A 52,391-nucleotide genomic window follows, 5' to 3' on the forward strand; every position below is an offset into this window, starting at 1 on the left:
TACAGCTTATAGAACTTTTTACAGTCACTTGTAAATAACCCCTTCTTTACTATTGATATACTGAAGTTTTATGAATATTCAAGGAGTGCGAAATAGCCAATTAAATTTCTTAATTCAACATTAACATAAGGGGCTATTATGAGAATACATTCTTTCTTATAGTTTCTGTAAAATGAATGTTTAAACCTATTATTTTAAATAAGTTAATGTTTTAATTAAAAAATCAATTCTTTTTAGACACGACTTTTGGCATTGTTATAAACTATCATCCTCTAATAAAAAATTAGATACTATTATATTAATAAATAGTAATGGAGTAGTATTTAATGGCATTATCATTAAAAGCTGATGAACAAACAATAAGTAAAGTATTTGGTGAAAGAAAACAATATATAATTCCTCCCTATCAAAGACCATATTCTTGGAAAGAAGATCAATGTACTGAATTATTTTTTGATTTAAAAGAATCATTTGAAGACTTTACTAATCAAAATAAAGATGATGGGTATTTTCTAGGGAATATAGTTATTGCTTCAAGTAAAGAAGATAAAAATAAATTAGAGGTAATTGATGGTCAACAAAGATTAACTACATTAACATTATTAATGAGAGCATTAACTTTTTTTGACAAAACTAATAAAAAGTTGAGAAATGCAATATGGGAATTAGATGATAGAACTGATCAACCTAAAGAGCAAAGATTAGCAACAACTGTATTTGAAGATAAAGACTCTGTATTTTTACAAGAAGCTTTAACTCTTAATTTAGAAGATGAATCTATACAAATTAAGAAGAAAGATAATCAATATAAAAAAAATATTGTTTTCTTTTTTCAAGAATTGAAATGCTTTGATGAAGAATCTATTCAAGAATTTGTAGATTTTTTACTTTATGAAGTATCTTTATTACCTATTCAAACTGAGGGTGTAAGTAAAGATATTGCGAGAGAAAATGCACTAAGAATTTTTGAAACAATTAATGATAGAGGGTTACCTTTATCTGATTCAGATATATTTAAAGCAAAACTTTTTTCAATGGCTTTAGATGATAAAAAAGATGAACAATTTATTAAAGAATGGAAAGAATTAGATGAAGAATGTGAAAGTATAAAGTATTCAATTGATGAAGTTTTTAAAATTTATACACATATTATTAGAGGACAAGAAGAACGTACCAGTCCTGAGGTTAAATTAAGATATTTTTTTACTAGAGAAAGAATTTCTCCTTTTAATAAAAAAAAATATAGTGAAATATTAGAAGATATTTTTTTTATTATTGAATCAGTTAAGCTATTTAAAGATGTAATTCAAAAACCTAATGAATATGGAGAATTAACTAAATGGTTTCAGTTAATAGATGAATACAGTAACCAGTACCCTACATTAGCATTATTTGTTTATTTATATAATAATAGAGATTTAGAATATAAGAAAATAATAGATTTTTGTAAGAGTTTAGTTCGATATTCTTACTATCTTGGTTCAAGTAGCAAAATCCAGTTTTATATATATTCTTTAATTGTTAAAATCTCAAATGATGAATTAGTTCCTTATTACCCACCTGATGTTAAAGAAAGTGACTTTGATTATTTCGGTAGATTGAAAAATGGATATGCATTACTTTCTTTATATTTAGACGAAAAACAAAATGCAATTTTTCCTTATGTCTTTGATAAGATTATAAATTCAAGAGATGAAGTGAATTTAGATGAAAGTTGGAAAGACAAAGATTTTAGTAATTACACAAATACATTAGGAAATATTTTGGTTCTAGATATTCCAAAGAAACATAATATATTGTCAAAGAAGATAAAGTTTCTTGAAAAATCTAAGATTAATCAAATGAAAGAATTAACATTTAAATTAAATGAGTGGTCATATCTAGAGTTTGATATAAGAAATAAAGAACTATTGAATAGAATTATTTCATTTTTTAAGAGACCTAATGAGAATTAATCATTTAACTATTAAAAATATTAAATTTCATAAAAATCTTGATATTAACTTTTCTAAGAATAACTGCTTGATTTATGGAGAAAATGGTACAGGAAAAAGTTCTATTTATTCTGCATTATATTCAATTTTTAAAATTTACTTTAGAAATGAAAACTTTAATTTTAGTAAATATAAAAATAATTCTACAGATGAAGATATTTATATAAAAGTTAATTTAGATAATGAAGAACTATTTTTACCAAATAGTAATTATAATCTACCTGATTCTATTGATAGAGATAATTATAAAACTATATATTTTGCTAATCAAGAGTTATTAGAATCAATTATTTCACATTCTGAAAATTTTTATATTAATTTATATGATAATTTAAAAAAGTATTCTAGTGATTTAAGAAGCTATTGTGAAAAATTTGATGAAATTAACGATACTATAACTTCTGAAAACTATTCAACACATAATGAATTGAGGAAGGAAAATATTGAATCCTTTAAAGAATATTTAACTCACATAAAAAGTTTATCTAATAGTATTATAAAGGATAATTTGAAAGAAAATTTTGAGATAGACTTTGAATATGAATGGGGTATTTCTGATACATTAAATGATTATAAATATCCAACACCAGAAGTAAAACTAAGAATTGATAATATGGATAACTTAAAAACTAATTTTAATGAAGCAAAATTAAAACTTGTGTCTATATCAATTTATTTTGCAATAATTATGTTTCAAGAAGAGGATAGTAACTCTATTAAATTACTAGTGTTAGATGATTTTTTGACAAGTTTAGATATGGCAAATAGAAAATATATTATGGAATATATATTTGAAAATTTTTCGAATTACCAAAAAATTATATTAACTCATAACTTACAATTTTATAATTTAATTATTAGATCTTTAAAAAATAGAAAAGAATATGATACTGATTGGGAAATCAAAAATATATTTATAAGTAATTATTTGTCGCCTCTTGAAAGTAAAATAGTAAGTAAAGATGAAAACTATATTATTAAAGCAGAGGTGAAGCTTTTAGAGGGTGAATATCATATTTGTGGAAATTATCTAAGAAAAGAATTTGAGCGTATAACAAGTGAGTTTGAACAAAAGTTAGAACTTGGTAAAGCTTCAGAATTACAAGTTATAATTGATTCAATTAAATCAAGTGAGGATGGTTACTATTATATAAAACCATATGAATATTTTAAATGTTTAAAAAAACTTTTTAAAGACTTTAAAGAAGTTATAAATAATGGAGATAGTGATCCTATAAAAGTTAGTAAATGTCGAACTTTAATGGGAGGTTTTTCACAAACCCTAATTGACTATGAAAGAGAATTGGAAAAATTGAAAGAAGTTATAAATAAAATAGAATTTTACAAAAATATAGCTTTTAATCCATCTTCTCACAGTGATGAAGAAATAGAATTTTATAGAAAAGAGCTTGAAGATAGTAAAGCATTACTAATTTCATTAAATGAAATATTTGATTCAATTTAATATATAAAGTTTTAAAATCATTTTTTAATTTCAATAATTTTCTTTTGATTGATACTAGTCATCTTTTCTATAGCTTTAATATTTTATATATTATTAAAAATATCTTCTAAGTATAGATACTGTTTTTTTTTATTGATATTTTCATCTATTTTTTCTTTCATTTTATTTGTGAAACATATTATTAGTTTTTTCAAACCTTACAGGAGATAAATTTCCAAGATAACTATGCAATGTTTCTTATAAACTAGAGAATTACTAATCAATCAACAATCTCTTATATTTAGAACATATTCAGCTATTACTAGTTTTCGGTGTTCCACAAAGTGTTCAAAAAGTAAAAACTACAAAGTTCCACAAACTTTAAGAGATTATGGAACAAAAAATTAGTTTTTAAATTCATATAATTAAAGCTTCCTCCCATTTCCCTTCAAAAAAGATGGCCAATTAGAAAGTGATTAACATCGATTAAAAATAGGCATTGATAACTTTTTACTTGCATCTTAATTTTTCCATTTTTTGTAAAGTAAGATAAGGATAGGTAGTGTAGTAGTAATTTGTTAAAGAGTAGGTGTTAATTTGTGTTATAGGGATATCATTCTAATTGGGTGTAGTATGGAAAAAAGATGTTGAAAGCACTTATATTCATATTAGAAATAATACTAATAATAGTTAAAATTGCCTTACTCTTTGTAGATTAATCTATTAAGAGAAGGCTACTGTGATTCAAGATTATGTTTACGGTTGAGTATTGGTGACACAATACGCTAGTTGGGAAAGATTCCCTAGAAATATTCTTGCTTTTTTAATTTTAATCTTTTAATAATTCAATCTTGATTAAGTAGATATTAGGAATTTACATCTTTAATATAAAACCTACCTTACAGTATATTGAGTTCTAAGAGCTTTACATTTATATCTTCTAATACTTTTTCCTGATTTTGAAGTAGTATTAATACTACAACTGTATAGCTATTAGTACTGATACTACTACCCTAAATAGGACATAGAATAAAAAAGTCTTTGAAGATTTACTATTTTTACGATTACTAATCTCTGTAGATAAATGAGATTCAAGTTCAGCTTCGAGAACTGCTTCCCTAAGTTGTTTAATCAGTGGAGCAAGTACTCCTTTTTGCCATCAATTCCTTGCACCTTATTTTATGAGTTCAAGTGCCTCGTACATATTGAATTGTTGTTTGATAAGTCATTCCTTTAGAATTTAATATTCTATCAGTTTGACACAAAATTTTGAACACTCCCGAAACTACTTATTTTATAATGATTTCTGTAAAGAACTCATTTAAATCAACCTCTAATACATTAGCAATTTTTACTAAATGCTCAATATTAAAATGTTTATTTTGAAGGCAAAGTTCAGAATTTGATATAACTCCTACTGCTTTATGACCAATTAACAATGCTAAACTTAACTGGCTTATTTTATTTTCTTCCCTAATTCTTTTTACATTTTTTCCTATTCTTTTATAAATTTCTTTCATTTGTTCATCTGATATTGTGCAATTTTCCATTTTATACATACCTATCGTTAGTTTAATCTAAGTATATTTTTAATAGAATAACTTATCAACTATCTATGGTTAGGTGTAAAATGCAAATTGAACGTTTAGAAGAAAGAAAAGAAACCTTAAAAGAGGTAAAAAGAAAATTAACTCAAGTAATTTTACCTCAAATAAAAAGTAATACTAAGGCTCATTTTGGAATTAGAAACTTTCGAAATGAATTAACTAATGAAATATATACGCTTGAGTCAAATATAAAGATATTACTTAATCAACCAGATAAATATATGAATCTAAAAATTAGTAATAGTATAATGAAAAAGATAATTGATTTAAACAATACGATACCAAGTATGACTCTTCTAGTTTTTCTAGAATTTATTCTAGACTTATCTAAGGATTTATTATTTTCAGAATTGTTAACTGAAATTGCTAATATCGAAATAAATGAAAAAACTGAACTGCTTTTAAATCAAACAGATTTTTATGTTTGTAAAAAGAAAGATGAAAAAGAAGATAAAGTGATTGTTTATAAGATAGATGATTTAATTGTTTTTGAAGATGGAAAACATCTTAATTTAGAACATTTCGAACACTACAGCTTCAATAATTATAATTTTCTTTTTTCCTCTAAGTATACTTTACTAGATATAAAAAAATTTAAAAATATTTGGTAACACTATTTTTAATTAAAGAATCATTAATATAGTTTCAAAATAATATCTTTACTATCTAATTTTCTCTAGTATATAAAATTGATGATTTAATTATTAAGAATGGAATAAAATATTTAGATTTAAGTAGATTTATTGATTATTCTTTTAATAATATAAATTGTATATTATCAGATAAATATACATTAAAAAAAATTTGGTACTTTAATTCATAAATATTTTGATTCCTTTATTACTTCAGTAGTTTAATTACTTTTGATGATAATGTTGATTCATTTACATAAGTGATAAAAGTATTTATTATTTTTTCCTTATCCATTAGGTTATTGTAGAAAACATCTTTAGGAATCTCATCTAATAAAATTAGTTCTAATATTTTTTTATAAACTTCCTCAATTGCAAATTTAGTGTCAAGATTTTTTTCATCATTTTTCTTTGAACTCTTATATATCTCCAATTGTGCATTATAAAATGGAATATGGTCATATTTGATTAGTGAGAAATTATTAATCGCAGGTAGGTTGTTATTCTTATGCTCATCCTCTTGTATATAACTATAAATTATATTATTAAATAATTCTATTATTCTAGTATATCCATAGTTTTGAGCTAATAGTAAGTTAAGCTCTTCCTCATATAGAACTGCTTCATTGTGATTTAAGTTCTCGTTGATTAAATTGTCTTCTATTATTCTATAATATTCGGTGATTCTTGTTGATAACTGCATTATCTTTGAATTAATTGAATCAATAAAAATAGGACCTGTTATAAAATAAGGGCAAATAGAACAACAATTGATTAATGATTCTGGGCAGTTTAGTGCACTTGTGCATATTCCAGTAGTAAGGTCTTGCCAGAAAATCGGAGATAATGTCGTTGATAGTATATCTTTATTCTTTTCTACATATTTTTTATTTTTAGATAAAATATAAGGAGAAAAAAAGAGGTCCTTTTTTTCTAAGATTTTTATTATTTTATTTTTATCCTCTAGATGGTATTTCCTTAAATTCTTCATTATGTCTCTTGCTGTAGACCTTGTATTATCATCTTTTTGTCCAAATTTCTCTAATATATTTGTTTCCATATCTTCTCTAATTGATAATTTTGAAAGAAAATTAAAATCAATATATACCTGAAGAACTGTAGAATGTCCGGTGTGTCCACTCAGTTTTAATATAAATTCAAATACTTTTCCTTGTTTCACTAAATATGTAATATTAGTCTTTCTGAGAGAATGAGGACCATAATGTTCTGAGGAGAAATATTTTTTAATATTACCCAATGTTAAATTATCAATACTTTTAAACTCAAATAAATTATTCTTAAAATATTCTTTTCCACTATCTGTTAATTGAAGATAATAATTTATTTCTTCATTTGAGTAACCTAATTCAAATAATGCTTTAAGTAATACTTTATAATAATATCCTGTATATATTTCTATTGTAATAAAACCGATTGCACTATTTCTACAAAGGATTGGTTCAATCTTCCCCCAATTTGTATTTTCTTTTCTTAATAAAGGTTTTAATGATGGAAAACTATTTTTCGAATGGTCTATTGTTTCATTAAGTAATTCCATAACATCAATAGAATCATACTTATCATCTTCAAAATAGAAAACATTATCAATAAATTCTCTTTCTATTTGAAAATCATTATCTTGATTTTTATCAGTAGTAATTTGCCAAGCTATAATATTATTTTTTTCATCTTTAACTAAAAAATTATTTCTATCCATTGATATAATGTGCTCAGTTCTCCATGGTAGACATAAATGAGTAAATAACATTATTGGTAACTGAGGTTCCACAGTATCAAAATGTTTCCAGATTTTATTTTTTTGTTCAAAATTTGTTTTAATATAGTAGTTATCACGGGGAGGATTATATAAACATATTTTTTTCATTTGATGAATAATCCTTTTATCGAATGCTAATCTTGCTATAGCTCTTTTTTTGGGTTTAAAATCAAGTTTTACTAGATGACTTTTTGGATATGAGCCAGCATATTTATCAGAACTCTCAATTACTTGAAAAACTATTAATTGTAATTTTTGTTGAACTGATTTCCCTGAATTTGAATTTTTAAGATATTTTAAAAAACCTGAGTTTATTTCATTTTCAAAATTACTTCTATCTATGATTGATGTAGCAAAAAAAAACCTTAACTTTTCAAATGTTATTTCCTTCATAGTATTAGTAAGATATTGTAGAAAAAGAACTATTAGTTTAGTAAGCTTTATTTCTTGAGGGGAACTCTTTTTATTTGAAAAATATTTTGCAAATAAATCAAGTAAATATTCATCAACCTCAGTTGTTTTTGATAAAATTTCTAATGGAGTCAATTTTATTTCATTTGCAAGTCGTTTCGTCTCATATATATTTAATGCTCCCTGCCATGACAATATTTTTCTTATTGGGTTTTCATTATCTTCAGTCATCTTATTTGATTTAGTTGAGTTCTTTAGATTCAAAAAAACTTTTGAAATATCTGCATTTGTAATATTAATTAATTCATCATTATTTCCATTAACTAGGTAAGAAAATCTTAAATAGAATATATATTTTGCTTTATTATTACTTTTAAGTTCATTATCTATCAAATGGCTTTGTTTAGGTTTAGTTAAAAAGAAATGTGTCTTTTGAAAGAATTCTAAAATTTTTAAATTAGTAGCATTAAAAAAAAATGCATCAGTAGAATAAATATAAATAGAAGGAATTAAGGCATATCCCTTTCCTGCAAGAAAAAGAAAGAAACACAAATACAATTTTTTTTGTGAATTTTCCTTTTTTATACTTTCATCTTTTGTAGAGATTAGTTCCAATATTAAAGTATAATCAATTGTTGTATCATTTAATTTAAAATCACTTTCTTTCAAGTCATAAAATGCAACTGATGAGCCATAATATTCTTTTTTGAAACTTTTCCAATTAATTAAAGCATTGTTTTTTTCTTTATTTAAAATTAAAATTGTATTGCTATAAGTATTTAAGGGAGGTAATTTATCTACATAATCAATTCTAAAGTTTTGTTTTCGTCCAGTTAAAAATTTATGTTTAGGTTTAATGCTCTTTTCTGATAATTCTTCATTAAAACAATCTTCCCATAGTTCTTTCATTGATGTGTCTGTTAGAATATTTTTATCAATGTCTTTTTCTTTCAAATATTCAATGAACAGTTTGTTTTTTTTACTGATAATTAAATCTGAATAACCTAAGTTAGTAAGTTCATCTAAAATATCTTTTTTTTTATAACCCAAAACATCTTCTCCATTGTAAATTTAAATCATCGATATCATAATCATTTAAAATATAAATTTTATTTTTCCTGCAATATTCTGCAAATATTATAAGAAACTCTTTTCTTGAATTTATAGACAAATTATCAATATCTTTAAGTTTTGGAACTTTCAATGATTTATCATTAGTAATAAATATATCAGAATAATATTTCTTCATATACTTAACAATTAATAAAGCGTTCCCTTCTTTAATCTTTTGCATATACAATATTTGATAAATTTCAATAACTTGATTCTTTGATATATTACTATCATGGTTTAATGAAATAAAATTACTATTACAATATTCTCTTATTTCAAGATACGTATTTTCATTATCTCCTATTTTATTTGCATTAAAAAATTTCGAAAAATTATTACGTAAATCAAGTAATATATTTTGAGTTTGGTTAATATTAAAATATTTCTGATTGAAAATTTTATTTAATATAAAAAGTAGTTGGGAAATAATAGAATTATCATTAAATAAGATATTATTATCTATAATAAAATTAATTAACTTTATTCTATCCTCATAATTTAAATTATCAATCTCTTTCATTGCTTCAAGATGTATTGATGCATCTGTACTTGTTATCTTCTCATTAAACAGTATATTCCAATGTTCTACAATATAGGAGATATTGATTTTTTTATTATTAAAAATATCTTTCATCTTTCTATAATAAACTAATGTTTCTATTCTTTGTTTTTCAATTTTCTTTTTTAAAAAAATGTATCTCTTCATAAATTTAGATAAATCAACTTCTTTATTATGAGGGTAGGAATAATTATGTAAATGATAGGAAGGGCTAGGGTAATATGCACCCACATATTTTTTAAATAATAAGAACCAATGATGAATAATTATCCGTTTTGAGGATATTAAGTTTTTCTCTAAATAAATATTATTTAAAGCACAAAAGTAAGCTATTCTCTCATATTCGAATTCACATATAGCCTCTTCCTTATACCAAATAGAATTTGATTTAATGATTTTCATATAGTAATTTGCTTTAGTCATAGTTATTTTTTCTTCAAAATAATAATACCAAGAATCAATAAAATCTTTTTCTCCTTGAATTGATTCACAATGAAACTTTATATCATAAAAGTTACAATACATAATAAAAATTTTTTGTTTTCTTCTAACCAAAGTAGAATTACTTATAAAAAAACTAACCTTTTTTTTTTGTAAAGACTTTAATATTAGTTCTAATAGTTCATTATTAGGCTTATTGTTATAATAAATTTCCCAAAATATGGAAATCTGTTTTCGAGCTAAAGGTAAAGGACTAAATAAAATTCCTTCATCTTTACAAAATTTGATGAATTTATATATCAAAGAGTTTTCCATTCTTTTTCTGTAAATTCAAATCTATCATCTTCTTTCTGTGAATAAGACTTGATAATGACATTTTTTTCATTTTTATTTATGATTAGGGGACCTTTTTCTAATAATACATTAATAATTCCAATGATTTCAATAGATTTTTCTAAATCCATTTTATTCTCATTATGGTTAATGTTTTTAGTTTTAAAAAGTTTTTCTAACCTCTGTATTTCAAGTTTATTATCTAAATATAATTTCTCAAAAAGTTTTTTCTCATCTAATAGTTCTAAATAATCTTGTGTTATCATGTCAAATTTATCACGAAGATTAAATTGATTCATTTCTTCAATGTTTTTAGGAGCTATTGTTTTTTTTGTTTGTTCTTTTTTAAATGTATCAACTATTAGTTTATATTTAGAATTACGCATAATTGATTGTTCATCTACTAAATATTTATTTTCGATTTTTCTTTTTTTTGCTATCTTTACTATTTTTTCTTTAATTTTTAATGCAGTAATATTTTCTTTTTTATTTATTAATAATCTACATGCTTCAGTTATTAAGTCAATTACAATTAATGTTCTTTTTTCTTGAAACTTTTTTACACCATCATTAGCCATTTCTTTTCCTTTCAAAATAATTATTTACAAGTGAAAGTGAATTTATAAAATATTCTTCTAAATTAATTGACTTACCATTTGTTATTTTCTCCATATATAGTAATCTAGATTTTTTCCGTAGAGTGAAATAAGATAATATAGCACTTTCACTACTATGTCCTAATCCAAATTGACATAAACTTCTTAATTCCATTAATGATATTTCTAAACTAGTTGTTGATAAATCAGCCCACATAATTGCATACATATGTCTTAAGCTATGAAGTCCTCTAACTTTTTCTAGTTGACTTATAAGGTAATTATATTCATTGTCAATTTTTTCTTTTTCTTCACTTAATTTATTTTCTCTTTTATTTTTCCAATCATTTTCAGTTTTTATTATTAATTTTTTTATTTTTGTTTTGAATATTCTATATGATTCATTTGTTGTCAGAACTTTTCCACTTTTTGTATTGAATACAAAAGGATGTTTATTATGATATGGATTGCCTTTTTTGACATCTTTTAAAACATGAAAAAAAACTTTTTTATATGAAGGATTAATCCATAAAAGTTCACTATATTGTAGAGGAATGGGATATTTTGATGCAAGTGATTGGTATGGTTCTTCTTCCATATTAATATCATATTTTTCTTTTAACAGTTTAAATCTACTTACAGTACCTAATGGCCCAGTTTCATCAGATAATGGGTCAACAATATAAACTTCTTTAGTTTCATAATTATAATCGTCTCTTGTTAATGATAATGCTTGACCTATTCTAGCTCCTGCACATCCACATAGCAAATAAATTGCTTGTTCCCTAGGAGAACTTATTTCTAATAACTCTGAGAATAATTCAGGAGGAAAATACGTATCAAGCATACTAGAATCTCTATTACTTTTTATATTTTTTAAAATATTAACTTTTGCTCCTAAAAGTTGAGAAAGGATAGGATTCATCATTAATCCATACCCTCCACCTTTACCTTTTAATGAACGCATTTTTAATAATTTCCAATCAATTTCTTCCTTAAATAAAGATGGTATATCCTTAATATTTTGTTCTTTCAAATAGTTTAAATACCATTGTATAGCTCTCATGTAAATATTTATTGTATTGATTTTTAATGGTTTTAACTTCATAACTACATAATCATCTTTAACTATATCAATCTTATCTAATTTAATAGTTCTCTTTGTTCTAATGATTAATCCTAATCTTAAATCTTCTCTAAATCTATCTAGATACTCATATAATGATTCTAAAATATTTTGTTTTACATATACATAATAATGTAAAAATATATCTAAAGCTCTTCCATATATTTCTCTAGAATTTTTTGTTGTATTACATCTTCTTTTTAAATAAATCATCCATTTTTGAACATATTTATCTACCCACCATTCCCCCTCAATATTTATAGCGACTTGATAGATCCCTGTTTCAATTTCATATTTCATTTATTACTCATATGCTTTTATTCTATCTTATAAAAAAGTAAATTAGTATTGTATTAAATACATATTTACTTAATACAATATATATTATTACTTAAGGCAATTTCTCCAATTTTAGCATTCGCACTTCCTCCACCAAAAATAGATGACTTAGTAGAACTATGATGTGGATTTCTAAAAACTCTTAAAGCTGAAAATTCTATGTTTTTATAATCTAAAGATTGTAATTTTGCTTTTTCTAATATCTCATCTAAACTCATTGGAGGAAGTATATATCTTATTCTTTTAGAAATCATGCTCTTGCCACATCCAGGACTTCCTTCAAACATAAGGTTGTGATTTCCAGCTGCACAAATTAGTGCTGCAAACTTCGCATTATCTTGACCTATTACATCAGAAAAGTCATCGAAATAAGTATTTTCATAATAATATATCTTACTCTTAATTTCAATTTTTTTTGCATTTAATTCTTTAGAATGATATCTATACTTATCCTTACTCTCGTTATCCTCTTTACTAAAAAATTCAATTGCTTCACTTATATTCTTTACAATATAAATTTCTACATTTGGTATATTTGAAATCTTTTGTGCACTATCTTCACATACTAAGATTTTCATTTTTTCACTATTTTTTGCTAAAGATAAAACTAAAGGGAAGATTGTACTTGTATCCTTTATACTTCCATCAAGTCCAAGCTCTCCAAAGACAAAAAAACCAGAGAATACATCTTTTTTTATATCATATAAGGCAATTTGCAAAGCAATAGCTAAATCAAAATGAGTACCTTTTTTTTTAATATCAGAAGGAGATAGATTTACAGTAATTTTTAGTGGTGGAAACTTATAGTCATTCATTAGCAATGCAGACTTTACTCTATCTTTTGATTCTTGAATGCTTGTTGATATTAAACCAACAATTGTAAAAGATGGCAAGCCTTTTGTAAAAGTTGATTCTACATTTATGCTTAATGCATCAATTCCATCTAATGAAGCAGAATTTATAATTTTCAAAGATATCCTTTTAAATAATATTTTAAATTATATCTAAATATTAGTTTTTTATAAATAGAATGATTATTTTTATAAAAATACTAAAATATATAGAAAATATGACATATTTTACAATTTAATAATAATCCAACTCTTATAAAATACAATATTAATAAATTAAATAATACAATAAAGCTAATTTTAATAAAAGGGAAGTTTAATGAACACTAATAAAAAATTATTCTTAAACATGTTATTAGCACAAATTGGATTTATATTATTAATTGTTGTATCTTATTTTACAGCTACTACAAACATTAAAAATATAATGCAAAAAGATATAAATTCTATTGCCAACTCAATTGAGCAAATGGTTAATCTTTTTGCAGAACAAAATCCTAAAGGTTACGAAGATAATGCATTTAAAAATGCAATTAAAGCTATTAGTATTGGTAAAACAGGCTATGTTTATATATTAGATGAAAATGCTACTTTAATAGTACACCCTAAAAAAGAGGGAAAAAGTTTAGCTGGTCAATCTTATGCAGATAAAATCCGAACTGACAAAAAAGGCGGATTACTTTCATATACTTCAGTAACAACAGGACAAGAAAAAATTGTTGCATATAGATATATTCCTAAGTGGAATATGTGGATAGCTCCGGGAGTTAATAAAGCTGATTATTTAGATGATGTAAATAACGAGTTTTTCATATATATTATTGGATTAGGTCTGATTTTTATGATAATACAAGCAGTAATCTCATTTATTATAATAAAAAATATTTCTTCAGGAATAGCCTTATATAATAGTTATTTTAAAGAGTTCTTAAACTTTATTTCACTGAAACAAAATAAACTAGCAAAAGTTATACCAAAAGAAAATAATGAATTTGCAAAAATGATTAATCAAATCAATAATGTATCTGATGATTTTGACTGTAGGTATAAAAATGATATGAAAGTTATTGGAGAGATAGTTTTAACACTTGATAAAGTTGAACAAGGGATTTTTAAATGTAGAGTAAAAGCAACAACTGAAAATCCAATGATTAGTACTCTTAGAAAAACTATCAATGAAATGCTTGAAACTTTAGAAAATAATATGATTGAATTAGAAAAAGTAACAAATGCATATGCAAATGATGACTTTAAAGAGAAGATTACAATTTCACCTAGATTAAAAGCTAGATTATTATCAGTTATGCAAGGTGTAAATATATTAGGAGATTCATTAAGTAAAAGTGCAAAAATAAACTTATCAAATGGACAAACATTAGAAGCTAATGCATCAACAATGAAAAACTCTATGCATAACTTAGCTTCTAAAGCAAATGAACAAGCTGCATCTCTTGAAGAAACATCAGCTGCAGTTGAAGAGATTACATCAATCACTAGAAACAATGCACAAAATGCAAGTAAAATGGCTACTTTAGGACAAACAGTAACAACAGCTGTTACTGATGGTCAAAATCTTGCAACTAAAACAGCTGCTTCTATGGAAGAAATCAATACAAAAGTCACATCAATAAATGAAGCAATTACAGTAATTGATCAAATTGCATTTCAAACAAATATTCTTTCATTAAATGCAGCAGTTGAAGCTGCTACTGCTGGTGAAGCAGGAAAAGGTTTTGCTGTTGTTGCTGCAGAAGTTAGAAACCTTGCAAGTAGATCTGCTGAAGCTGCTAAAGAAATTAAAGACTTAGTAGAAGATGCAAACTCAAAAGCAAATGAAGGTAAAAAAATCTCTGATGATATGATTAAAGGTTATGAAAACTTAAATTTACAAATTCAAGAAACAATTCAAATTATCGAAGATGTAAGTAGTTCATCAAAAGAACAGATGACAGGAATTGAACAAATTAATGATGCAATTACTATGTTAGATAGAGTAACTCAAGAAAATGCGAGTGAATCAACACAAATCACTAATATTTCAAGTGAAGTATCAAAAATGGCACATAATTTAGTTGCAGATGCACAAAGTAAACAATTTAATTAAAAGAAAGGATTTAACATGGCAGCAGGACAAGAAACAGTTTTAGATGACTATTCATTTTTAGTAAGTGAAACTGATGCAAAAGGAACAATCCTTTTTGCTAATAGTGATTTTTGTAAAATTGCAGGTTATACATTAGAAGAACTTATGGGTAGACCTCATAATATGGTAAGACATAAGGATATGCCTAAAAAAGCATTTAAATCACTTTGGGAAACAGTTCAAAGTGGTAATATTTGGACAGGTTATGTAAAAAATGCAACAAAAGATGGTGGTTTTTATTGGGTTTTTGCAACAGTTTATCCTTTTGAATCTTGTGATGGAGGTAATGGCTTTTTATCATGTAGAAGAAAAGCTACTCCAGATGAAATTGCAGCTGCTGAAAAACTTTACAAGCAGTGGAATAATGAATAATAAGAGTAGTTAAAAGCTACTCTTATTTTATCTTCTTTAACTTTTTTACTTTCTTCTATGTTTTTAATATCAATACAATCTACAAAAAGGTATAAATATACTTTATAAATTCAATTTTAATTTACGGAGTATAATATATGAAATTAATTTCATGTCCAGAATGTGAAAATCAAATACTAGAAAGAATGGGAACAATTTGTCCAAAATGTGGACATACCGTTGGATATTTTAATGAAAGTGAAAAAAGACCTAAGTATGGTAAATTCTTTGCCTTAAGTGTATTTTTACCTTTTTTATCATTTTTAATTATAATTATCTCATCTATAAATAAGATATCTTTTATTTTTGGAGTAATCTTCTTTTTATATGTTGCATATAAATCTTGCCCATATTTACATAAAGAGTTATTTATTACAAAATTTGAAGGTATATTTTTTTGGGGAGTTTGGATATTAGTAAATTCTTTACTTTTATCAATGATATATAATGTGCTTAATAAGTTAGCACTAGTTTAAAAAGTAGAAAAAATATTAATTTATTTTTTCTGCTCTTTTAGTCTTTTTTTCCACTCTTTTTCAAACTTTTTTCTTTTTAAAAAAGATAAATGTTCAATAAATAAATGACCAGCTAAATGTTCCATTTCATGTTGCCAAGCAACTGCTAGAAAATCTTCTGCTTCCATAGTTTGCTTTTCACCATTTCTGTTAAAGTATTCAACAACAATATGCTGAGCTCTTGTAACATCTTCAGTAAAACCTGGAACACTTAAACATCCTTCAGTAAAGACTTGTTCTCCATCTTTATGTGTTACGACTGGATTAATAGCTTCTATTAAGTTATCTTTATTTTGAACATCTTCTTCATCTGGCAAGCAAATGATTAAAATATTTAAAGGAATAGCAACTTGAATAGCAGCAAGACCAACGCCTGTTTGATTAATCATTGTTTCATACATATCATCTAAAAGAGTGTGGAGTTCTTCATCGAACTTCACAACATCTTCAGATTTAACACGAAGTAATTTATGTGGATAAGTTATAACTTCTCTAACCATAGTTTTTTACTACTTATGCTTTGCTATAACTTCATCAATAAGACCATAATCACAAGCTTCTTGTGCACTCATAAAGTTATCTCTATCTGTATCTTTTTCAACTTTTTCAATATCTTGACCAGTTTGTTCTGCAATCATTGCATTTAAACCATCTTTCATTCTTTGAATCTCTTTAGCTTGAATTTGAATATCAGTAGCTTGACCTTGAGCTCCACCTAAAGGTTGGTGAATCATGATTCTAGAGTTTGGAAGAGAATATCTCTTACCCTTAACTCCAGAAGATAATAAAAACGCACCCATAGATGCAGCTTGGCCTATACAAATAGTACAAACATCAGGTTTAATATAATTCATAGTGTCATATATAGACATTCCACTAGTAATTACTCCACCTGGAGAGTTTATATAAAGGTAGATATCTTTATCTGGATCTTCAGCTTCTAAGAAAAGTAATTGAGCAACAATTGTTGATGCTACTTGATCATTAACTTCTCCACTTAACATGATGATTCTATCTTTTAGAAGTCTAGAGTAAATATCGTAAGATCTTTCTCCTCTTCCGCTTTTTTCAACTACATATGGTATATAACTCATTGTTTATCCTAAAGGTTTATTTTCCTAATTTTTCGTCTAATAATTTAGTAATAACTTTTTCTTCAATCATTGACATTTTAATTGCTGGTAAGTATCCTGCATCTTGATATTGTTTTAATACATCTTGAGGATTTTGTCCCATTTGCATTGCTTCATAATATAAAACTTGAGAAACTTCTTGATCACTTACATCAACGCTTTCAGCTTTTGCTAATGCATCAACAATAAATGTAGCTTTAACAGAATTTTGTGCATCTTCTCTTAATTCTTCTCTCATTTCTTCAACTTTTGCAGCATCTTCTTGTAAAGCTTTAATTTCGTCTTCACTTAATGATCTTACTTTATTATTTAAAGCTTGATTAATTTCTTGATCAACTACAGTTGCTGGTAATGCAAACTCAACTTTTTCAACTAAAGTTTCTAAATATGCAGGTTTTAATTCTTCTCTGTAATATTTATTTTTAGCTTCAGCTTTCATTTGCTCTTCAAGTTTTTCTTTTAACATTTCAAGAGTTGCGTTTTCTTCACCTTGTAACATTTTAGCAGCGAATTCATCATTTAATTCAGCAGCAGCTTTTTCTTGAATTTCATGTAAAGTTACTTTAAATACAGCTTCTTTACCAGCTAAATCTTTTGATTGGTACTCTTCTGGGAAAGTAACAGTAATATCTTTTTGCTCTTCATATTTCATACCAATGATTTGCTCTTCAAAACCTGGGATAAATGAACCTGAACCTACATGTAAAGCGAATTTTTCAGCTTTTCCACCTTCAAATGCAACACCATCAACAAAACCTTCAAAATCAATTAAAGCGTGATCTTGATCTTTTACCATTCTTTTTCTAGCAATTTTAGTTAAAGGAGCAGATTGTTTAGCCATTTCTTCTAATTTTGCATCGATTTCTTTTGCATCAACTGCTTTATCTTCAACTTCTGGTAATAATGATTTATAATCACCTAAGTCAACTGCTGGTTTACAAGCTACAGATACTTCAATATCAATTGAACCATCTTCTTTTTTATCAAATTTAGAAATTGAAGGCTCACCTACTAAATCTTCATTTGCAATGTTTAATTCTTTTAAACCATTTGCTAATACAGCTCTTAATGCTTCACCTTCAGCATCTTCTGTTAATTTGTCAGCATATCTTGCTTTAACAACAGCAACAGGTACTTTACCTTTTCTAAAACCTTGAATATCCATAGTTTTAGCAGCTTGTTTAGCTACTTTGTCTAAGTTAGTTTCAATTGTCTCTTTTGCGATTGTTGCAGATATAACTGCATTTGCTTCGTCAACTTTTTTTGCGTTAAATTCCATCAAATTTACTCCGATTGTTATAATTTTAATCGTGATTTTATCTAAAAATTAATAAAGCTTTAATAAAATACATTTCTAAGGAGTTTTCAATTGCAATTTTTATATATAAATGTTATTTATTTAATGCTACTACCTTCGATAATACTGATGATTTTAATCATCAAAAAAAAGAATTCTTTTGAAAAATATTTCTCACAAGAAGTTTTAGAGAAATTAAGTGTTTCAAGTGACTACTTTTCAAATAAAGCAAGAAATATAACTTTATTTATTGCATTATTATTTATGATTATTGCATTAGCACGTCCTGTAACAAATGAAAAAGTACATGATACAAAACAGCAATTAAATGCAATTGTAATTGCTATTGATGTTTCTAAATCAATGATGGCAAATGATATCTATCCAAATAGATTAGAGTTTGCTAAGAAAAAGCTTTTAAGTTTACTTGAACAATCAAAAAATAATGCCTTAGGTGTAATTCTTTTTGCTAAATCTTCTTTTATACTTTCACCTATAACACAAGATTTTACTTCACTTAAAATCTTAATTGAAAACTTAGATACAGGAATAAATTTTGACAATGGCACAAATATTTATTCAACTTTAGAAACAACAAATAAACTATTAAAAAACTATAAAAGTAAAAACCTTATTCTTTTAAGTGATGGGGCAGATAAAAAAGAGTTTAATGAAGAAATAGAGTTTGCGAAGAAAAATAATATAAATATCTATGTAATTGCAACGGCAACAAAAAAAGGCTCAGCTATAAAGTTAAAAAATGGTAATTATTTAGTTGATAAAAGAGGAAATATTGTTAATGTAGGGTTAAATGAAAATATCAAAAGTTTAAGTCTAGAAACAAATGGTGGATATATTAACTATTCACTTGATTCAAATGATATTACACAAATTTTTAAAGAAATAAACTCAAAATCAAAAAAACAAGAGTTTAAAGAAGAAAGGTTTAAAACATATACTGAACTATTTATCTATCCTTTAGCAATAGGACTTATATTTCTACTTATTGCTTTTTCTTCATTACCATCATTTAAATTTAAAAATAAAAAGAATATATTGAGTATTTTTACAATACTTACTTTTTTTAATGTAAATCAACTTCAAGCATCTGTTTTTGATTTTAAAACAATTGAAGAAGCTAATAGTGCATATAAAACAGAGAATTATAAAAATGCTATAAAAAAGTATTCTTCACTTGAGCAAAAAGAACAGACAAAATATAATCTTGCTAATTCTTTATATAAGGATAAACAATATAAAGAAGCAATAAAAAAATATAAAGAGATTCAAAGTGATGATAAAGATTTTAATTTTAAGAAATCACATAATCTTGGAAACTCATATGTAAATACAGGGAATCTAGAAAAAGCAAAAACTTCTTATGAAGAAGCATTAAAACTAAAAAATGACAAACAAACAAAAGAAAATTTAGAACTAGTTAAAAAAGAGCTTGAAAAGAGAAAAAAGCAGCAAGAAAAACAAAAGAAACAAAAACAAGATAGTAATAAGAAAAAAGATTCAAAAAACAACAAAAAAGAGAGTAATAAAGAGAAGAAATCAGACAAAAAAAATGAAAACAAAGAAGAAAGTAAAAAAGAGGATAAAAAGAAAAAACAAGATAAAAAAGATTCAAAAAAGGAAAAATCTTTTAATCAAAATGAAATATCAGACTTAGAAGAAGAAAAGTGGCTAAAACAGCTTGAAAATCAAAAAACAAACTCATTATTAAAGAAAATGGAAACACAAAAAAAAGAAAATGACATATTAAACCCTTGGTAATTACATAAAAGTTTCATAAAAAAGGTTTATTTAATACACTTTTTTATATTATTAATTACAATAAAAAAAAGGAGAAGATATGAAGAAAAGTGTATTAAGTTTAACATTAGTAGGTGCATTAAGTATTCCTGCCATGGCTGCTCAATTTATTACAATAGGTACAGGTGGAGTTACAGGAACGTATTATCCAACAGGTGGTGCAGTTTGTAGAATGGTAAACAAACTTAAAAAAGAAACAGGTATTAGATGTACTGTTGAATCAACTGGTGGTTCTGTTTATAATGTAAATACAATTAAAGCAGGTGAACTTGACTTTGGTATTTCTCAAAGTGATACAGCATTTCAAGCATATAATGGTCAAGGTAAATTCAAAGGTGCTGCACATAAAGATTTAAGATCTGTAATTGCAATTTATCCTGAATTACTTGCATTTGTTGCTAGAAAAGATAGTAATATCAACTCTATTGCAGATATGAAAGGTAAAAAAATCAATATTGATGTACCTGGATCTGGTACTAGAATGACAACTGAAATCGTTATGGATGCTTTTGGTGTTAAAGATTCTTCATTAGATTTAAAAAGTGAGTTAAAGTCTACTGAGGGTCCTAATATGTTAAAAGATAAAAAGATTGATGGTTACTTTGGTATGTTTGGACACCCAACTGCAAATATCAAAGATGCATCAAACTCTGTAGATATTAATATTGTACCAATTGATGGTGAGCAAATTGATAAATTAGTTAAAAAATACCCATATTATGCAAAAGGTTCTATTTCTGGAACTTTCTATAAAGGTGTAACTACTGATGTACCAAGTATTGGAGTTAAAGCTGTATTAGTTTCTTCTACTGCATTAGATAGTAAAGCTGTTTATGTTGTAACAAAAGCAATTTTAGATAATTTTGAAGCATTTAAAAAACTTCATCCAGCATATAAAACAATTACTAAAAAATCATTATTAGATGGTTTATCTGTTCCTCAACACGAAGGTGCTAAAAAAGCATTTAAAGAAGCAGGTCTTTTATAAAAAACCGTTTTTTGTTTAAAAGGTTAAAGGGATTTTCTCTTTAACCTTTTTTTTTAAGATATTTAAAAAGACTACCCTAATAAATAGTTTTTTTTAATATCTAATAACCAAAAGGATTTATATGGCACATGAAATTAGCTTAAGTCAAAGAGAAGAAGAACTTCTTCACAATCTTGAAGACCAAGAGCATCGTAAACATATCCCCGAATCAGAAGAAGTACATGCTAATGAAGAAGAATTAATTGCAGATTTAGAAGGACAAAGATCTTTTGATAAAACAAACTGGGAATTTTGGCTTATTGGAGTTGTTGCTTTTCTTTGGTCAGCGTATCAACTTTATGTTGCAGTAGTACCTACTAATGGTGCTTTTGTAAGGTCAGTTCACTTAACATTTGCACTTATATTGTGTTTTATGATGTATCCTATGTATAAATCAAGGATACTAAAATACAAAATACCATGGCATGCTTTTGCCTTTGCAATTATTGGAGCAGTTGGTTCTTTATATGTATATTATGATTATACTGGCTTATCAATGCGTGCAGGAGCATATCTAGGAAGAGATGTAGTTATTGGACTTGTTACAATGGTGATTTTACTTGAAGCTGCACGTCGTGCTTTAGGTATGGCACTTTCTATTATTGCAATATGTTTTTTAATATATGACTATTTTGGTCAATATATGCCAGATTTAATTGCACATAAAGGTGCAAGTTTAACAAAACTTTCTGCTCAAATGTACTTAACAACTGAAGGTATTTTTGGAGTTCCACTAGGAGTATCTGCTGGATTTGTATTTCTATTTGTACTTTTTGGAGCATTACTTGAACGTGCTGGTGCAGGAGATTATTTCATAAATATGGCATATGCTGCCTTAGGAAAATATAGAGGAGGACCAGCAAAAGCTTCAGTTGCTGCATCTGGACTAACTGGTATTATTTCTGGTTCTTCAATTGCAAATACTGTTACAACAGGAACTTTTACAATTCCTTTAATGAAAAGATTAGGTTTCCCTGCACATAAAGCAGCTGCGGTTGAAGTTGCTGCATCTACAAATGGGCAATTAATGCCTCCAATTATGGGAGCTGCTGCTTTTATTATTGCAGAGTTTTTAGGACTTGCTTATACAGATGTTGTAATGGCAGCATTTATTCCTGCTTTTGTTTCTTACTTTGCTTTATTTTATATAGTTCATTTAGAATCGTTAAAATTAGGACTTGAAGGAGAAGATCCAAGTAAACTAGCTCGTGTTTGGGATATATTTAAACAAGGAATTCATTATATAATTCCTATTTTCTTCTTAATTTATACATTAATTGTATTAAAAGAATCAGCACAAAGTGCAGCACTTAGTGCAATTCAATTTATGATGTTAATCATGGTTACGCAAAAACCAATTGGTGCAATATTAAGAAAAGAGAAACTTACAAAAAGAATTTTATTAGAAGGTTTTGAAGATATTGCTATTGGTATGGTAAATGGTGCTAAGAATATGGTTCCTATTGCAATTGCTACAGGTGTTGCCGGTATGGTCGTGGGTTCTGTAACTTTAACTGGAATTGGACAAGTTTTAATTGAAGTAATTGAAGAGCTTTCAGGTGGTTATATCTTAGCTATTTTATTATTTACAGGTATCATTTCACTAATCCTTGGAATGGGACTTCCTACAACTGCAAATTATATTATTATGGCTAGTTTAACTGCTCCTATTATTATATCTCTTGCAGGAGATAGTGGCTTTTTAATTCCAACAATTGCAGCTCACCTTTTTGTATTTTACTTTGGTATTCTAGCCGATGACACCCCACCTGTTGGGATTGCGGCATATGCCGCAGCTGGAATTGCAAAATCTGACCCAATTAAAACTGGTATTCAAGGTTTTGCTTATGATATAAGAACGGCTATTTTACCTTTTGCATTCTTCTTTAATAATAAGCTATTACTTATTGATGGAGTTGACGCAAATGAACCAGATAATCCAGCTTTATGGCAATGGATTACAAACCCTGCTGAAATAGCTCTTATATTTGGTATGGCGGTAATTGGAATGTTTGCATTTTCTAGTGCAACACAGAGTTATTTTATGATTAGAACAACTATAGTAGAAAGATTAGCTTTCTTTGCTATTGTACCTTTTATGTTAGTACCTAATATCGCTCAAGAGTGGCTAAATCTACCACATGAGTATGTATCTTATATAATTGGAATAGGTATATATTTAGCTATTTATTTATCGCAAAAAGCTAGAATGAAAAATTTGAGTTTAGCTTAGAAAAAGGAGTAAAATCTAAAAACTAATAGTTTTTAGATTTTCTCATTTGAAGTAGTTCTTTTTGAACTGAAATATTTACAGCTTCATTTGGTTCATAATCAAGTGAATAGTTTCTTCCATCATAATCAACAGAATTTAGTATTATTTTCATAGCTTCTAATCTAGCTTTATGTTTATCATCACTTCTTACAATATTCCAAGGTGCAGACCGTGAAGTAGTACGTCTTAGCATTTCATATTTTTTTTCAGAGAATTCATCCCATAAATCTTGTGCTTGCATATCAACTTCTGAAAATTTCCATTGTCTTAGTGGATCTTCTATTCTTCTATCAAATCTTCTTTTTTGCTCTTCTTTTGAAACAGAGAAGTAAAGCTTAATTAAAATCATACCTTGTCTTACTAAATCTTGCTCAAAATTTACAACATCTTCCATGAAAATTTCATGTTCTTCTTTTGTACAAAAACCAAAAATCGGTTCAACCATAGCTCTATTATACCAAGACCTATCAAATAATACTATTTCTCCACCTCTTGGGAAATGCTCAATATAACGCTGGAAGAACCACTGAGTTCTTTGAGTTTCAGTAGGCTTTCCAAGTGCAACAATTCTATAATGTTTATTATTCATATATCTAGTCATTCGTCTAATAGCACCACCTTTTCCAGAGGCATCTCTACCCTCAAAAAGGATAATCATTCTTTTACTATTTGATTCTAAATAATTCTGTAGTTTAATTAGCTCAATTTGATACTTTTTAAGCTCTTCTAAATCATATATCTTTTGAATACCCTCTTTTAAAACATGCGGATTTAATTTTTTGTAATCCTTTAAAATTGATAATAATTCTTTATTTTCATTAATTAATTTATTAAGTTGGTCATTATTAACATTACTACTATTTTCATTAACTACATTACTTCTTACTGGTTCTTCTATTTTTTCATTTATCACTATTGAATCTTTAAATTTTTGCATTAAATCTAATGCAGACTTTTTTGTTAAGTTATCTTTTCTTGTATAACCTAAAACTTTTACATATCTCTTTTTTTCATACTGAAATCTTGCTATATACTTTTTTCCAAAAGTTGGGTGTGCAGCTTTTGAAATATATAATCCACTATAGTTTGTTTTTTCAAAATCACTTAAATTCATAACTAATGAGACCTTGCAAATTTATTTTCTTGTTCCATATTCTCAATCTCTTGAGTTCCTGTAGTTAAAATACAATCATCAGTTTTAACTTCTTCAGAATCAATTTGATTCGGGTATTCAACATGAGATAAAATATATTTTATACAATTTAATCTAGCTTGTTTTTTATCATCACTTTTAATAACAGTCCAAGGAGAGATGTCAGTATTTGATGCCATTAACATTGAAAACTTAGCGATTGTATATTTATCCCATAATTTTTGAGACTCTTTATCTACAGGTGAAAGCTTATACTGTTTTAATGGATCAACTTCTCTTTTCTTAAATCTTTTAGCTTGTTCTTTTTTAGATACAGAAAAATAAAACTTCATTAAAATAATTCCAGATTTTACAAGCATTTGCTCAAACTCTGGAACTTCTTTTAAGAATTCATGATGCTCATTCGTTGTACAAAACCCCATTACAGGTTCAACTCCAGCTCTGTTATACCAAGACCTATCAAATAAAACTATTTCACCTGCACTTGGTAAATATTGAGTATACCTTTGAAAATACCACTGAGAAGTTTCTCTATCACTTGGCTTTTCTAAAGCAACAACTCTAGCACCTCTTGGATTTAAATGCTCAGTAATTCTTTTGATAGTTCCACCCTTACCTGCAGCATCTCTACCCTCAAAAATCATTAAAACTTTTAATCCCTTATCTTTTACATGATTTTGGAACTTTAATAACTCAATTTGCATTTTTTTTAGTTCTTTTTCGTATTCTAAAGTCTCTTTTTTAACCCAAACTTGAACTTTTTTTGCTTTTTTCTTATCTTTTCCCATTATCAATTAATCCTTTATGAAAGTCTGCTTATATACTCATTATATCCAAAGTTGTTTACAATTTCATAACAATCATCTGATACTTTTATTACAACTGATGGTAATTTTATTCCATTAAATGTGGTAGTTTTTACCATTGTATAGTGAATCATATCTTCTAAAATGATTTTATCCCCTACTTCTAGAGGTTTATCAAAAGAGTAATCCCCAATAATATCTCCAGCTAAGCAAGTATTTCCACCTAATCTATAAGTATATTTCTTTTCATTTACATTTCCTGCATTTCTAATCTCTGCACGATATGGCATAGCAAGAGTATCTGGCATATGAGCTTCTGCTGAAGTATCTAAAATAGCTAAATTCATTCCATTTTTAATAACATCTAAAACTGTTGCTACTAAATATCCAGTCTGCCAACCTACTGCTTCACCTGGTTCTAAAAATACTTTTAAATGAGGATATCTTTTCTTGAATTCTTTTAATAGTTTTATTAAGCCCTCAACATCATAATCACTTCTTGTAATATGATGTCCACCACCAAAATTTACCCATTTTAATTGTGAAAAATATTGAGAAAAGTTTTTTTCAAAAGCTTCTAAAGCTCCTTCTAGAGCATCAACATTTTGTTCGCAAAGAGCATGAAAATGTAAACCCTCAACACCTTCTAAATTATCTTCTTGAAAGTTCTCTTTTGTGATTCCAAGTCTTGAATTAATAGCACAAGGATTATATAAATCAACCTCAACACTTGAGTATTCAGGATTTATTCTAAGACCAATTGAAGTTTTTCCAATCGCTTTACTCTTGAATTGATTCAGTTGATTAAAAGAGTTAAAAACTAAATGATTTGAAAGCTCAATGATTTCGTCAATCTCTTCATCTTTAAAAGCAGGTGAATAAGTATGAACTTCTCCACCAAACTCTTCTCGTGCTAGTATTGCTTCATGAAGTCCTGAAGCACAACATCCTTTTAAGTATTTTTTACATAAATCAAATGTTGAATACAGGGCAAAACCTTTTAGAGCTAAAAGGATATTTACATCTGCTTCATCTTGTATCTTTTTTAATAATTTTAAGTTCTTTTCTAATAAGTCTTGTTCACATACAAAACTAGGACTTGGTAACTTATCAAAACTATTTACTGTCTCTTTAATCTTCTTCAAATGGCTCAAAATCCTCTTTTGTTACACCGCAATCTGGGCATTCCCAATCATCTGGTATGTTTTCAAATGCAGTTCCTGCTTCTATCCCAGAATCTGGATCACCTATTGCTGGATCATAAATATAATCACACACTGTACATATATATTTTTGCATTATTAACTCCTAATATTTTATAAAATATTATACAAGTTTATTAATTGCAAAAGTACTTAATTAAAAAATTAGTTTTAGAATTTAAACTTATTTTATCTTTTCTTAATCAACTGGTAATTCTAATATCTTCCAAGGTAAACCTTGTGTCATTAATTCATCCATAAATGGCTTAGCATCAAACTCTTCAATATTAAATACACCTTTGCCATCCCAAATACCTTTATAAATCATCTTAGTACCAATCATTGCTGGAACTCCCGTAGTATAACTTACAGCTTGTGCTCCTGTTTCTTTGTAACACTCTTGATGATCACAAATATTATAGATATATACTTTCTTTTTCTTTCCATCTTTAATTCCAGTTATTATACAACCAATATTTGTCTTACCTACAGTTCGGGGACCCAGTGAGGCAGGATCAGGTAAAAGGGTAGCTAAAAACTCAATAGGAATAATTTTTTGCCCTTTATGCTCAACTTCTTTAATACCTAACATACCAACATTTTCTAAACATCTCATATGTTGAATATAAGAATCTCCAAAAGTCATAAAAAATCTAATTCTTTTTAAACCTTTAATATTTTTACATAAAGACTCTAACTCTTCGTGATATAAAAGGTAAGAAGGTTTTACACCAACTTCTGGATAATCATGGTCAACTTTTATTTCTAAAGGTTTAGTTTCAATCCATTTACCTTCTTCCCAATATCTACCATTTGCAGATACTTCTCTTAAGTTTATTTCAGGATTAAAGTTTGTAGCAAAAGGATATCCATGATCTCCTGCGTTACAATCCATAATATCAATATAGTTTATTTCATCAAATAAATTTTGCTGAGCATATGCACAAAATACACCAGTAACTCCTGGATCAAATCCTGAACCTAAAAGAGCTTTAATACCAGCTTTTTCAAATTGCACTTGTTTTGCCCATTGTTCTTTGTATTCAAATTTTGCTTCATCTGGATGTTCATAATTTGCAGTATCAACATAATCAACACCTGCTTTTGTACAAGCATCCATAATTGTTAAATCTTGATAAGGTAATGCCACATTTAAAACAACTCTAGGGTTTACTTGCTGTATTAAAGCAACAAGTGCAGGAACATCATCTGCATCAACAGATGCAACATCAATGCTAACACCTTGATTCTTTAAAATATCATCTCTTATAGATTCACATTTTGAAATAGTTCTAGATGCTAACGTAATCTTTTCAAACGTATCGATATTCATCGCACACTTAACAGTAGCTACTCTACTAACCCCACCTGCACCTATTATTAAGATACCAGTATTTGAATTTGCCATTTTTGACCTCTTATATTTTATATTAAAAGGATTATATTATCTTTTAAGTAAATATTTGTTAAAGTTGCGAATATTATATGGGGATGATTTGGCTTCGATTAGAGCATTGAAGTTCAGTTGCATGTCGGCCTGAACACGCCGTTACACGGTTCATTTTTTTTAAACGCAAATAATAACAATTATTCTCCAGCTTACGCAGCAGCGTAAGTTTTAATTTAGACTCCCCTTAAGTGGGTCGAGACTAGGAGGCTCATTCTACTGATGCTATATAGGTAGATCAAAATGGGCTCACCCCAATAGCTTATCTTTAAAGAGTTGATTTAACTTTGAAGAGACATTCCAAATCTTATCTTTTATAAGCCTTGCAGGTTGAGCTTATAAAAAGTGAAATTAATCGACCTCTTCTAAACATGTAGACGCTGTGCGGATATGTTTTAAGACTCCGGTTCAATCCCGGACATCTCCACCAATCCATTATTTTAATACATTCAATACTATTCATTTAAAGCCTATCTTTAGGCATTTATAGAGCTTTAATCACTTCATAGCATACAATACTATTTAATACTAATCAATCTTTTATGATACTTTTAATGATACCCTGATATAATTTTTATGATACTTAATAGTTTTAGAGTATCAAAGACTAAAAAAGGACTCAATTAATGCCTAAGAAAATAATCCCCTTAACAGATACAAAAATAAAAGGTACAAAACCAAAAGATAAAGATTATGTTTTAGTTGATGGAAATGGATTAAGATTATTAGTAAAAAAGAATGGTTCTAAAATTTGGGAATTCATTTATTCAAGTCCAATACTTAAAGAAGAACGAAAAACACTAATTAAAGATGAAAATAATCAAGATGTATTAGATCAAGATGGAAGAAAAACATATAAAATAAGTATAGCCCCAAAAAGAAGGAAAAAAACTTTATCAAAATATGTTAGTGGGAGTGAGAAAAAAAAGATAGAGAAAATGACTGATTTAGAAATCTCAAATATTACAATCGCAACTTTGTCAGAAGCAAGAAGTATTGTTAAAAGATACAATGAAATATTAGGTAATGGCTTTGATGTTATACAATATTTAGAAGAGTTGAAACAAAAAGAGACTGCTGAAGCTGATGGAATGTTTAAAAGTGTTATGGATAAATGGTTTGAAGGTCAAAAAGATAAGATACAAGACATTACATACAAAAAGAAATATCAAGTTTTTGTTAGTTCAGTATTACCATACTTTGAAAATAAGCATATTAAAGATATTACAAAACTTGAATTATTCCATGTATTAGAAGAAAAAGAAAAAACAGCAGCAGAAACAGCTTCACGACTATTTAATTATTTAATCGATTTATGGTCATATGCTGTTACTCACGAATATTGTAAATACAACTATTTAGCAAATATAAAGAAAAAGCATGTACTTACAAAAAAAAGAACCCCTATGAACTACGAAAAAATTACAGATGAAAAAACATTTAAAGAGTTAATTAATAGTATCTACTCATATAAAGGTATGCCTTCAATAAGAAACGCATTAAGACTGGTTATTCACATACCATTACGGGCGAGTAACTTATGTAACCTTAAATGGGAACACATAGACTTTGAAAATAAAACACTTACAATACCAAGAGAACTAATGAAAGTTAAAAATCTTAATTTACCTGATTTTAGACTTCCTTTAACTGATGAAGTAATAAATATACTTCAAGAACAAAAAGAACTTATGACTAAATATACAGAACTTAAAGAATATGTTTTTATTGGAGCAAATAATATAAAGCCTATTGCAGAAGAAAGTCCAAATGCTGCATTAATAAGATTAGGATATACAGCAACTAAAAAGCATACTTTACATTCATTTAGGGGGTCATACCGAACCATCTTAGAAGAAAAACAGCAAGAGCATGACATAAGTGATAAAATATTAGAAAGTGTTCTTGACCATTACAAAAACTTGACTAAAGTAGAATTAGCATATTTAAATACTGTAAGTTATTTGGAGCAACAAAAGCCATTAATGAAGTTTTGGAGTGATTATATTATGAGTTTATTAGAAAAATAAGAATGAATAAAAAGAAATTTAGAAATTTAAATACTACTTAGAAAGCCTACTCTATCGAATTATTGACTTGTTACTTTATGTAACAAATATTTACATATGTTACTTTATGTAACTTCTATGCTATAATTTCAATGTTTCATATAAACTAATGATGTTTATATCTAGTTAAAGGAGTTTGTTTTAATTGTTGGTAGCAATTGAAACAATCCTTTTTTTGTTGAGAGTTAAATTTTAACCCATTATATTTATAGTTGATTTATATTAGTATATTAGAAAGCATTCAGTCAAGACTTTATCTATAAAAAGAAAGAGAATTTACATATTGCTACATAAGGGAACACTTTTAACACTTAGTTAGTCAAGCAATTTTCATAAAGGAAAAATATGCCAGAAGAGATTAGAAAAGCAAATATAAAGTTTTTAAGAATAAAAGGAATAGTTGAAAGATACAGTATTTCAAGAAGTTCAGTTTATAACTTTGTTAAAAGTGGAAAGATTAGAGCTATAAATGTATCAGAAGGAATAACAGTTTATTCAGTAGATGAATTAGATGCCCTCTTCAATGGAGGGTTATAAAATGAAACTAATACTAATCAATTACTACTTACAAAGATTTGATAATGTAAGAATGAATCCTTTAGTAAATATTAATGAACTAGAAGAGCTACATCATGAGATTTACTCAATAATTGAAAGTTATACAAAGAAACATAAAATAGAAGATGTATTCACAGATATTCTAAATCATATTGCACTTGATGTAAATTATGAAATAGAAAAAGCGTGTGAGCAATTAAATGTAAATAATGATGAGGTGTAATATGAAGTTTACACCTCTTGAAAAAAAAATACTAACTATGGCTTTAAATGATGATGATAGATTATGTAGTTATTATGCAAAAGAATTATTTGAGCATATAAATTTGGCTGATGTGGTAAGAAAGCAAATAAGAATAAAATTAGCAGTTGCATTTAAATTTGAATATGACTATGTTAGAGATATTGTTTTTTTTACTGAAAAAAGAAATGTAATGAAACAAAACGGGAAAATTGCACCTATTGGAATTTATAGACTTGACAGTAATTTTAAATCAAAAGTAAAAGACTTAATGAGTGAAGAGAAACTAACACCAATGGGAATACTAAACAACAGAAAATAAAAGAATATTGGTACTTTAAGGATTAAAAAAACACCCCCCTTTATGTAGTACAATATCATACAATTAAAAAAGAAGAATTAATCTAATAATCAATGAAGCCCCACGAGTAAAAGGGCTTTGTTGATAGTTTAAAAATATGGCTTAAGAATTGAAGTTCTTAATATAAAGGTAGAAACTCTATGAACATACTAGCAGAAATACAAAATCTTATCAATGAATTTAATAAAACCAATGAAGAGAATTTAGAGATAGATAGTGTCAGAAGTAAATTCAACAAAAGGTATAAATTGCAGCAGTTGGAAAAGTTAGGCAAGTGGCAAAAGATTAATAAAAATGATCGAACTATAATGGATAAACTCAAAAAAAGATTAGATGCTGATGAGGTTACAAGTGCCTACCAATTAGAAAACTACAATGTCTACTATTACAACAGCAATAAAGATGCGCCAAAATACAGAACTGCTATCATGGTAATCTTTGGCCTAAGACAGTATCACAAAGACCCACCACCTCAACACATAGTTAGCAAGATAATATCTATCTTAAAGAATATTAGTAGTATTGATATTTGCAAGGATTTACCTATTAAACCTAATTTGCAACAGTTGCAGCAGCACTTTTATTTAAAAAGATATTTTGACAAAAGAATAAAAGCATATACAGATACTTATTATATAAATGAAACTGATGTCTTAATGCTGGATAAAATCTGTATTTATAACAAAGCATTTAAAAATGGCTTAGATGGTATCTTGTTCAGAATTGAAGGAACGTTCTCTATTCCTAATATAAAATATCTAGCATTGCCACTCTATGAATTTAAACAAATCACTAATTTAGCAAAGGTAAGTAATGACTAAAGAAGAATTTGAACAGAAGATAAAAGAGCTATTGCAAAAAGATAAAAGATTTGCAGATGTAACTATAAAGATTAAATATAAATATAAAAAATAAAATTTTTAGATTTATATAAAATAAAATAATTATTTTGGTAGTATTAAAAATGATGTGAGTGCATTAATAAAAACAACTTATAGGTTGTACCTGGAGAAAAAGAATGAAAATATTTGGGATTATATTAACAATAGTTTCTTTATTATTTGGCTTGTTTGCTTTTAATATGGATGTGTCTGTTTTAACAAGTATGGGAAGAAGAGTAGTAAATATAAGTTTAATTAATCAACAACAAAATTACTTATATGTGAGTGGTTTAGGAATACTAATTGGGATTGTTTTATCAGTTTTTACAAAATCTTCTAAAAAGGATGAGAGTAATTCAGAAATAAACAATGAATATGAAGAAAAAAAGACAGAGAAAGGATTTAATTATAAGTTACCCGTAACAGAGAAAGTTACATTTTCTTTAATTAAAGAAAGAACTTTGGAATTTTATAAAGAAAATTCTTTTGTTGCAAAAACTGATAATGAAGACACTCTTTTTTTAAGTAATAAAATAGATAATTCATATGTTGAGATTAAAAATATGGAAACTTATGTAAAGCTTTCAGTATATAATGTGTCTGAACCTAAATTTATAAAAACTTTATATGTGAAAAATGAAAATAACAAAATTGATAATATCAATAATAATACAGATAATTTAATTGCATTAGGAGAGATGTTTAAAAATGGACTTCTAACTAAAGAAGAATTTGAAGAACAAAAAGAATTATTGAAAAAGAAAAGTTAAGATAAAAGATTTACAAAAGATTATCTATGATCAAGGATAGAATAAATGCAAGAAATTACAGAGGAATTACAAACAAAGATAAACAACTATTTAAATAAATCAATTAGCAATGGGTGGAATCTTGTTAATCAAAATAAAGAAGGATTTGTTATTGAGTTGAAATCTCCTTTTTCTTTAGGTAGATATTTTGTAGCAGTAGGATTAACAACATTTATATTTGCTATTTTAAGCCTTTTATTAGGTTTTTTTATTAGTATTCTTGGGCTAATTATTAGCTCGATAGTTTATATTTTTGTGTTCAGGAGCAGAACAATTAGATTAAATGGTGTTATACAACATAATGAAAATAAAGTAGTTATTTTTAAAAACAATAGTAAATATAAAGAAATCGTATAATTACATAATCATAAAAGTAAGTAATACTAAATAGCTAATTTATAGTATAATATACAATTAATTTATACTATTAAGAGGCTATTTAATGATTATATCAATAGATGTAGAACTATTCCAAAAGATTAAGCAAATAGTAAAAGGTAGAAATCTATCTATTTATGAAGAATTGGAAGCAATCACTCCACTTGATGCAGTTGCAACAGTAACAGCAGATACAAGTCTAATGAAAGCTCGTGCGATTAAAACTCAAAGAATCAAACAATCTATCAAAGAAACAATTAAAAGCCTACATCTTCAAGATATGAAGCCTACAAAGTACAAAATACATAAAAGAACTGGTATTGCTTATGTAACAATCAATAAATACTATGATGAGATCAAGAATGAATGCTAAACAAAAAGAATTTATAATATTACGAGCTGATGGAGTTACCTTTGATAAAATTGCTACTACATTAAAAACTTCAAAAAGTACCTTGATTAAATGGTCAAGGTTATATCAAAATGAAATAAATGATATACAGTTTGAATCTATGGTAAAGATCAAAGAAGAATTTGAATATACAAGAAAAAATAAATATAAAATATTGCTGGAGCAGTTGCAAAAGGTAGATGATGCAATTTTACAAAAAGATTTAAAAGAAGCCTCACTTAAAGAACTATTTTTAATTAAATCAAATATTGATAATCAACTTAATAGATTAGAAGATAAAACTATTTTAAAAGATAGTGGGCTTCAATGCTTCAATGAATATACAAATCAAAATGAAATGATTAAAATAAAACTAAATGATGTCTGATACTAAATCACTACTAAAGACTACCAAGAAAGTAAAATTATAGATCATGTTACAACTCATACCACTTGAAAAGATTGAAAGCTTAGAGAGCTTAGAAACTACATTAAAACCATTAAATGAAAGAGACAGAAGAAAGCATTATTCTAACTTAGAATTAATATGTAATTCTATGAATTTAATATACCAATCGCATTTAAAGTTAGAACTAATTGCACAAAAAAGAAATGAAGCAACACTAACAGCAGAAGAACATTTAAAATTAAGTATTGAAGCTAATCAACAAACTAAAAAAGCTCATGAATATTTATCTACTTTGGAAAAAGATTGTATATACTGGAATGATGAAGATATTGAACATGAATTTAAATGTTGTATGTTACAAGATGTTAATGAATGTTAAAAATTTTTAGTTTTTGTTGAAATGATGTTGAAGTGCTGCTATTCTATAAATTAATGATATTATGAATATAATCATATTCTAGTTATTAAATACGGGATTGAACCCAAGTCTCACAATTGAGATTGAACTACACACTTATATTTTATGATACTCTTTATGATACTTTTTGAAACAACCTTTTATATAAAATCCTATTTAATGGGAACTAGCAGTATATGTTTGTAGGAGGACATCTCCACCAATATACAATCTAAACAAATCTTATAAAGTCTATCCTGACACTAATATATAGGCTATTTAGCGACTTTATCAACCAACACAGTCTAACTAAATACCATCAAATCTAAAACCTTTAGGGGCATATTTAGGGATACAATGATAAAATACCCCTAAGCAAATAAAAAAGTACCCCTAAAAGGAATCATCAAATGGCAAGAAGTACCCTACCACTAACTGCAACACAAATTAAGACAACTAAAGCAAAAGAAAAAGATTATAAACTTTTTGATGGTGGAGGATTGTTTTTATTAGTAGCAAAAACTGGTGGTAAAAGATGGCGATTCAAATATAGGTTTAATAATAAAGAAAAAATTATAGCATTAGGAACATATCCAAGTTTATCTCTAAAAGATGCAAGAGCAAAAAGAGAAGAGTATAAATCTTTAATAGCAAATGATATAGATCCAAATGAACAAAAGAAACAAAAAAAAGAAGAAGTACTAAAAGTTGAAAAGAAAAAAGAAAATACTTTTTATAAAGTTTCTCAAGAATGGCATGAAAACTATCAAACAGAAGTATCTGAAAACTATCATATAAAACTAGGTCGTGCATTAGAAAACTACGTATATAAATATATGAAAGATAAACCAATCGAAGATGTAACAAGATTAGATTTAATTGAAATACTTAAAATACTAAAAGAAAGAAATTTACAAGATACTGCAAGTAGAGTTCTAATGATAATAAATAAAATATATAAGTATGCAGTTACTTTAGAATATGTACCTCATAATATAGTTGCAGACATAGAACAAAAAAATATCTTAGGAAAAAGAGAAAAGAAACACTACCCTACTTTTGCCAAAGATAAAGATATAAAAGGCTTACTCTTAGCTATTGATGAATACTCAGGAGATTACACAACTAAGATGGCTTTAAAAATGCTTCCTTACGTATTTGTAAGAAGTTATAACATTAGATATTGTGAATGGTCTGAAATAGACTTAGTAAATAAAGTATGGATAATACCAGCTTCAAAAATGAAAACAAAAATAGAATTTATACTTCCACTTCCAAATCAAGTAATAGAAATACTAGAAGAAGTAAAACAATTTACGGGAAATGGTACATATGTATTTCCAAGCTTTAGAGCAAAAGATAAACCAATGAGTGATAATACTCTTATTGGAGCATTAAGAAGAATGGGATATACAAAAGAAGAATTTGTACCTCATAGTTTTAGAGCTATGTTTTCTACTATTGCATATGAAAATATGGAAGAGCATGGATTCAGTGGAGAAGTTATTGAAGCACTACTTTCACATAAGGAATCTAATAAAGTGAAAGAAGCTTATAATCGTGCATCTTACAAAAAGTCTATGAAAGGTTTAATTAATTGGTATAGTAATTACTTAGATAAAATTAAAACTACTAAATAATAATGTAAATAAATTGAGCTCTTGGATTTAAATATATTAATAATGTTTTATATCTAACTTCATATCTTTGAAAAGGAGAAATTTTTAATTCTCCTTTTTAATTTTGTAAAACTAATCTTATGATTTCATATCACAGTTATAACTACTTATATTATTTTGTCTTTATATTTAAATATAATTAAATAGGAAACTACCCAAGAATATATCATTGACTTCTTCATTTATCGTAGTTCCTAAATATATAAATAATGCATATTGAAGTAATGTAGCTTCAATTGTTCTATCATTTATATCAATTACATTTTTTGCAACATCTAATAAATATTTCTTAAATCCATTTATGCTTAATGGTCCTTGAGTAATAATATAACGTTTAACTTCCTCCTTAATCCATTTATCATAACGTTTAGATAATTCCCTTTTAATACGATCACCAATATTAAATACGTCATCAAAATCATGTAGTAAATTATAATCTAAATTTGAAAAAATACAAATATTAAACTTCCAGTTCATATTATCTTGATCCATATTCCTAATCACTAATATAAATGGATTCGTAATACTATACGGATAAATAAACTTTCTTTTTATTCCAGAAGATGTTTTTAATAAATTATCTGTATGTTTATAGTCTTGGTTACATTCAGTACACATAGGAATCAGATTATCAAGATTTAGTGATGAAAAAGGATAGTGCGTTTTATCTAAATAATGATCAAAATCACCTCTTTTCTTTCCAAAAGGATTCTTATGAGTAAGAATTGAACAAAAAGGGCAGACATGACCATTTTTTAATATAAAGTCTTGGTAAAAACGTTTTGTTGGTTTTATTCGACAACCTGTTCTTTTAAAAATTGAAAGATCTAGTTTACTTGGATATGAAGTGTCAAAAAAGCTTTTTATTTCTTTTCCAAAATCTATATCCCACTTTATATTATCTTCTAACGGTATAGTACCAAAACAAAGCTCTTCAATTTTATTATTATTAATAAACTGGTGATTAATTGTTTGTTTAACAATGTTATTTTTAGAATTTATCTTTCTATTTAATTTTCTAAGATCTTTAATCAAAGTAGTATTACCATTAGCTGCTTGAAGTAAATGATGTTGTTTGGATATTGACCAATTACCAGTAGATAATATATTTTGGAAAAAGATATTTAAAATACTCTGCATACCTATACAAGGATGATCATCAACTTTTTCAATAGTATAAAACATATTATTTATTACCACTTTTTCTTAATCTGAGAATTTCTTGATATAAGTATTGTTTTACAGAAGAATTAGCAATATTGGATATTGATTTTTCCATTTTTGACAAATCTTGTTCATTTATTAATTTTTCTATATACTTCTCTGAATAAGTTGAGATATGAGTGTTCACATCAAATAATTCAAGTAGTATCTCTTCAAATGCAGCACCAAAAGTTTCCCTTGTGGGCTCTTTATAAGTAATAACTTCCTCTTCTCTAGTAAATTTTAATACATTTTCCTTTTTTGCTGCAGAAACAACATATGGAGAATGTGTAGATAAAATAAATTCAGAATTATTATGAGTAATAGTCTTACTTATTATATTTATAAATTGAGAACGCCACTGAGGGTTAAAATGACTTTCAGGTTCGTCTAGTAGAAAAAGACAATTAGTCTGGTTAAACAGCATTATTGTTCCAATTATATGTATAAACTGATGCTCCCCATCACTTAATCCAGAATATCCAATATCTATAGCAGGAGAAGACAATTTCACTATTAATTCATCTATATTAAAAACTTTATTTTCTTTGGATACAACAGGAGGTTTTTCTCTTAATAAAGATCCTTCTTTCAATTCTTTAATATAAAACTGTCTCTCGGGTTTAGTAAGCCTTATTGCGTTAAGTAAAGTTAGCTTATATAAAGATGTAAAAAAATCAGATTCTGATTCAAAACAATCCTGTACAGCCTTTTGGGTTGTATGATTTAGTAGAAAATGGAGTTGCCAGTTTAATATTAAGTCACCTTCTTTATAATTAGCAATATTCGTAAGCTTATGAATTATTTCGTATAATTCTGATGTTATTATTACTTTGTCTAAATTAATGTTAATTTGAAAACTAAAAGGTTGATCAACTCTAATTAATTGCTTAAATGCACTTGTATCTTTTGAAAATAGATAATTTGTAATAAAAATTAATGAATTTACTTCATAATCCATAAATAGCGTACGTGTGTGAGCTACAGGTTCCTCTTTTTTAGCTTTAGCTGATTGAAGAACTTCTTCCGCATAAAAACCTTGATTTTTTAAATATGGGTAACTGATACTTTCATTATGACCAGAGGAATAACCAATTATCAATGTAGGTAATAAGTCCTTAGAAATGTCGACTTCTGATACTTCATCAAACTCATCAATAGTCGAGAATTTAGGATATTTCCCTTTTAAGCAACTTATTTTAACATGTATCTTACCACTAATAAATGTTAGTAAATATTCTATTTCAAATGAAAGTGGACTTTTTCTTGCCCACTGAGGAACTTTTTCATATTCTAATGTATATAAATCTAAGTAAGCAAAAATTTCGGATAATGCTTCTATTATATTTGATTTACCTGAACCATTCAAACCAACTAGACAAATTGGTTCAAATTCATTATATTCAGAGTTTGGAACTCTAAATGTGTAATCAAAATCATTTAAAGACTTATATTGTTGATTTATTTTTAGGGATAATAACTTCAATTTGCTTTCTCCTTAATCTGTATTATTTGTTGATCTTTTTTAAAACTACTTACTATTGAATAAACTTTATTTTTTAATACAAATTCTTTAGTACTTATTAATTGAAATATCAACTTAATTAATTTTTGTTTATCATCTTTCTTTTTTTCTATTACATTTTCTATTGTAAAATATTTATCTAGAAATTCTTTTACTAAAAAATCAGATAAATCTTCAATTGTATTAATCTTTATTTGTTGTATTATTGTTTTCTTTTTAGTGTTTTTTGCTTTTTTAGTCTTACTACTTTCTTGCTCAGATTTTATTCGTTTTAGTAGCTCTTCTGCAGGTTCATCGTTAGGGTCTTGTTGAACGAGTTCTCCTTTAAAAGCTTTGGTTAGAATACTTTGAGTAAGTTTATTTACCCGTTTGTTTGCAGCTTCAATTTTATCTTCTAAGGTATCAACTAGAGAGAATAAGTATTCTACTTGGGATACTATTTCTTTTTGTTCCTTTATAGATGGATGAGAAACTTTGTATTCTAAAATCATTGTTTTTGTAAGTGCTTCCCTAGTTCCTCCATAATTTTCAGACTGAATCCACTGTTGAGTTAAAGGCGATGATAAATATATATTTAAATACTCAGGCATTAATTTATCAATTATTGTTCGTATAATACTTACATGTTGATTTACACGAGCTCCAACTAAATCTAAAGGAGCCAATGTAACACGACCAATTGAAGCACCAGTAATATTAAGAAGAACATCATCTTTTTCTATCATAACATTTTTCAATTTTTTTGCTTGTTCCTCATCTATAAAAGCTAAGTTTTTATATTTTATTCCAGAGAAGTGAATATTCATTGAACGGACTAGTGCTATTCCACTTTCTTTATAAGCACTTTTACCACCTTTTGGTGTTGAACCTGAACCAACTTTAATTGTAACATCCTTAATTGCTGTATTCTTCCATTCAGAATCAACATTCCCCTTTCTCCATTCCTCTGTTAATTCTCCAGATACAGCAGCAGTAAGAATAGATTGACGGAAACGTTCAATGATTTTTGATGTATTTTCAAGGCGAGTTTTAATGCTTAAAACACTAGAAAGTAGTTGATCTACTTTTTGAGCTATTCGTTTTTGTTCGTTGAAAGGAGGTAATGGTATCACAAGTACTTCTAGTTTTTTTCTTGCAATTCTTTTTCTGGTTGTTCCACTTGAGTTTAATTCAATATACTCTCTACTTTTAGGTGCATTAATAAAATGGTGTAACCATTTTGAATCAATATACTCTGCACTTGGCCTTAAGATACATACATCTACAGAAGTTATACATTTATTTTCTAGTTTTGGAAAAATACAAGCTCTTCCCAATGGATCTGGTAAACGTGCTATTAAAATATCACCAGTTATTATTTCTTCACAATTTAATTTTTCAAAAGTTTCTTCATTTATATATCTATCAGATTTGTTTTTAAAAAAACCATCGCCTATATCTGCAAGCTGAATTAATCGTATTTTACCTTCTTGATCTTGATCTTTTTTCTCTATCCAATCACCATCTGACAGAAGACCTTTTGCAGAGATAAGATTTTTTAAACTTGTTTCAATCCATCCTTTTTGCAAACTCACTACTCTACCTCTATTCCAAGTTGTGTCATCAACTCTTCGAGCTCACTAATAGCTGCAGAAAGCTCTTCCTTCGCTTCAGTAGCCAAAATATCAGGAGTAGGTAAATCTATTGAATTTTCTAAACTATCATCTTTCATCCATGAAATATCTAATGAGTCGTCATGTTCTGATATATATTTTCTTGAAAAACATCTGAAACGGCCAGTTACTCCCTCATCTATTCTTTTTTTAGATTCGTATGCTTTCTCAAACTCTGTAAAGTGCTTATCTGTAAGTGGCGTACGTTTTCCAAATTTTGGCATATTGGCTCGAAGGTCATAAACCCAAGTCTCTTTAGTGTTGTTGGTATCTAATTTACCTCTTTCAAAAAAGAGAACATTTGTTTTTACACCTTGAGCATAAAAGATGCCTATAGGAAGTCTAAGAATAGTGTGTAAATTACATTTATTCATAAGGTCTTGACGTATCTGTTTACCAATATTTCCTTCGAAAAGAACATTGTCAGGAAGTACAACTGCTGCTCTTCCACCTGCTTTTAAACCTCTGTAAATATGTTGTAAAAATGCTAACTGTTTATTTGAAGTTGGGTAAGTAAAGTCATCACGACTTGGCAGTCCACCACCTTTTTTCGTTCCAAAAGGAGGATTTGATAACATTAAGTCCACCTTAGGAAGTTTTTGACCTTCTGATGCTAGTGTATTTCCAAGACGAATAACACCATTTTCATCACCCTCTAAATCATGAAGCATAGTATTCATAAGAGCAAGTCTATGAGTATCTGGAACTAGCTCCATACCTATATAAGCTTTATTTTTTTGAAAACTGATTTGCGCTTCCTCTAAATCAAAATAGTCAGATGTAGCTTTACGAATATAACTATCTGCAGAGAGTAAAAAACCTGCTGTTCCTGCTGCTGGATCTTGGATAACTTCACCTACTTGAGGTTTCATCAGTTTCACTATAGAATTAATAAGAACTCTTGGTGTGAAGTATTGACCTGCACCAGACTTAGTTTCATTTGCATTTTTTTCTAATAATCCTTCATACATGTCACCAAGGTCATCTCTATCTAAAGCATACCATTCAAGTTTATTGATATCATCTATAAGTTGTGCTAGATATTTAGGTTCTCTAATATTTGTATGTGCTCCTTGGTAGATTGCAGATACAAGTTTATCATCTGCAGATTCTAGTTCTACGAGCATTTTACGGTAGAAGTGGTGTTGTTCTATACCATCTAAAGAAGAAAGATCATCCCAACGATACCCATCAGGTAAACGAGTATCTACTCCTGTCTCTTTTGCCATTTTTAAAAAGATTAAAAGTGTTAGTTCAGTTACGTACTGATGGTAAGTAATTCCATCATCTTTTAGGATGTTACATAATCCCCATAGTTTACTTACTATATCATTTGTATTCAAAAATTATTCCTTATTGTTTATGCTGATTGTTCCCAAATATATGTATCAAAGTTATCTAGTATTTCATCTAGTTTATTATCAAAAAATCGTTCTAATTGTTTACGACCACCTTTTTCTTTAAAAGGTGTATTTTGAAGAGCTTCTTCATCAATAATTATATTCTTTTTTATCTGTTTTGCTAGTAAATCTAACCATTTAAGTTGATTGTTATTCCAAGTCTGAGAAGTTTTTATTTTTGCTAATGCAGTTTCTACACGTTGAGAATAAGGTATTAGTGGTGAACCTAGTGCTGATGAACGGATATAACCTATGATTGTAGCCGCAATATCTTCATTTTTAGCCTTTTTCCATGCTTCATGGAGATGTGTTTCATTAAAATTATGTTCGCTTAATATTAATCGTAATGATTTGAGATCTGCTCTTGTTAAATTTCTAGGTCGTGTTAATACAGCTTTAATTGCAGCAATTTTATTTTTATTTTCATTAATAAATACATTAAAGCTTTCTAAATAATCCTCAGGTTTTTGAATTTCATTACCATCGGTATCTGTACCATAACCACGATTTATTCCTAAAAGTTTATCTTCATGGTTTGAAATAACAATATCTGAATCACCAATTTTAAGTCCAGCTCTTAAATTAACCATAAATCCTAATATATCAGGGTTATTTTTAAAAAAGATACCTGTTTCTCTTGCTGTAAGTTCTTTTATCTTTTGAGGTAGTTCATTAAATTCACAAGAAAGTTCTCTTCTAGTTAATATATTTAATAAATCAAAAGCTTTTTTTGCTTCTGGAAATTCTTCTATTTTTTTCGTTCGTCTAGTAATACGTTGTAATTTTACGATTAATTGTTCATGAACATCATCTGCATGAGTTTTTGAATATGTCTCTCCAAAAGTTTCTCCACTATACTGATATGAAGCCTCATTATTTAAATCATCAATAAGTTGCGTAATAGGTACAGATACCTTTTGAACAATAGGTTTCATTGTATCTACCTTTTCTAAAACTTTATAAAGACTTACTGCATCAAAAATTCTAAAAATATCTTTATTTATATCAGGACATAATCTTGTTGCACGTCCTTTCATCTGTTCATATAAAATTCGAGATCTAACTCGTCTTAAAAAGACAAGATTTACTATTTCAGGTACATCTATTCCTGTAGTTAAAAGGTCAACAGTTACAGCTATATTTGGCAATAATTCATTTTTGTATTCTCGTATAGCCCCTAAAGGATCACGAATTTTCCCTGTTATCTTCATAACTGCTTTATTTGGTTGATCCCCATGAAATTTGTCTAAAGCTTTTTTCATTTCCTCTACTACTAATTGCGCATGATTATCATTAACACAAAATATAAGAGTTTTCTCATTATCAGTAGGATCTAAATAGTTTGCTGCCAAGGTTTCACAGATAACTCTATTAAATTCTGGACTTAGTACTTTACGATTAAAGTCTTCTATTTCAAAATCCATTTCATCTTCAAGTATTTCTGTACGAACTTCACCTACTTGATTAAATACTGTTACTTCATCTTCTTTTTCAAAATGAATACCATGCTTACTAAGTTGAGTATCAAAGCTATAAGGTGGTTCTGAATCAATTAGATAACCATCTATTACTGCTTCTCTGTATGAATAAGTGTATACAGGTGCACCAAAAATATCTACAGTATGTGTTGCAGGTGTTGCTGTTAATCCAATACGTATTGCATCAAAATAATCTAAAACTTGTCTATAAGCAGATACATATTCATTAAAGTCTCTAAGTTCAATCTCTCCCTCAGTCATTTCTTTATCAAGTGTATAACCTCTATGAGCTTCATCTACAATGATACAATCATATTGACCTATCGGTACAACTTTATCTGAAGCTAAAACACGCTTTACCATTGATTGAACTGTAGCTACGTGAACTCTAGTTTTTGTATCTGGAGATTTGTCTTTTAATTCTTTAATATCATATATCTCATCAAATGTAAGTATCCCATCAGGTCTGATCTCTGCAAAAGTATCTTGTGTTTGTTTACCTAAAGCACCCCTATCTACTAAAAATAAAATTCTATTAAAATAACCTGCTTTTAAAAGACGATACATTAAAGCGATAACCGTTCTAGTTTTACCTGTACCTGTTGCCATAGCAATAAGAATTTGACGTTGTTTATTTAAAATGGCATCTTCTGTTTTATGAATGGCATCTTTTTGATAGTTACGAAGTTCAAGTGTTCCCCAATGATCTTCTTTTATTTTATCAATAATAGCATTTTCATCTCTTAATAAAAGTTTTTTTATTTCATCTGGTGTTGGCCATCCTACAATGGCTCTCGGTTTATTAGTAATACCTCTTAAATCTCTAAACCATATACCACTCTTTGTTTCTATTTGCTTTTGATACTCTCTACCGTTAGTTGAGTAAGCTAAAGGAATAGTATATTTCTCATCTGAAGTTGAAGAAATAAGCCACTGATCAAGCTCTATATTTACACCTTCATTTTTTGAAATTTTGTCAATACTCTCTAGATTAATGTCTCGACTGTACTCTTCTGCTTGACGTAAATCATCAGCCACATCATTTCCAAATTTCTTCGCCTCTATAACAGCAACAGGTTTAAGACCAATAAAAAAAACATAATCTGCACGTGTATTTTTCTTTGTATGAGGGTTATAACAAGGCCACTCTGCAATTGCTAAGTTTTTACCTATTTTAGGTCTTGTTCCTTTTGCATACGCTAGAGTATGTGTGTCGGCTATCCAACCCGCTTCATTTAATTTAATATCTATAATCTCTCTTGTTTCATCTTCAGTAAGATGAATCTTTGATGATGCAGATTTTACTTTTCTTTTTAGTGCCTGATTAAGTTCTTTTTCTTCTTTTTGATCTTTTTCTAATTTAGAAATAGCTTCCAGTTTTTCATCAAATGCCTTGCTTGTCGATTCTAATTCTTTTTCTTGTTCTTTTACTTTCTTTTTAAGCTCAAGTTTATCAGACTCCATTTTATTAAAAATATTGGAAAACTCATTTGATTCTTCTTCTTGAAGTTTAATAAGTTCTCTATTTTCATCTAAAGTTTGATTTGCTTCTAGGAGTTGAGTTTTGAGTTTTTCAGCCTCTTCTTGAATTTTTTGAAGTTGTTCTGTAGGATCAGAAGGAAGAATAAAAGGATCTTCTATAAAATTTGAATTATTTCCAAATGCACGATGATACCAAACAGCAAGTTTATGTCCTAAGCGAAGAACATCAATTGCTTGCTTATGATTAGTATTGAATTCATGTACTGCTTTATTCCCTGCCTTACGAATAGTATGAAAAAGGTCTTTTACTACTGGATCCAAAGAAAGTTGTCTATCTATAGAATAAAGGAGTTCATTTTGATTTGAATATGTAAAGGGTGATATATTTAATTGCGAAGCTATTTCTTTTGAAAATGCTTCAGAAAGTTGACGTATCTTAATCAGTGTTGTATTTGGGTCAGCTCTAAAAAACTGTTCTGCCATAGAAGCCAATTGAAAAAACACTGGATCATGTTGTTCAAGAAAAATAAAGTTAGATTCTGACATGCAACTTCCTAGATTAAATATTTTTTATTATTATAATTAAAATAACTTAATAATACTAAAAAAATCAATATATCAATTAAAAAATATATTATATATTTTTTTAACCTCTTATTATCCAATATATAAATATCAAATACCAGTGTATGGGGAATTACCCCAGGTGTCTAATTCTTAGATTTAAAAACCGAAGTCTATTTAACTTTGGTTTCTTCTTTTAATTTTCTACTATTAATATAATCATGTATTGGAGAGGTAACCTAAATTAATACTCAGAATTTAACAGTTCTGAGTTAAAATAAATGAGTTTTCTGCAATGAAAATTTGAATGATTCTTTATTTTCTATTCTCTTTAAGTGATATATAATATAGTTAATATCCCAAGTTAAAATACTTAATATAAAACATCTGTTTTTCGACACCCTCTTGAAAAATCTATAAATATTTAAAAAAACACCTAAATAATATACGATAAATACTATCGGATTGTGATACAATACGAATACTATAATAAAGGGGTTTTTCGTATGCTAGTAGGATATAAAAGAGTCTCAACAGATGATCAGAATTTGAATTTACAAAAAGATGCACTAATTAAATATGGTGTTGATGAAAGAAATATATTTTCTGATAAAACATCTGGATCAAAAGATAAAAGAGTTGGTCTAGATAAAGCAATTGAATTTTTAAAAGAAGGAGATACTTTAGTTGTCTGGAAATTAGATCGATTAGGTAGAAGCTTAGCTCATCTAATTAGTGTAATCACTTCTTTAAAAAATAGAAATATATCATTTGCATCAATTACTGAAGGGATGGACACAACAACAGCATCAGGAGAACTGTTTTTCCACATATTTGGAGCACTAGCTCAATTTGAACGATCTTTAATACAAGAACGAGTTAAAGCTGGATTAGAAGCTGCTAAAAAAAGAGGAGTAAGAGGTGGAAGACCAAGAGCAATAGATGATGAAAAATTAATTGCAATAAAAAAAGCTTTAGATGGTGGAATGAGTAAAGCTGCAATATGTAGAACATTTAATGTAAAAAGAAGTACTTTGATTGATAGTTTAAATAGAAGCTAAACTCTTGTGTACTTTAAAAAATAAGTTAACATAAAATATAAAAGTACATCATTTGGATAGAAATATATGCTTGTAATTTTTGTTCCATATCTTCTTAAGCTTTGTGGAACTTTACAGTTTTTATTTTTTGAACACTTTATGGAACATGTAAAGCATGTAACAACTGACTTTGTACCAAATGTAAGAGATTGAGAGATAAATTACTTAGAAGTTTCTGACCTATTTCTTGTTCCCAGATCATATCTTTGAAAGTTAATATATTAATACAGAAATAAATTCCACTCAAATATAGTTAAATTTAATTTATATTTTAAATCTCTTCATCCAGTTTGATATTGTCTTAGGTACTTTCTCTTCATTTTTATTTTCTGTCGTAAAATAATACATTTCAGGTGTATCAAAATATGCTCCCCAGATTTCTTTATTTTTACCTATCATCAATATTGCCGCATAATCACTATAAAAACCTGGCAATGCAGATTCAATAATATTAGCATCAAAATCATCTAAATTTTCACAACCAAAAGAAGAACTAAAGCACTTTAAAAAATCATTCCATTTTGAATCTACATGCTCTATAAATAACTTATTATTGTTATTTACTAGTGAATATAATTTTGATAATATTTCATCATCAATAATATCTTCATGGTAAGTAAAAAAATCTTTTTTAAATTTGTATGTACCATCAAAATAGGCTCTCATACCATGAAATTGATGGCAATTTTCGGGTGTTAATTGAATTTGATCTTTTACCTTTAAGAAATGAATTCTACTTATTTCATTATCAAATTCATTTGTATATTCAAATAAAGCTTCATTATATGAATTAAATTTTGCATATTCATTTTCTAAATGTCCCAAATGAGCACCATTTTGAACTAATAAATCAAAGTAGAAACCTTTTTCACTTACTTCTCTAATAAATAAATCTCCATTATTGCTTAAAACAGTGTTGTCTCTTTCCCATTGACCCCACCATCTTTTGTTAGCTTCGAAGCCAATCTTTTTTACAAAAACTTTTGCAATGTCAATTGGATTATATTCGTTAGCATCTAAATATCCTACTGTAGAATTGATACCAGGTATTTCAGTATTGTCAAATTTTACTGGTAATATATATTCTCGAGACTCTTCAAACGCTCTTGCTTGTGCAGATTGTCGTTCATGAGTAGTCCAGTTTTTCTTTTTATAATGTTCTGAAATAAATAAGATAGAATACTTTGCTTTATCTTTGTAAATTTCTTGCAAATGATCATACAAATTTTTACCCCACAAACTGTCTGCTTCAAATTTATCATAAAATACTTTTATTCCTATATCTTTAAGAAAAATTGCTACATCTTCTACATACTCTCTATCTTCTCCTGCGAAAGATAATGCTACATCATATTTATATTTTGTTTCCTCTTTCATGATAATTTTTAATTTACCCAATTAGAGAAATTATTATATCCATCATCATCTTTCCAATCATAAGTTGAATAAAAATGACTCAAGCTAAAACCTTCTCCCTTTCTATCATCATTTATATTGTAAGGATTATCAAAAGTTGATTTATTTTCAATTTTAGTAAACTCAACCCATTCAGTATTTATCTTTTCCCATAAAGTAACCTTTTTACCATCCTCTGAAAAAGTCACACCCACATCTAAAAAAGGATTTCTTCCTAATGTTTTTGTATGCTGATCTTTTCCTTTTATTGAATTTATATGAACTCCAAAAATATGATTTTTCTTCAAAAAACTTTTTAATATTTCATATCTTACCCAAGGTCTAGAATAAGTATCTGTTCCAATTAATACGCATGTGTTGGAAGTATTCTTTAAACCTGTATTAATTAATCGTTTAAGTGCTAATTCACTTTCTTTTTTTGCTTTCTCCCACATTGAGCTATCGTAATAGCCTGCATCTTGTTTAGATAATTTAAAACTACCATGATTTCTTACTACATTAGCTCTAAAGTCAATTACATCCTGGTAGTGAAAACTAAAAAATACTTTTTTTGCCATTTATTATCCTTTATTTATAATTTTCTAAAATTTTTAATATTAAATCTATAATTTCTCTAGGTTCCTTACTTTTATCTCCTAATTTTTTATAAATCTCATTTCCTATGTACGCATTTTTTATTATCTCTTCAAAACTATTGATACGACGTGAATTAAATGATAGAATGAAATTCTTTTTAAATATTCTTAATCTTTATCATTTTGTTTTTTAATATTAAAGTAACATACAGTCACTATTAAATTTCTACTATTTATTAGGTAAGTAACTTTATTCGTTCCATAATAAAATTAGCAACGTTTTTTGGTGTAAATATGTTAGCATCGATATAGCCATCAATATCAAATAGACCATCAATTTGTGCATCATCAAATTTGACAAACATAACTTGTTCGTCTCTTTTTGACTTTATTATATCCCTTATAGCTCTCCATTCAAGTCCACACCACTCTTTCTGTACATACTCTTTTGAAAGAAAGACGACAATTAGCTTTGCATTATTTCTGTAAATATTTTGAAGTAATATATCTATATTTGGGCGAGCGAGTTGTGATTGATAATCGAAGTCATAAAACAAAGAATCATCCTCAAGATTTTCTCTTAATATAGTTGCCACTTCTGATACATAGTCTCTTTTTTCGCCAGGGAAAGACAAGGCGACATCAAAATTAATATCATCCACTTTTGATAAAGATTTATCTACTTTTTTAATAGTAGGTTCAGTTAGAAGTTGTTCTAAAGCTAGTAGAGATAATGAAAAAGGATCAATATCTATAACTCTAATTCCTTCTTGTTTGTGTGAGGTCATAGATAAATAATATAAAAGGTAATTTAGCCAAATAGCCAATGAATTACTATTTGTAGTAACGATTGTTTTAGAAGCTTCATCTGATTCACTTTCTCGTATTTCATAAACAACTTTTGAACTAATAATATCAGCTTCTTTTTTACTAAAAAGATGAGCAGCTCTTCTTGCCATTTTTAAAAACAATTCACATGTATCACCTTCAATTAAGCCAAATGCAGAGATTTTTGCACCACGAATTCCCCATTGAGGGTCACTTTCTTTAAAGTTTTCTATGAAATCTTCAGATGTATGATTTTCATTGATTTTCCCATAGTATTGCCAAAGATTAATTGCATGATTAGGACTTTTGAATCTCATGTTGCTAGGAGAAGATTGAGTAATAGTATATGTACTAAATGTAATATCATGAAATTTTTTTGATTCAGATTCAAAAGCATCAATAAGTCTCTTTATCTCAGTGCTTTTTTTTCTTAATGACATTAATCTCCTTTTTGTATTAGAATTACGCCTTGATAAATGGAAAATAGCAATTGGCTATAATTACAGAACGATGTTAACTGTCATTTTCCACTTATCAACTTGTTAAGTACTATTTACCTGCTAATGTAGCAGCTTCTTCAATCCATCTTGCCAAGTCTTCTTTATTAGTATATTTATATGATTTAAAGCCATTAGCTTCAATTTTTGATGGTATTGCACCTGGTGAACCTGTTTGACTATTTGAATCTTTCAAGTGATGAATTTGCACTGCTACAAGTCCATTACCTCTAGCTAAAGATTGGTCAATTTCGTAATTAATATAATCACGATTAGCTGTACCATATGTAATACAAACAACAGTAACAGATGTATTCTTTAACCCTTCATCAATTAGATTTTTGATTGCCTTGTCACTCTTTTTCTTAGATTCTTCCCAAAGTGAAGCATCTTGAAATCCTGCAGCTGCAGTACCAGTTATATTAGGCATATTCCTAATTTGATTGACTTTCCATACATACTGATAGTGAAAACTGAAAAATACTCGTCTTGCCATTTTTTACTCCTTTGACATTATGTCAATTACGTTGATAATTTTTGATATTAATTGTTCTGGTTTTTCTACATCTTCACCAAGCTCATTGATTGATTGAATCAATGCTTCATTAGATTCATCATAGAATTTTGTAACATTACCCATAACTTCTTGCCAGAGTTCTTTTGCTATAGAACCACTACACCCAACAGGTATCAGTGCCAAACCTAATTCATGTGCTATCTCAAACTCTTTTCTAACACCATCTGCTAATACAGTACTACCGTTAACTATTTTATTACCCATGAAGAATATTGCGATACCTGCATCACCTATAACTTCATATCTATATTTTTCCCAAGTATCATCTCGTATTTTTTTATCTTCTATATATTGTGGAAATGGTCTCATATTTAAATAGTCATTTATATATCCATTATGGTGAGTATAAACACCTTGAATAGCACCTGTTATAAAAGCATTTCCTATTCCTAGTCCAATTCCTGATGATATTTTACAGTTTCTTTCGATTAAAACTTTTCCTAATTGACAAAGGAATGATTCAACATCTGATTGATTGAATGGAGAGAATTCATGTGCACTACCTGATAGGAAAACAGTTTTTCTTCTATAAGCTCTATCAATCCTGTGTAAAATTTCTGTGATATCAGAGTAGTTCTCTACTAGGATTGTTTTTATTTGAAACCTAGCTAGGTCTTTTATGAGCAATGCTTGTTTTATCTTCGCATTTTCATAATTTTCAGGATTCTCAAACTCATGTTCATTACATTGCTTAAAAATACAATAATGTTGTCTTTGGTGTTCTTCAAAATATGCTTTAACACGGCTCATTATGTAATCTAAGTTAGGATCAGTAAAACTAAAGCCTATAAATAAAAATGTCTTAGAAACTAAATCTCCAGAAAGTGCAGTTATGTACGGCTTCATTTTTAATGGATATTTTTCATAATCATCTTTAGTTAAAACTGCGGTGTCAGGATGATCTATATCACCATGCATTTTATAAACAATCGCATCTCTTTTTTTCTTGGTAACAGCTAAATGATTGTTAGTGTATTTTACATCAACGATTTTACCTGCATCTTCCAATGACTTTTCTACTAACTTGTCATAGTTTGTTGTCCAATATGTTTTTATCGGAAGTCGTGACAATATTTGATGATTTGTAGTTGGTTGTTTTGCAGTCGCAATTTCATCCATTAGTTGCTGACTTATGCGGTTACGGCCATTCTCATTTAAGTAATATTGTGCAATCCCAACTAAGTCTTGCTCCTCGTCTATATCCAAACTTAACCCTTCAGCTAAGGGGCGTAATAACTCTTTCCAATTTACATACCCAGCAGAAGATGACAATCCAGCTCCAGCAAATATTGCAACATTATCTTCTTCAAGTTCACTTAAAAAGCGCTGGATAAATAATTCTTGTTCTTTTGTCATTAAAAACTTCCTAACGAGATACATTTATAATTAATATGTATATATTATATATAAATATAGTTAATAATTATATAAATTGCTTTTTATTTTTTAAATAAATGTTGACTCTGGTATATGC

General features: G+C 27.4%; 45 protein-coding genes, 1 other RNA gene and 3 pseudogenes. 24 read left to right on the forward strand and 25 right to left on the reverse strand.

The genetic code is table 11. The features are described 5' to 3' along the window. The first annotated feature begins 326 nt into the window (after positions 1–326). Positions 327–1,955 carry a DUF262 domain-containing protein gene (locus GBG18_RS06595; protein ID WP_152189541.1) on the forward strand — a complete coding sequence of 543 codons (1,629 nt, stop codon included), beginning with the start codon at positions 327–329 and terminating at the stop codon, positions 1,953–1,955. After that, positions 1,945–3,459 carry an AAA family ATPase gene (locus GBG18_RS06600; protein ID WP_152189542.1) on the forward strand — a complete coding sequence of 505 codons (1,515 nt, stop codon included), beginning with the start codon at positions 1,945–1,947 and terminating at the stop codon, positions 3,457–3,459. The genes GBG18_RS06595 and GBG18_RS06600 overlap by 11 nt, the downstream gene beginning before the upstream one ends. A 1,015-nt stretch (positions 3,460–4,474) precedes the next feature. Here the strand turns inward: GBG18_RS06600 and GBG18_RS15810 are convergent. Both GBG18_RS15810 and GBG18_RS06605 read right to left on the reverse strand, forming a co-directional pair. After that, positions 4,475–4,642, reverse strand: a pseudogene (locus GBG18_RS15810) (IS256 family transposase); the annotation flags it as partial. Positions 4,643–4,727: 85 nt separating this feature from the next. Then, positions 4,728–4,988, reverse strand: a complete 261-nt coding sequence (locus GBG18_RS06605) for a helix-turn-helix domain-containing protein (RefSeq protein WP_152189544.1) — start codon at positions 4,986–4,988, stop codon at positions 4,728–4,730. A gap of 80 nt (positions 4,989–5,068) precedes the next feature. On the opposite strand from GBG18_RS06605, the gene GBG18_RS06610 reads away from it, so the two are divergent. Continuing rightward, positions 5,069–5,656, forward strand: a complete 588-nt coding sequence (locus GBG18_RS06610; protein ID WP_152189546.1) for a hypothetical protein — start codon at positions 5,069–5,071, stop codon at positions 5,654–5,656. 229 nt (positions 5,657–5,885) lie between these two features. On the opposite strand, the gene GBG18_RS06615 is transcribed toward GBG18_RS06610, so the two are convergent. From GBG18_RS06615 to GBG18_RS06635, 5 genes are all read right to left on the reverse strand, one after another. Next, a complete protein-coding gene (locus tag GBG18_RS06615; protein ID WP_152189548.1) occupies positions 5,886–8,915 on the reverse strand; it encodes a site-specific integrase in 3,030 nt (1,009 codons plus the stop codon). Further along, positions 8,905–10,092: a hypothetical protein gene (locus tag GBG18_RS06620; protein ID WP_152189549.1), complete on the reverse strand. Its 1,188-nt coding sequence runs from the start codon at positions 10,090–10,092 to the stop codon at positions 8,905–8,907. The genes GBG18_RS06615 and GBG18_RS06620 overlap by 11 nt, the downstream gene beginning before the upstream one ends. Before the next feature lie 185 nt (positions 10,093–10,277). Then, entirely contained in the window at positions 10,278–10,889 is a 612-nt protein-coding gene (locus GBG18_RS06625; RefSeq protein ID WP_152189551.1) for a hypothetical protein, read from the reverse strand. After that, on the reverse strand, positions 10,882–12,333 hold the full coding sequence (locus tag GBG18_RS06630; RefSeq protein ID WP_152189553.1) for a site-specific integrase: 1,452 nt from the start codon (positions 12,331–12,333) through the stop codon (positions 10,882–10,884). Before GBG18_RS06630 ends, GBG18_RS06625 begins: the two co-directional genes overlap by 8 nt. A gap of 65 nt (positions 12,334–12,398) precedes the next feature. Beyond that, positions 12,399–13,343, reverse strand: a complete 945-nt coding sequence (locus GBG18_RS06635) for a magnesium chelatase domain-containing protein (protein ID WP_152189555.1) — start codon at positions 13,341–13,343, stop codon at positions 12,399–12,401. A 229-nt stretch (positions 13,344–13,572) separates the two neighbouring features. Between GBG18_RS06635 and GBG18_RS15815 the strand changes: the two are divergent. From GBG18_RS15815 to GBG18_RS06650, 4 genes and pseudogenes are all read left to right on the forward strand, one after another. Then, positions 13,573–14,016, forward strand: a pseudogene (locus GBG18_RS15815) (Cache 3/Cache 2 fusion domain-containing protein); the annotation flags it as partial. A gap of 750 nt (positions 14,017–14,766) precedes the next feature. Next, positions 14,767–15,327 (forward strand): annotated as a pseudogene (locus GBG18_RS15820) (methyl-accepting chemotaxis protein); the annotation flags it as partial. Between the two features lie 15 nt (positions 15,328–15,342). After that, positions 15,343–15,738 (forward strand): PAS domain-containing protein, encoded by a 396-nt coding sequence (locus GBG18_RS06645; RefSeq protein ID WP_152189559.1) that lies wholly within the window; start codon positions 15,343–15,345, stop codon positions 15,736–15,738. 137 nt (positions 15,739–15,875) lie between these two features. Then, a complete protein-coding gene (locus GBG18_RS06650) occupies positions 15,876–16,253 on the forward strand; it encodes a hypothetical protein (protein ID WP_152189561.1) in 378 nt (125 codons plus the stop codon). Between the two features lie 20 nt (positions 16,254–16,273). Here the strand turns inward: GBG18_RS06650 and def are convergent, their stop codons facing one another. From def to tig, 3 genes are read right to left on the reverse strand one after another with little or no spacing between them, the layout of a single operon-like run. Continuing rightward, positions 16,274–16,792: a peptide deformylase gene (gene def / locus GBG18_RS06655; protein ID WP_152189563.1), complete on the reverse strand. Its 519-nt coding sequence runs from the start codon at positions 16,790–16,792 to the stop codon at positions 16,274–16,276. 9 nt (positions 16,793–16,801) lie between these two features. Beyond that, positions 16,802–17,386, reverse strand: a complete 585-nt coding sequence (gene clpP, locus GBG18_RS06660; RefSeq protein ID WP_152189564.1) for an ATP-dependent Clp endopeptidase proteolytic subunit ClpP — start codon at positions 17,384–17,386, stop codon at positions 16,802–16,804. A gap of 16 nt (positions 17,387–17,402) precedes the next feature. Beyond that, on the reverse strand, positions 17,403–18,704 hold the full coding sequence (gene tig / locus GBG18_RS06665; RefSeq protein WP_152189566.1) for a trigger factor: 1,302 nt from the start codon (positions 18,702–18,704) through the stop codon (positions 17,403–17,405). Positions 18,705–18,794: 90 nt separating this feature from the next. On the opposite strand from tig, the gene GBG18_RS06670 reads away from it, so the two are divergent. The 3 genes from GBG18_RS06670 to GBG18_RS06680 all read left to right on the forward strand — a co-directional run bounded on the left by GBG18_RS06670 (position 18,795) and on the right by GBG18_RS06680 (position 23,800). After that, positions 18,795–20,501: a vWA domain-containing protein gene (locus GBG18_RS06670; protein ID WP_152189567.1), complete on the forward strand. Its 1,707-nt coding sequence runs from the start codon at positions 18,795–18,797 to the stop codon at positions 20,499–20,501. A 79-nt stretch (positions 20,502–20,580) separates the two neighbouring features. After that, positions 20,581–21,528 carry a TAXI family TRAP transporter solute-binding subunit gene (locus tag GBG18_RS06675; protein WP_152189569.1) on the forward strand — a complete coding sequence of 316 codons (948 nt, stop codon included), beginning with the start codon at positions 20,581–20,583 and terminating at the stop codon, positions 21,526–21,528. A 121-nt stretch (positions 21,529–21,649) separates the two neighbouring features. Continuing rightward, positions 21,650–23,800: a TRAP transporter permease gene (locus GBG18_RS06680; RefSeq protein ID WP_152189571.1), complete on the forward strand. Its 2,151-nt coding sequence runs from the start codon at positions 21,650–21,652 to the stop codon at positions 23,798–23,800. A 22-nt stretch (positions 23,801–23,822) separates the two neighbouring features. On the opposite strand, the gene ppk2 (GBG18_RS06685) is transcribed toward GBG18_RS06680, so the two are convergent. The 5 genes from ppk2 (GBG18_RS06685) to GBG18_RS06705 form a co-directional block, all read right to left on the reverse strand. Then, positions 23,823–24,953 carry a polyphosphate kinase 2 gene (gene ppk2, locus GBG18_RS06685; protein ID WP_152189573.1) on the reverse strand — a complete coding sequence of 377 codons (1,131 nt, stop codon included), beginning with the start codon at positions 24,951–24,953 and terminating at the stop codon, positions 23,823–23,825. 2 nt (positions 24,954–24,955) lie between these two features. Further along, complete coding sequence (gene ppk2 / locus GBG18_RS06690) at positions 24,956–25,780, reverse strand: polyphosphate kinase 2 (protein WP_152189575.1); 825 nt, start codon at positions 25,778–25,780, stop codon at positions 24,956–24,958. Between the two features lie 14 nt (positions 25,781–25,794). Further along, positions 25,795–26,934, reverse strand: coding sequence for a carboxynorspermidine decarboxylase (gene nspC / locus GBG18_RS06695; protein ID WP_152189617.1), 1,140 nt, complete (start codon positions 26,932–26,934; stop codon positions 25,795–25,797). Continuing rightward, a complete protein-coding gene (rd, locus tag GBG18_RS06700; RefSeq protein WP_152189577.1) occupies positions 26,930–27,097 on the reverse strand; it encodes a rubredoxin in 168 nt (55 codons plus the stop codon). Before rd ends, nspC begins: the two co-directional genes overlap by 5 nt. A 102-nt stretch (positions 27,098–27,199) precedes the next feature. Next, on the reverse strand, positions 27,200–28,408 hold the full coding sequence (locus GBG18_RS06705; RefSeq protein WP_152189579.1) for a saccharopine dehydrogenase family protein: 1,209 nt from the start codon (positions 28,406–28,408) through the stop codon (positions 27,200–27,202). Between the two features lie 79 nt (positions 28,409–28,487). Between GBG18_RS06705 and ssrA the strand changes: the two genes are divergently transcribed. The 12 genes from ssrA to GBG18_RS06765 all read left to right on the forward strand — a co-directional run bounded on the left by ssrA (position 28,488) and on the right by GBG18_RS06765 (position 36,581). Continuing rightward, positions 28,488–28,877: a transfer-messenger RNA gene (gene ssrA / locus GBG18_RS06710) on the forward strand. 196 nt (positions 28,878–29,073) lie between these two features. Continuing rightward, positions 29,074–30,477: a tyrosine-type recombinase/integrase gene (locus tag GBG18_RS06715; protein WP_152189581.1), complete on the forward strand. Its 1,404-nt coding sequence runs from the start codon at positions 29,074–29,076 to the stop codon at positions 30,475–30,477. A gap of 384 nt (positions 30,478–30,861) precedes the next feature. Further along, positions 30,862–31,053 carry a helix-turn-helix transcriptional regulator gene (locus tag GBG18_RS06720; protein ID WP_152189582.1) on the forward strand — a complete coding sequence of 64 codons (192 nt, stop codon included), beginning with the start codon at positions 30,862–30,864 and terminating at the stop codon, positions 31,051–31,053. A gap of 1 nt (position 31,054) precedes the next feature. Continuing rightward, entirely contained in the window at positions 31,055–31,297 is a 243-nt protein-coding gene (locus GBG18_RS06725) for a hypothetical protein (RefSeq protein ID WP_152189584.1), read from the forward strand. A gap of 1 nt (position 31,298) precedes the next feature. Continuing rightward, complete coding sequence (locus GBG18_RS06730; protein WP_152189586.1) at positions 31,299–31,637, forward strand: hypothetical protein; 339 nt, start codon at positions 31,299–31,301, stop codon at positions 31,635–31,637. 179 nt (positions 31,638–31,816) lie between these two features. Further along, on the forward strand, positions 31,817–32,497 hold the full coding sequence (locus GBG18_RS06735; RefSeq protein WP_152189588.1) for a hypothetical protein: 681 nt from the start codon (positions 31,817–31,819) through the stop codon (positions 32,495–32,497). A gap of 197 nt (positions 32,498–32,694) precedes the next feature. Beyond that, a complete protein-coding gene (locus tag GBG18_RS06740) occupies positions 32,695–33,327 on the forward strand; it encodes a hypothetical protein (RefSeq protein WP_152189590.1) in 633 nt (210 codons plus the stop codon). A 45-nt stretch (positions 33,328–33,372) separates the two neighbouring features. After that, on the forward strand, positions 33,373–33,723 hold the full coding sequence (locus GBG18_RS06745; RefSeq protein ID WP_152189591.1) for a hypothetical protein: 351 nt from the start codon (positions 33,373–33,375) through the stop codon (positions 33,721–33,723). 85 nt (positions 33,724–33,808) lie between these two features. Then, positions 33,809–34,117, forward strand: coding sequence for a hypothetical protein (locus GBG18_RS06750; protein WP_152189593.1), 309 nt, complete (start codon positions 33,809–33,811; stop codon positions 34,115–34,117). Continuing rightward, positions 34,107–34,523: a hypothetical protein gene (locus tag GBG18_RS06755; RefSeq protein ID WP_152189595.1), complete on the forward strand. Its 417-nt coding sequence runs from the start codon at positions 34,107–34,109 to the stop codon at positions 34,521–34,523. Before GBG18_RS06750 ends, GBG18_RS06755 begins: the two co-directional genes overlap by 11 nt. 46 nt (positions 34,524–34,569) lie before the next feature. Then, the gene (locus GBG18_RS06760) at positions 34,570–34,923 is read left to right on the forward strand and encodes a hypothetical protein (protein ID WP_152189596.1); all 354 of its coding nucleotides are present in this window, start codon (positions 34,570–34,572) and stop codon (positions 34,921–34,923) included. A gap of 428 nt (positions 34,924–35,351) precedes the next feature. Then, a complete protein-coding gene (locus tag GBG18_RS06765; RefSeq protein WP_152189598.1) occupies positions 35,352–36,581 on the forward strand; it encodes a tyrosine-type recombinase/integrase in 1,230 nt (409 codons plus the stop codon). Positions 36,582–36,749: 168 nt separating this feature from the next. Here the strand turns inward: GBG18_RS06765 and GBG18_RS06770 are convergent, their stop codons facing one another. Genes GBG18_RS06770 through hsdR form a run of 5 tightly spaced genes read right to left on the reverse strand, consistent with a single transcriptional unit; the run spans position 36,750 to position 45,906 of the window. After that, positions 36,750–37,805: a hypothetical protein gene (locus tag GBG18_RS06770; protein WP_152189600.1), complete on the reverse strand. Its 1,056-nt coding sequence runs from the start codon at positions 37,803–37,805 to the stop codon at positions 36,750–36,752. Position 37,806: 1 nt separating this feature from the next. Then, positions 37,807–39,309, reverse strand: a complete 1,503-nt coding sequence (locus tag GBG18_RS06775; protein WP_152189602.1) for a restriction system-associated AAA family ATPase — start codon at positions 39,307–39,309, stop codon at positions 37,807–37,809. Then, the gene (locus tag GBG18_RS06780; RefSeq protein WP_152189604.1) at positions 39,306–40,922 is read right to left on the reverse strand and encodes a restriction endonuclease subunit S; all 1,617 of its coding nucleotides are present in this window, start codon (positions 40,920–40,922) and stop codon (positions 39,306–39,308) included. The genes GBG18_RS06775 and GBG18_RS06780 overlap by 4 nt, the downstream gene beginning before the upstream one ends. Beyond that, a complete protein-coding gene (locus tag GBG18_RS06785; protein ID WP_152189606.1) occupies positions 40,922–42,343 on the reverse strand; it encodes a class I SAM-dependent DNA methyltransferase in 1,422 nt (473 codons plus the stop codon). The genes GBG18_RS06780 and GBG18_RS06785 overlap by 1 nt, the downstream gene beginning before the upstream one ends. 17 nt (positions 42,344–42,360) lie before the next feature. Beyond that, the gene (gene hsdR, locus GBG18_RS06790) at positions 42,361–45,906 is read right to left on the reverse strand and encodes a type I restriction-modification system endonuclease (RefSeq protein WP_152189607.1); all 3,546 of its coding nucleotides are present in this window, start codon (positions 45,904–45,906) and stop codon (positions 42,361–42,363) included. Positions 45,907–46,430: 524 nt separating this feature from the next. On the opposite strand from hsdR, the gene GBG18_RS06795 reads away from it, so the two are divergent. Then, entirely contained in the window at positions 46,431–46,985 is a 555-nt protein-coding gene (locus GBG18_RS06795; RefSeq protein ID WP_152189609.1) for a recombinase family protein, read from the forward strand. A 66-nt stretch (positions 46,986–47,051) separates the two neighbouring features. Then, complete coding sequence (locus GBG18_RS15645; RefSeq protein WP_255467371.1) at positions 47,052–47,177, forward strand: hypothetical protein; 126 nt, start codon at positions 47,052–47,054, stop codon at positions 47,175–47,177. 111 nt (positions 47,178–47,288) lie between these two features. Here the strand turns inward: GBG18_RS15645 and GBG18_RS06800 are convergent, their stop codons facing one another. The 5 genes from GBG18_RS06800 to GBG18_RS06820 all read right to left on the reverse strand — a co-directional run bounded on the left by GBG18_RS06800 (position 47,289) and on the right by GBG18_RS06820 (position 52,297). Continuing rightward, positions 47,289–48,401, reverse strand: coding sequence for a toll/interleukin-1 receptor domain-containing protein (locus GBG18_RS06800; RefSeq protein WP_152189610.1), 1,113 nt, complete (start codon positions 48,399–48,401; stop codon positions 47,289–47,291). A gap of 8 nt (positions 48,402–48,409) precedes the next feature. Then, complete coding sequence (locus tag GBG18_RS06805) at positions 48,410–48,997, reverse strand: TIR domain-containing protein (RefSeq protein ID WP_152189611.1); 588 nt, start codon at positions 48,995–48,997, stop codon at positions 48,410–48,412. A gap of 254 nt (positions 48,998–49,251) precedes the next feature. Then, positions 49,252–50,283 (reverse strand): TIR domain-containing protein, encoded by a 1,032-nt coding sequence (locus GBG18_RS06810; protein ID WP_152189613.1) that lies wholly within the window; start codon positions 50,281–50,283, stop codon positions 49,252–49,254. Positions 50,284–50,392: 109 nt separating this feature from the next. Next, complete coding sequence (locus tag GBG18_RS06815; protein ID WP_152189615.1) at positions 50,393–50,836, reverse strand: TIR domain-containing protein; 444 nt, start codon at positions 50,834–50,836, stop codon at positions 50,393–50,395. Between the two features lie 3 nt (positions 50,837–50,839). Beyond that, positions 50,840–52,297 (reverse strand): SIR2 family protein, encoded by a 1,458-nt coding sequence (locus GBG18_RS06820; RefSeq protein WP_226898693.1) that lies wholly within the window; start codon positions 52,295–52,297, stop codon positions 50,840–50,842. Between the last annotated feature and the right edge of the window lie 94 nt (positions 52,298–52,391).

The sequence above is a fragment of the Poseidonibacter ostreae genome, assembly GCF_009208075.1.
Lineage (GTDB): Bacteria > Campylobacterota > Campylobacteria > Campylobacterales > Arcobacteraceae > Poseidonibacter > Poseidonibacter ostreae.

Coding starts and splice junctions, on each gene's coding strand:
- GBG18_RS06595 (WP_152189541.1), top strand. CDS start 327: ATGGCATTATCATTAAAAGCTGATGAACAAACAATAAGTAAAGTATTT.
- GBG18_RS06600 (WP_152189542.1), top strand. CDS start 1,945: ATGAGAATTAATCATTTAACTATTAAAAATATTAAATTTCATAAAAAT.
- GBG18_RS06605 (WP_152189544.1), bottom strand. CDS start 4,988: ATGGAAAATTGCACAATATCAGATGAACAAATGAAAGAAATTTATAAA.
- GBG18_RS06610 (WP_152189546.1), top strand. CDS start 5,069: ATGCAAATTGAACGTTTAGAAGAAAGAAAAGAAACCTTAAAAGAGGTA.
- GBG18_RS06625 (WP_152189551.1), bottom strand. CDS start 10,889: ATGGCTAATGATGGTGTAAAAAAGTTTCAAGAAAAAAGAACATTAATT.
- GBG18_RS06630 (WP_152189553.1), bottom strand. CDS start 12,333: ATGAAATATGAAATTGAAACAGGGATCTATCAAGTCGCTATAAATATT.
- GBG18_RS06645 (WP_152189559.1), top strand. CDS start 15,343: ATGGCAGCAGGACAAGAAACAGTTTTAGATGACTATTCATTTTTAGTA.
- GBG18_RS06650 (WP_152189561.1), top strand. CDS start 15,876: ATGAAATTAATTTCATGTCCAGAATGTGAAAATCAAATACTAGAAAGA.
- def (WP_152189563.1), bottom strand. CDS start 16,792: ATGGTTAGAGAAGTTATAACTTATCCACATAAATTACTTCGTGTTAAA.
- clpP (WP_152189564.1), bottom strand. CDS start 17,386: ATGAGTTATATACCATATGTAGTTGAAAAAAGCGGAAGAGGAGAAAGA.
- tig (WP_152189566.1), bottom strand. CDS start 18,704: ATGGAATTTAACGCAAAAAAAGTTGACGAAGCAAATGCAGTTATATCT.
- GBG18_RS06675 (WP_152189569.1), top strand. CDS start 20,581: ATGAAGAAAAGTGTATTAAGTTTAACATTAGTAGGTGCATTAAGTATT.
- GBG18_RS06680 (WP_152189571.1), top strand. CDS start 21,650: ATGGCACATGAAATTAGCTTAAGTCAAAGAGAAGAAGAACTTCTTCAC.
- ppk2 (WP_152189573.1), bottom strand. CDS start 24,953: ATGAATTTAAGTGATTTTGAAAAAACAAACTATAGTGGATTATATATT.
- ppk2 (WP_152189575.1), bottom strand. CDS start 25,780: ATGGGAAAAGATAAGAAAAAAGCAAAAAAAGTTCAAGTTTGGGTTAAA.
- rd (WP_152189577.1), bottom strand. CDS start 27,097: ATGCAAAAATATATATGTACAGTGTGTGATTATATTTATGATCCAGCA.
- GBG18_RS06705 (WP_152189579.1), bottom strand. CDS start 28,408: ATGGCAAATTCAAATACTGGTATCTTAATAATAGGTGCAGGTGGGGTT.
- GBG18_RS06715 (WP_152189581.1), top strand. CDS start 29,074: ATGCCTAAGAAAATAATCCCCTTAACAGATACAAAAATAAAAGGTACA.
- GBG18_RS06720 (WP_152189582.1), top strand. CDS start 30,862: ATGCCAGAAGAGATTAGAAAAGCAAATATAAAGTTTTTAAGAATAAAA.
- GBG18_RS06725 (WP_152189584.1), top strand. CDS start 31,055: ATGAAACTAATACTAATCAATTACTACTTACAAAGATTTGATAATGTA.
- GBG18_RS06730 (WP_152189586.1), top strand. CDS start 31,299: ATGAAGTTTACACCTCTTGAAAAAAAAATACTAACTATGGCTTTAAAT.
- GBG18_RS06735 (WP_152189588.1), top strand. CDS start 31,817: ATGAACATACTAGCAGAAATACAAAATCTTATCAATGAATTTAATAAA.
- GBG18_RS06740 (WP_152189590.1), top strand. CDS start 32,695: ATGAAAATATTTGGGATTATATTAACAATAGTTTCTTTATTATTTGGC.
- GBG18_RS06745 (WP_152189591.1), top strand. CDS start 33,373: ATGCAAGAAATTACAGAGGAATTACAAACAAAGATAAACAACTATTTA.
- GBG18_RS06750 (WP_152189593.1), top strand. CDS start 33,809: ATGATTATATCAATAGATGTAGAACTATTCCAAAAGATTAAGCAAATA.
- GBG18_RS06755 (WP_152189595.1), top strand. CDS start 34,107: ATGAATGCTAAACAAAAAGAATTTATAATATTACGAGCTGATGGAGTT.
- GBG18_RS06760 (WP_152189596.1), top strand. CDS start 34,570: ATGTTACAACTCATACCACTTGAAAAGATTGAAAGCTTAGAGAGCTTA.
- GBG18_RS06765 (WP_152189598.1), top strand. CDS start 35,352: ATGGCAAGAAGTACCCTACCACTAACTGCAACACAAATTAAGACAACT.
- GBG18_RS06770 (WP_152189600.1), bottom strand. CDS start 37,805: ATGTTTTATACTATTGAAAAAGTTGATGATCATCCTTGTATAGGTATG.
- hsdR (WP_152189607.1), bottom strand. CDS start 45,906: ATGTCAGAATCTAACTTTATTTTTCTTGAACAACATGATCCAGTGTTT.
- GBG18_RS06795 (WP_152189609.1), top strand. CDS start 46,431: ATGCTAGTAGGATATAAAAGAGTCTCAACAGATGATCAGAATTTGAAT.
- GBG18_RS15645 (WP_255467371.1), top strand. CDS start 47,052: ATGCTTGTAATTTTTGTTCCATATCTTCTTAAGCTTTGTGGAACTTTA.
- GBG18_RS06800 (WP_152189610.1), bottom strand. CDS start 48,401: ATGAAAGAGGAAACAAAATATAAATATGATGTAGCATTATCTTTCGCA.
- GBG18_RS06805 (WP_152189611.1), bottom strand. CDS start 48,997: ATGGCAAAAAAAGTATTTTTTAGTTTTCACTACCAGGATGTAATTGAC.
- GBG18_RS06810 (WP_152189613.1), bottom strand. CDS start 50,283: ATGTCATTAAGAAAAAAAAGCACTGAGATAAAGAGACTTATTGATGCT.
- GBG18_RS06815 (WP_152189615.1), bottom strand. CDS start 50,836: ATGGCAAGACGAGTATTTTTCAGTTTTCACTATCAGTATGTATGGAAA.
- GBG18_RS06820 (WP_226898693.1), bottom strand. CDS start 52,297: ATGTATCTCGTTAGGAAGTTTTTAATGACAAAAGAACAAGAATTATTT.